The sequence below is a fragment of the Ruegeria sp. AM9 genome, assembly GCF_056540565.1.
Genome location: NZ_JBQFWY010000001.1, coordinates 282,541 through 338,850 on the forward strand (window position 1 = coordinate 282,541; position 56,310 = coordinate 338,850).

Here is a 56,310-nt window from a genome sequence, read left to right on the forward strand (position 1 = left end):
GCAGGATGATCCCTGCAACCGCGGTCACGCCCGCTGCCACCATCGGCACAACCGGACGGATCGCGCGATAGACCCAAGTGGCCGCGCCGCTGATATGGTGGCGGTGCGTCAACGCCGAGGCGACCGCAATCGACAGGCTGGCGATAACGAAGGGCAAGAAGGTGTAGACCAACCGATACAACAGCAGGGCAGCGATCACGTCAGACCGGCCCGACGCGCCCAACCCGGCGATCAGCGTCGCCTCGAACGCTCCGATCCCACCCGGTGCGTGGCTGACAATGCCAACGGCAATCGCCCCGATAAAGATCGTGAAGAAATAGGGGTAACCGACCCCAAGGTCATCGGGCATCAGTGTATACAGCACCATCGAGGCGCCACACAGGTCTCCGATCGCGGCCAGGGTCAGCAAACCAGCCAGCTTGCCACCGGGCAAATTGAACCCGATCCCGCCATAGGCCAGCCTGCGCCCCCCTTTTGCAAGCCAGAGGAACAGAAACACAAGCGCCGCCAACAAGCACAGACCGATCACGGTTTCGGCGGTGTCACTGATGGGCAGAACGTTGGAAATCCCGTCGGGATGCAGGGTCAGCAGTATGCCCAGCAACAGAACCAGCCCTGACCAGAACGCGATCCACGAGGTCGCGATGACGCCCGCGACCCGGCTCAGGTCCAGCCCAAGCGAGGCGTAGATGCGATACCGGATCGCCGTGCCGGTGATGTAAGAAAACCCAAGGCAATTGGACACGGCATAACCGCTGGCCCCGGCCATGCCTGCGACAGGCAAAGGCACCTCTCCATCCGCCACGCTTTGCACGGCGAGCACGTCGTACATGGACAGCGACAAAAAGCTGAAGCAAGTCCAGCAGAAGGCAACGAACAGCAACGTCCACGAGGTACTCGCCACGTCCGTCTGCACATCCCCCCATTTCACGTGATGGGACAGTTCGTGCAGCACCGCCAGCGCGATCAAAGTGACCAGGATCGGCACCGCAATCCTGACCAAGGGCTTTTCGAGAAAACCGGTGACCCGCCCGGCCCAGCGTACGGCCCAGAGTTCTTCGCCTGTCTCCTGCGTGGTCATGTTTTTTCCCTGCTCTGAGGTGCTGCAATGATCCCGCGCGCGCACGGGTCGCGCGAGGGAACTCTTGCACATTTTCCTTGAACCTCAAAGCGCTATGGGCGGATCAGACGCGGCCCTTGCGCGTGGACAACAACAGATTGGTCTCGGACTTGGTGATCCCCTCCATCCGCCGGATCTGGAACAGGACCTCGTCCAGTTCGGCCAGGGTCTCGGTCCCGATTTCGGCGATCAGGTCCCAGCTGCCATTGGTTGTATGCACGGCGCGCACCTGACGCAGGGCGGCGATGCGGGCCATCGTGCGTTCGGTGCCACGTCCTTCGATCTCAAGCATCATCAACCCGCGGACCGGGCTTTCGGCCACGTCCAGCCGGGTCAGGACGGTAAAGCCCACGATCTCGCCCGATTGCTTCAGACGCTGCAGCCGACTCCGCACCGTCGTGCGGGTGACCCCCAGCGTTTCGGCCAGCTCGGACAGTGAGGCCCGCGCGTCCCGGTGCAAGGCATTCAACAGTCTGCTGTCCAAATCGTCCATGATGATTTCTCACTTTGCGTATCTGAGTTTCATTTTGAACAATTTGCCCTCTTCTCGCAACCCGACCCGCAGCCCTAAACAGACATATGGACAACAAACACGTAATATTGGCCGGCGTTCCGATGGACGCAGGCAAGCGGCGTCAGGGCTGCCGAATGGGGCCGGACGCCTATCGCGTGGCGGGTCTGGATCAGGCCTTGACCGATCTGGGGCATCGGGTCACCGATCTTGGCGACATCAACCCAGACGAAACGGACACCCCTGAACACACACATCTGTTCGCCCTGCCCGAGGTGGTCGGCTGGACCAGCGCCCTGAGCCGCACGGCACAGGACACAGCGCCGCAAGGTTTGCCGATCTTCATGGGCGGCGATCATGCCCTTTCTATGGGCACTGTCGCGGGAATGGCCGCTCATGCTGAGCAGATCGGGCGCCCTCTGTTCGTGCTCTGGCTGGATGCCCATAGCGATTTCCACACCCCGGACAGCACCGGCAGCGGCAACCTGCATGGCACACCTGTCGCCTATTTCACCGGTCAGCCAGGATTCGACGCCTTTCCGCCCGTGCCCGCCCCAGTACCAACCGACCGCGTTGGCATGATCGGCTTGCGCTCGGTCGATCCGGCGGAACGCGCGCGGCTGGAACAGGACGATGCCATGCTGGCCGACATGCGCAGCATCGACGAACACGGGATCAAAGCGCCGCTGATGGCGTTTCTGGATCGGGTTCGGGCGGCCGATGGCATTCTGCATGTCTCACTGGACGTCGATTTCCTCGATCCATCCATCGCCCCTGCTGTCGGCACCACTGTTCCCGGTGGCGCAACCGAGCGCGAGGCGCATCTGGTGATGGAACTGCTGCACGAAAGCGGTTTGGTCTGTTCGCTGGATCTCGTCGAGTTGAACCCGTTCCTCGACGAGCGCGGGCGCACCGCAAAACTCATGGTCGATCTGGCCGCTTCATTGCTGGGCCGCCGCATCTTCGACCGCCCAACCCGGAGTTTCTGATGCACTCTCTGCAAGCCCCCTCGGCCGTTGTGATGATCCGGCCTCATGCGTTTTCCTCGAATCCCGAGACGCATGGTGACAATGCGTTTCAGACACTCGCCACTCCCACGGCGGCGCCGTCGGTCGCGGCGCGCGCGGAACATGACACAGCGGTCGCTCAGCTGCGCGATGTCGGGGTAAGGGTTCACGTCTTTGACGATCACGGTGAGCTGGACACCCCCGACAGTGTATTCCCGAACAACTGGTTCTCGACCCATCCCGGCGGGCATATCGCGATTTATCCAATGTATGTCCCATCGCGCAGACGCGAGCGCCGGGCGGATGTCATCGAACTGTTGAAACAGGAATACCGCGTTCAGGACGTGATCGACTATTCCGGTCTGGAACAGGACAAGCTGGCGCTGGAAGGCACCGGCGCGATGGTCCTGGATCACATCGGCCGCGTGGCCTATACGGTCAAATCCAACCGCGCCGATCCCGTGCTGCTAGAGCGGTTCTGCACCCACTTCAACTATGAGCCCATCGTGTTCGAGGCAAAGGATGCAGAGGGGCGCGATGTCTATCACACCAATGTTCTGATGGGCATCGGCACCAATTACGCGCTGATCTGTCTGGACATGATTATCGACCCGGAGCGGCGCGCGACGGTCAAGGCGCGGCTTGAGGAAAGCGGGCGTACGGTCCTTGATCTGAGCCATGAGCAGATCGCCGAGTTCGCCGGCAACGCCATCGAACTCAGCGGTCGTGACGGTCTAGTACTAGCCCTGTCCAGCCGGGCGCTCGCCGCGCTTACCCCTGAACAAATCGCCACAATCGAGGCCAGCGCAACGCCGCTGCCGCTCTCGGTTCCGACAATTGAAACTGCCGGTGGATCCGTGCGCTGCATGATTGCAGGCATCCACCTGTCCCGCCGATAGGAGACCCCGATGCAACCTTCCGACAAGGCGCTTGTGCCCTTCGTGTCCGTCGACAGCATGATGCGTCTGGTGCACCATGTCGGGGTCGAACGGATGATCACCCAGATCGCAGCCCAGATCGAATCCGATTTCAAACGCTGGGAAAGCTTTGATAAGACCCCGCGCATTCCTGCACACTCACCGCACGGCGTGATCGAACTGATGCCGACCTCAGACGGAGAGGCTTACGGATTCAAATACGTTAACGGCCACCCCAAGAACACGTCTGAGGGGCTGCAGACGGTGACCGCCTTTGGCCTGCTGGCGGATGTCTATACCGGTTACCCAACCCTGCTGACCGAAATGACAATGCTGACTGCGCTGCGAACAGCAGCAACCTCGGCGCTGGTCGGCAGTTACCTGGCACCGAAGTCCTCAACGGTCATGGCCATGATCGGCAATGGCGCACAGTCTGAATTCCAATGTCTGGCGTTCAAGGCAATGTGCGGGATCACCACCGTGCGCCTCTATGACACCGACAGCAACGCCACCAGGAAATGTGCCGCCAACCTGCAAGGAACTGGCCTGACCGTCGTGCCCTGCTCGACCCCCGAAGAGGCTATCGAGGGCGCGCATATCATCACCACCTGCACGGCCGACAAGAAATACGCCACGATCCTGACCGACAATATGGTTGGCCCCGGCGTGCACATCAACGCCATCGGCGGCGACTGCCCAGGCAAGACGGAACTGCACCGCGATATCCTTCTGCGCTCGGACATCTTTGTCGAATACCCCGAGCAAACACGGATCGAAGGTGAGATTCAGGCGCTGGATGACGATCACCCGGTGACCGAGATGTGGCAGGTCATGACCGGACAGGCCGAGGGTCGCCGCGATGATCGGCAGATCACCTTGTTCGACAGCGTGGGCTTTGCGATCGAGGACTTCTCGGCTCTGCGTTACATAAAGACTGCCATCGAAGGCACTGACTTCTTTGAACCTTTGGACATGTTGGCAGATCCGGATGACCCGCGCGATCTGTATGGGATGCTGATGCGGGCAAGCTAAAGAACCCGCAAATAGCAGTACCTCGCCCCCGGTTAACCCCGGGGGCTTTTTCTATCCGGCCAGGGACGGCAGGTAGAGAACGATGCCTGGGAACGCCACAAGCAGCGCAATGGTGACGCCGTCCGCGATGAAGAACGGAGTCACGCCCTTGAACACATCTTGAACGCTCAGGTCCGGGCGCACGCCAGCGACCACAAAGCAGTTCAGGCCGATGGGCGGCGTGATCAGACAGAACTCGGCCATTTTGACCACCAATATCCCAAACCAGATCGCGCACATCGGGCCGGACATGCCGAACGTGCTCTCTGCCGCGCTGACTGCCTCCCCTCCGTTCAGAGCCATCACCGCCGGGTAGACAACAGGCAAGGTCAGCAACAGCATTCCGATGGCGTCCATGAACATGCCGAGCACCGCATAAGCCAGAAGGATGCAGATCAGGATCAGCATCGGCGACATTTCCAGCGAGGTGATCCAGTCCGAAAACGCCCCCGGCAGGTCTGCGAACCCCAGAAATCGGACATAGATCAGCACGCCCCAAATGATCGTGAAGATCATGGCCGTCAGCTTGGCGGTTTCTAGCAGCGCGGATTTCAATTCGGTCCACCGCATTCCGTGAAACAGGGCAAAGCAGAACACGATGAAGGCTCCGATGGCGCCGCCTTCCGTCGGCGTGCCCCAAGCCTTTTCACCGAACGGGTTATAGACAAAGCAGATGATGATCAGGATCACGGCGACAATCGGGAAGGCTCCGGGCAGCGACGCAAAGCGCTGTTTCCAGGTAAAGCCCGTGACCGGAGGGCCGACGGATTTAAAGAACACCGCGATGCCGACGATCAGCAAACCATAGATCACCGCCGAGAATGCGCCCGGAATGAAACCGGCCAACAGCAACTTGCCCACGTCCTGTTCAACGATGATGGCATAGATCACAAGGATGGCCGATGGCGGGATCAGCGAAGCCAGCGTGCCTCCGGCGGCGACCACCCCGGCAGCGAATTGCTTGTTGTAGCCGACGCTCAGCATCTCGGGGATGGCGATGCGGGCGAAAACGGCAGAGGTGGCGACCGACGCGCCCGACACCGCAGCAAACCCGGCGGTTGCAAACACGGTCGAGACCGCCAGCCCCCCCGGCACCCAGGCCACCCAGCGTTTGGCGGCTTCGAACAGCGCGCGGGTAAGGCCCGCATAATAGGCAAGATAGCCGATCAGGATAAAAGTCGGGATCAGGCTGAGCGTATGGGCGGCCACTTTGGAATGCGGCACCTGCCCCGCCGTTTTGACCGCGACCGTCAACGCCTTGCCAAAGCGGTCCTGGTCGTATCCGAACTTGGCCCAGAATATCCAGACCAGCCCCACCAACCCCGCAAAGCCCGCCGCGAAAGCCACGCGCATTCCCGTGACAACCAAAAGCAGCAGGCCACCCGTGACCCACAGGCCGATGTCTATCGTGTCCATGCGCTAGTCCTGCCCTTCGAATTGCTCGGCCTCGGCTGCGGCCTGAGCCGCGGCGTCCTGAATCAGAGGTACCGCCACCGGGCGTTCCAGCCCCAACACGAAAGCGCGGCCATAGCCCCAGATCTGCAGCACCAGCCGTACGCACAGCACCGAAAACGCCACCGGCGCCAGCAGCTTGGCGGGCCAGAGTGGAATGCCGATGTCAATCGAACTGTCGCGGCTCCATAGCGGTGCACCAAAATCGAAGGAGCGGTCGAAATGGGACCAACTGCCCCAGACCAGCGCCAGCATCAGCACAAGGATCAGGACGACCGAGATCAGTTCGAACAACCAAAGCGCCCGTCCGTGCAGGCGTGAGATGACGATGTCCATGCGAATATGACCACCACTGCGCTGCACGTAGGAAATGCCCAGAAAGGCGATCAAAGGCATGGCCTGTTCGATCCAGTCCACATAACCCGGCAGCGGCGCATTGATTGCGTTGCGCCCGCTGACCGAGACCACGGCCAGCACCATCAGCCCGAAAACTGCCAGACCGCTGATCAGCGCCAGAAACTGCTCTAACTTCAATAGATGGCGGTCCAGCCGACTGAGACGGCTGCCGTCCTCAAGCACCGTGGCCTGTCCTGCCATTCCGGTGATCCCCTGTGTATTGATTGGTATCCGGGTGCCCGGTCAGGCACCCGGATCGGGCAATCAGTTGCCGCCGCGCTGCTGCTTCAGCGTCGTCTGAACCAGATCATAGAGATCCTGAGCCGGAAGACCCTGGGCAGACATGTCCGCAATCCACTGTTCGCGGATCGGATCGGCAGCCTTGGTGCGGAACTCTTCGATCACGGCGTCATCGATCTCAACTTTCTGAACACCCTTTTCGTCCAAAACGCTGTCCCATTTCTCAAGCAGCCCGCCGTAATTGGCGAGGTAGTGGTCAATCGCTTCGCTGATCGAGCTGTTCAGCGCCTCGCGATGTTCGGCGGGCAAGGCCTCATAGGCTTCGATATTGACCACAACCGGGCAGTTGACCGTGCCGGGGTTCAGGTTGGCGGTCCACCAGTCAGCCTCGTTGATGGTGCCAAACGACAGGTGGGCGTGCTGGGCAAAGGCGACCGTATCGACAACACCGGACTCCATCGCGTTGAAGGCTTCGGTCGCAGGAACCGAGGTCGGCACCCCGCCGACCGCTTCGAACGCCTGGCCCAGACCACCCGTGGCGCGGACGCGCATTCCATCAAACTCGGCCAGTTCATCGCGCGGTTCACCGGTGCCAACGATATTGTACTGCGGCATGGGCGACGTCATGATAATGCGCGCGTTCCACTGCGCCATCTCGTCCTTGACCGCCGGGTGATCATAAACGGCGTGGCTGACGGCCACCTCTTCTTCCAACGTGTTCACACCCAGAAACGGCAGTTCAAGCACGGTGATGGCGCGGTTCTTGTCGCGGTGGTAGCCGGCGCAGAATTGGGCCATCTCGAAAGCGCCGATCTCGATCCCGTCCAGATTTTCCTTGGGCTTGGACAGGCCGCCATAGCTGACATTGATGGTGAACTCGCCACCAGTCTTTTCACTGACCAGTTCAGCCAGCTTTTCCACATGTTCGGTAAACGCGCGCCGCTTGCCCCAGACAGACGCGTTCCATTCGGTTGCGGCGGCCTCTGAAACGAAGGCAACACCCAAAGCGGCGACAGCAGCGCCGCTCAATATCTTTTTCATGATGAGTTCTCCCTTTGCTGCGCTTCTTGTCCAAGCGCTTGGGATTCAAGCTAGCGCCAACATCGAAATGTGCCAACCCCGGACAGGCCGCCGCGTCGCCGCCCGCCAGCGCTAACAACCGAAAGGTGAATCGAAAGTGCGGAAAATTGCAAAACCACCCTGCCGTGGTATCTGCAAATTCTGTGACATTTATATGCTTGTTATATCTTCATTTTCCTCATTTGCTGTCAAAATATTTTACTAATTTACTCTGGTTGATGAAATTTATTTACAAACAAATGCTGAGATTTCGGTAATTTATTTCATTGTTTTCAGTTCTCCGTATTATCCGGCTTGGGGAGGAAGCGGATCAACGGTGCTCGTACCGCGGGCAAGTATTGGTCCAGAAATTTCAGTCCAGAGGGAGGAGCCTCAGTATGACAACCGCTGCCCAGGCAGATGCCAACGTTTATCCGCCGTCCGCCGAAACCGTTGCGCGCGCGCATGTCGATGCCGACAAGTACAACGAAATGTACAAGGCCTCGATCGAAGATCCCGTCGCGTTCTGGGGTGAGCAAGGCAAGCGGGTCGACTGGATCAAGCCGTTTTCCCAGGTCAAAGATGTCAACTATGACTTCGGGTCGGTCAATATCAACTGGTACGCCGACGGCACGCTGAACGTTTCCGCCAACTGTCTGGACCGGCATCTGAAAACACGCGGCGATCAGACCGCCATCATCTGGGAACCGGATGATCCGTCTGACGCGGCGCAGTACATCTCCTATGCCGAACTGCACCGCCGCACCTGCCGGATGGCCAACATTCTGGAATCAATGGGCGTGCGCAAAGGTGACCGTGTCGTCATCTACCTGCCGATGATCCCCGAAGCCGCTTATGCGATGCTGGCCTGTGCCCGCATTGGTGCGATCCATTCGATCGTGTTCGCCGGTTTCTCTCCTGATGCTCTGGCCGCACGTGTAAACGGAAGCGACGCCAAAGTTATCATCACCGCCGACGAAGCGCCGCGTGGCGGCCGCAAAACGCCGTTGAAATCCAATGCGGACGCCGCTCTGCTGCACTGCAAGGACACGGTGAAATGTCTGGTCGTCAAACGGACGGGCGGTCAAACCACCTGGGTTTCCGGCCGGGACTACGACTACAACGAAATGGCGCTGGAAGCGGATGACTATTGCGCACCCGCTGAGATGAATGCCGAAGACCCTCTGTTCATCCTCTACACCTCGGGCTCGACCGGTCAGCCGAAAGGTGTTGTTCACTCCACCGGCGGTTATCTGGTTTATGCCGCGCTGACCCACGAAATCACGTTCGACTACCACGAAGGTGACGTGTACTGGTGTACTGCGGATGTGGGCTGGGTCACCGGACACAGCTATATCGTCTATGGCCCGCTGGCCAATGGTGCCACTTCGGTGATGTTCGAAGGCGTCCCGACCTATCCGGATGCGGGCCGTTTCTGGGAAGTGTGCGCCAAGCACAAGGTCAACCAGTTCTACACCGCTCCGACCGCCATTCGCGCCCTGATGGGTCAGGGCAACGAATGGGTCGAAAAGCACGATCTGAGTGACCTGCGCCTGCTGGGTACAGTCGGTGAGCCGATCAACCCCGAAGCCTGGAACTGGTACAATGACGTGGTTGGCAAGGGCAAATGCCCCATCGTCGACACATGGTGGCAGACCGAAACCGGCGGCCACATGATGACTCCCCTGCCCGGCGCCCATGCGCTCAAGCCGGGCTCGGCCCAGAAACCCTTCTTTGGCGTTCAGCCCGTGGTTCTGGACCCGCAATCGGGTGTCGAAATTAATGGCAACGGCGTCGAAGGTGTCCTGTGCATCAAGGACAGCTGGCCCGGTCAGATGCGCACCGTCTGGGGCGATCATGAGAGGTTCGAGAAGACCTATTTCTCGGACTACAAAGGCTACTACTTCACCGGTGACGGCTGCCGTCGCGACGAAGACGGTGACTACTGGATCACCGGCCGCGTCGATGACGTGATCAACGTCTCGGGCCACCGCATGGGCACCGCCGAGGTGGAAAGCGCACTTGTGGCGCACGCCGCCGTGGCCGAGGCCGCCGTGGTGGGCTATCCCCATGAAATCAAAGGACAAGGCATCTATTGCTATGTCACTCTGATGAATGACCGTGAGCCCAGCGATGAGCTGCTGAAAGAGCTGCGCACCTGGGTTCGGACCGAGATTGGGCCGATTGCGTCCCCGGATGTGATCCAATGGTCCCCGGGCCTGCCCAAGACCCGCTCGGGCAAGATCATGCGCCGTATCCTGCGCAAGATCGCCGAGAACGACTTTGGCTCGCTCGGTGATACCTCGACCCTGGCCGATCCGTCGGTGGTCGATGACCTGATCGCAAACCGCGCGAACAAGTGAGTGAGGATGTAATGGACGCTGCTGCTACCACTACCCCCGCCGTTCTGATCCTTCTTGGCCCTCCGGGCGCCGGGAAGGGTACGCAAGCGCGTATGCTGGAAGACCAGTTCGGGCTGGTTCAGCTCAGCACTGGTGACCTGCTGCGCGACGCCGTCGCTGCAGGCACCGAAGCTGGTCTGGCCGCCAAGGCCGTCATGGAGGCCGGTGATCTGGTCAGTGACGAGATCGTCATCGCCATCCTGCGGGACCGCATGGCCCAACCGGATTGCGCCAAGGGCGTCATTCTGGACGGCTTCCCCCGCACCACGGTTCAGGCCGAGGCGCTGGACGGTCTGCTGGCCTCTGCCGATCAAAAGATCAGCGCCGCGATCAGTCTCGAGGTTCAGGATACCGAAATGGTGATCCGCATCTCGGGCCGTTACACCTGCGCCGGATGCGGTGAAGGATATCACGATCAGTTCAAGCAGCCTGCCGAGGACGGCAAGTGTGACAAGTGTGGTCACACCGAATTCAAGCGCCGCGCGGATGACAATGCGGAAACCGTGGCCTCGCGCCTTGCCGCGTATCACGCGCAGACGGCGCCGCTGATTGACTACTATCAGGCTCAGGGTGTGCTGAAAGGCATCGACGCCATGGGCCAGATCGATGACATCGCCAACGACCTGCAAGGGCTCGTGCGCGAGGTCATGAACTAAGGGGAGGAGATAAGCCCCCCAGGGCTTTGATCCTACAACGGAATACTTCAAAGGACCCGCCTTGGCGGACCGGTGGAGTTTTGCCTGACGCCAATTCGGTGTTCGGCACAATCGAGAAGCGGCCTGACGCACTGGAGGAGTTGGGTGACGGGCCGCCCAACGAGGAAGCAAGGAGGAACCCGCAATGGCGGATAATTCTACAAACTCCGCGCAGACTGCCGAAGCCGACAAGGGCTATTGGCAGGCCAACCTGCGCCTCATCTACATCAGCCTCGCGATCTGGGCGCTGGTGTCGTTTGGATTCGGCATTCTGCTGCGTCCGCTACTGTCGGGTATCGCCGTTGGCGGAACCGATCTGGGCTTTTGGTTCGCTCAGCAGGGATCGATTCTGGTCTTTCTGGTGCTGATCTTCAACTACGCCTGGCGCATGAACAAGCTGGACGCCGAACACGGCGTGGACGAAGAATAAGGGAGAGCGGGGACAATGGATCAGTTTACCATCAACCTGCTGTTTGTTGGCGCATCCTTCGCGCTATACATCGGCATCGCGATCTGGGCCCGCGCGGGTTCCACATCGGAATTCTACGCCGCCGGTCGCGGCGTTCACCCGGTCACCAACGGTATGGCGACAGCAGCGGACTGGATGTCCGCGGCCTCGTTCATCTCGATGGCGGGCCTGATTGCCTTTACCGGCTATGACAACTCGACCTTCCTGATGGGTTGGACCGGTGGCTACGTGCTGCTGGCTCTGCTGCTTGCGCCTTACCTGCGTAAGTTCGGCAAATACACCGTCTCGGAATTCATCGGCGACCGTTTCTACAGCCAGACCGCACGTATCGTTGCGGTGATCTGTCTGATCGTCGCGTCGGTGACCTACGTTATCGGTCAGATGACCGGCGTGGGCGTGGCCTTTGGCCGCTTCCTCGAGGTCTCGAACACATCCGGTCTGCTGATCGGTGCCTGTGTCGTATTTGCCTACGCGGTGTTCGGCGGGATGAAGGGTGTGACCTACACCCAGGTTGCTCAGTACTGCGTGCTGATCACAGCCTACACCATCCCGGCGATCTTCATCTCGCTGCAGCTGACCGGCACGCCGATCCCGGCCCTGGGTCTGTTTGGTGACACCGCCAGCGGTGAACCCCTGCTGACCAAGCTGGACGCGATCGTCACCGAGCTGGGCTTTGCTGACTATACGGCGCACCACTCGAACACGCTGAACATGGTGCTGTTCACGCTGTCGCTGATGATCGGTACCGCCGGTCTGCCGCACGTGATCATGCGCTTCTTCACCGTGCCGAAAGTGTCTGACGCACGTTGGTCGGCTGGCTGGACGCTGGTCTTCATCGCTCTGCTGTACCTGACCGCTCCTGCGGTTGGCGCAATGGCGCGTCTGAACATCACCGACATGATGTGGCCCAACGGTGGCATCGAAGGTGGCGCAGTCTCGGTCGAGGAAATCGACACCGATCCGCGCTATGACTGGATGAAAACCTGGCAGAAAACCGGTCTTCTGGATTGGGAAGACAAGAACGGCGACGGCAAGATCCAGTACTACAACGACCAGAACGCCGACATGCAGGTGATTGCGGAAGAAAAAGGCTGGGTTGGCAACGAACTGACCAAGTTCAACCGCGACATCCTGGTTCTGGCCAACCCCGAGATTGCCAACCTGCCGGGTTGGGTGATCGGTCTGGTTGCCGCCGGTGGTCTTGCGGCTGCTCTGTCAACCGCTGCGGGTCTGTTGCTGGCGATTTCGTCGGCTGTGTCCCACGACCTTGTCAAAGGCGCGATCAACCCGTCGATCTCTGAAAAAGGAGAGCTGATGGCGGCACGGGTCGCGATGGCCGTGGCTATCGTTGTCGCAACCTATCTGGGTCTGAACCCACCGGGCTTTGCGGCGCAAACCGTGGCCTTGGCCTTCGGTCTGGCGGCTGCCTCGATCTTCCCGGCGCTGATGATGGGGATCTTCTCGACCCGCATCAACAACACCGGCGCGGTTGCTGGCATGCTGGCAGGTCTGACCGTCACGCTGATCTACATCTTCCTGCACAAAGGCTGGCTGTTCATTCCGGGCACCAACTCATTCACCGATGCTGATCCGCTTCTGGGTCCGATCAAGTCGACCTCGTTCGGCGCCATCGGTGCGATGATCAACTTTGCAGTCGCATTTGTTGTCGCCGGTATGACCAAAGAGACTCCGCAGGAGATCAAAGACCTGGTCGAAAGCGTACGCATTCCCCGTGGTGCGGGCGCAGCTCAGAGTAAATGAGCATGATGCGGCATATGGTTAACTTCCATGTGCCGCGTTTTTCGATCTACTACTCCCGCCCGGCACACCACCGGGCGGGATTTTTCAACCAAGGAACCAGGATTTCATGATGCCGCTCTCACATGACCAAATCACCCGGTTTCTGAAATCCGTACATCCCTATGACGCCCTGCCCCCCGAAGCGCTGGACGATCTGGCCAAACAGATCGAGGTGTGGGAGGTGGACGAGGGTTCTGCCGTTTACGAGCTTGGCCACACCCTGCCCGGCGTTTTCCTGATCTACGAAGGTCAGGTCGAGATCACCGATGAAAATGGCGCAGTGGTCTCTCATCTAGGGCTCAGAAACTCTTTTGGCGAGCGCGGCCTGCTGAAAGATGGAATAGCCGCAACGCATGCGCATGCCGGTACTCCGACGGTTCTGTTTGTTCTGCCTCCGGCTGTGGTGCGCAAACTGATCGACAGCCATGACTTCGTCGCCAAGTTCTTTGACCGCACGCGCGGCGAGCGTCCCGGCCCGCAAAGCCTGGCCACCAGTTCGATCGATGTCCTGATGGCCCGCAACCCGGCCACCTGCCCCGCAGCCATGCCGGTTCAGGAAGCCGCGCGGTTGATGCGTGACCGGCATATCTCGTGCCTGTGCGTGGCCGAGGGCGAGACCTTGCAGGGTATTGTCACGTTGCGCGACATCTCGGGCAAATACGTGGCGGATGCCATGCCTGAAACCACACCGGTTTCCGCGATCATGACCGCTGATCCGATCACTCTGTCTCCGTCTGACATCGGTTCGGACGTGCTGCATGTGATGATGGAGCGCGGGATTGGCCACATCCCGGTCGCCGAAGGCGGCAAGCTTGTCGGCATCGTGACACAAACCGACCTGACCCATTATCAGGCCGTCAGCTCGGCCGAGTTGGTTCGTCAGATCGCCCTCGCCAATTCGGCGGCTGAAATGGCAAAGGTCACCGCCGAAATCCCGCAATTGCTGGTGCAACTGGTTGCGGCCGGCAACCGGCACGAAATCGTCACCCGCCTGATCACCGACATTGCCGATACTGCCACCCGGCGGCTGCTGGCATTGGCGGAAAAGAAGCTGGGCCCGCCGCCGGTGCCCTATTTGTGGCTGGCCTGCGGTTCGCAAGGGCGTCAGGAACAGACCGGTGTGTCGGATCAGGACAACTGTCTGGTGCTGGATGACAAAGTAACCGACGCGGATATGGGTTATTTCACAAAGCTGGCGAAATTCGTCTCGGACGGGTTGGACACCTGCGGATACTTCTATTGCCCCGGCGACATGATGGCGACCAATCCACGCTGGTGTCAGCCGGTGCGCGTCTGGCGCGACTATTTCAAGGGCTGGATCGCCAAACCGAACCCCGAGGCGCAGATGCTGGCCTCGGTCATGTTCGATCTGCGCCCGATCGGCGGCGCATTCGAGCTGTTTACCGATCTTCAGGCCGATACGCTGGCCGCAGCCAATGCGAATTCGATCTTCGTGGCGCACATGATCTCGAACTCGCTGAAACACACACCGCCGCTTGGCCTGTTGCGCGGCTTCGCCACCATCCGCTCGGGTGAACATCGCAACACATTGGACCTGAAGCACAACGGCGTGGTGCCGGTGGTCGATCTGGCCCGCGTCTACAGCCTGCAGGGCCAGTTGACCGAGGCCAACACCCGCGCCCGTCTGAAAGCCGCCGAAGCCGCCGGAGTGCTTAGCCCCTCGGGCGCGCGGGACATTCTGGACGCCTATGACCTGATTGCCGAAACCCGGCTGGAACATCAGGTGAGGCTGGTTAAGTCCGGCGAAAAGCCCGACAATTACCTTCCTCCCTCCGCCTTGTCGGACTTTGAACGAAGCCACCTGCGCGACGCCTTTGTTGTCGTAAAAACAATGCAATCGGCAGTAGGTCATGGCAAAGGTATGCTGGGCTAGGCCGGAACAACACTAAACGGACGCAAGCGTCCGAAATTCGGAGAGATACATGTTTCTGGAACTGATCGGCACCATCTTTGCAGGCTTCGCCTTTGCAGGTGTGGTGATGGTAGTGAACAAACTGTCAGGCGGCCGCCTGCCCCGCTGGGCGGCTCCGGTCGCCGCCGGGCTGGGCATGATCGGCATGACCATCGCCAGCGAGTATTCCTGGTATGACCGCACCGTCGAAACCCTGCCCGAGGGCATGGAAATCGTGCAAGAGGTCGAAAGCCGGGCCTTCTATCGTCCGTGGACCTATGCGGTGCCTTTCGTCGACCGGTTTGCGGCCATTGATACGGTATCGGTCCGCACCAATGAACAGGTTCCCCAGCAACGTCTTGTGGACATGTACTTCTTTGGCCGCTGGGCACCAATTTCGAAACTGCCGGTGGCCGTCGATTGCGCCTCCAACAGCCGGGCCAGTCTGGCCGATGGTGTTGAGTTCGGCGATGACGGCCATCTGCTGAATGTCGACTGGCTGAGCGTCAGTGACGGTGACCCAATCATCGAGGCAACCTGCGGAGTGTAACATGCTGACCCGGCTAAGCCTGCGCATACGTATTTTCCTGTTCTTCTGCCTGCTGGCCTTGGGCGGCGTCGCGGTCAGCTCTCTGGCGCTGTGGATCAGCTACAGGCGCGCAGCGGATCCGGCCCTGGCAAATGCCTTCATATTTGCCGAAATCCTCATGGCCTTCGGCATGGTCGGTTTGATCGTTGGCGTGTGGCTTCTGTTTGACGATAATGTCGCCAAACCGATCGAACGTTTGTCGGCCCAGTTGCGCGCCCGCGCTCATGCCGGTGTCAGCACCGATGTCGACATGCAGGCCGCGCGCTATCTGGGTGATCTGGCCCCGGCCGCAGCAGGGTTGGCCGATCAATTGTCGGGCAAGACGATGGACGTTGCCGAGGCCGTGGCGGCGGAAACCGCGCATCTGGCCGCCGAGAAGCAAAGGCTGACGGCACTGTTGACCGAGATTCCGGTGGCGATGGTACTGGCCAGTCCGACCCATAAGATCGTTCTCTATGACGGTCAGGCTGCCGGGGTTCTGGCCCAGATCGCACATCCCCGCCTGAATGCCTCGCTCTTCGAATATCTGCAGCCCACAGCCCTGCAAGACGCCTATGAAAAACTGAGCAAAACAGGGTTGGAAGTCACCTGTACCCTGACCAGCATCGACGGCGCGCAAACCTATTCCGCCCGGATGAAACCGCTGGGCGACGCGCCCGGTTACCTGCTGATTTTCGACGAAAGCGCCGCCAATATCGAACCCGAGGCCGCGCGGCCTCTGGTCTATGATTTCGACCTGTTGAACAGCGCGACCGGAGGGCAATTCGAAACTCTTGCCCTGCAGGATCTGTGCTTTGTCGTCTTTGACACCGAAACCACCGGCTTGCTGCCGCACAAGGACGAAATCGTCCAGATCGGCGCAGTTCGGGTGGTGAACGGCAGGATTGTCGATGGCGAGAAGCTGGACATGCTGGTCAATCCCGGAATGCCGATCCCACCGGCCTCGACCAAGGTTCACAAGGTCAGCGACCGCATGGTTGAAGGCGCTCCGGATATTGCCGAGGCCGGGCGCACCTTTCACCAGTTCTCGCGGGATGCGGTGATCGTCGCGCATAATGCACCCTTCGACATGGCCTTCCTGCGGCGCCACGCCAAACGTATGGATGTCGAATGGGATCACCCCATTCTGGACACGGTTCTGTTGTCCGCCGTTCTGTTCGGCGCCAGCGACAAACACACGCTGGATGCCCTGTGCGACCGGTTGGAGATCACCATCCCGCACGAACTGCGCCACACGGCGTTGGGGGATGCGGTTGCTACCGCGCAGGCGCTGGTCAAGATGCTGCCGATGCTGCAGGCACGCGGCATGACGACCTTTGGCGCCGTCATCGAGGCCACACGGCAGCATGGCCGCCTGCTGGAAGATCTGAACTAAACGCAAAATATTCAGATAGAATTCAGCTTTTCATGGACAATCCCGGTTGGCCGTGGCACCTGATGCCCGGCCACTGCACGAGCGCGTCATGACGGAAAAGACCTTCACCCCCACCCCGGATCAAAGCCCCGCGTTTCGCGAAGCACTGGGGTGTTTTGGAACCGGAGTCACCGTTGTCACGACGGGATCGGTCAACGGGCCACGTGCGATCACTGTCAATTCGTTTTCGTCGGTGTCGCTGGACCCGCCGCTGGTACTGTGGTGCCTGGCCAAGGATTCCCACCGGTTCGATTCCTTCAAGGCCTGCCAGCATTACTCGATTCACGTGATGGCCGAAGAACAGCAGGATCAGGCGTTGCGCTTTGCACGCGACGGGCTGGATTTCTCACATGCCGTTTGGGAAACCGATCACAAGGGCCGACCTCAGTTGGCCAATTGTCTGGCGCGGTTCGACTGCCAGCTTCATGCCAAACACGAGGCCGGGGATCACCTGATCCTGGTTGGTGAGGTTGAACAGGTGATGTACCGGACCGGCAAGGGCCTGATTTTCAAGCGCGGGCAATTCGGCGGCTTCGCGGACCTGCTTTAATCATCCAACGAGCCGTGAACGGCCAGCGCCTCAAGCTGCGTTTCCTGCGGTGTGATGATGCGAAACGCCTCATGCACGCCGCTGTCGGACAACTCGCGCGCAACGGTCAGCAACGTATTCGGCGCGTGTTCCTCGCACAGCTCGGCCATATGGGCGAGCTCGGTCTGCGCAACACCTGACGCAGCCTCTACCGAAGGTGCGCCGTAGAATTGCACGAAATGCTCAGCCAGGTTCTGCGCGATCTGGTCCATCTCGGCCTGTTCGATCTGGGTGACGGCAACGAAGGTCACCCGCCCGAAGGTCTCGACCCCCAGCCAGCCGTTCGAAAATGCCTGCCGCGCCTTGCCCTCCAGATCGGCCTGCCCCCAGTTTGAAAACTCAAACCCACCCGAGATGCACCACTCACCGGTCCGGGCCGGGGAATGGAAGACATTGATGTCACTATCGTCGAAATGGATCGCGCGGGCCAGTTTCATCATCCGTTCTCCAACAGTTCGGTCAGGGGGCGCAGGCGGGTTTCGGCCCCATCGCGGGTAAGCATCCCGAACCGCTCATCCGTGCCCAGAAATACGCCGGTCTCGCAGGGTTCTCCAACACCGCGCAGCAATCCCATCCATTCGCCGTGCAGGGGCGCATTGCCATCCTCCTGCCAGCGATTGAGCCAGGTCAGCATGTGCCGCGACCAGCTTTCGACCAGTTGCACCGAAGAAACCTCTGCGCAGCCCTCGTCATACAGCGCTGTGACATCCGGTGTTTCTCCCGGTGCCGCGCTGGTTTGCAGCAGAGCCAAGTCCCAACCGATCACCAGCCAGTCCGGTTCGGTCTCAGGGTCACCGGACGACGACGCAACGCGGAACTCACCGCATTTCGCACCGTTCACGCAGATCAGCCCATCCCAACCCAGGTGCACCGCGACCTCTGGCGGGGCCAGCGCGCCCAGCGCATTTTGAAACCCGACGGCGCACAGGGGCAACATCGCCATGGCATCCTGCAAAGGAACCTCGGGCGCGAAGATGATCGCCACCCGCAGCCGGTCGGCCTGAATGTTGTAGACGACCGACCCGGCGTCACAACCCAAGGCCGCCATAGCTTGCGCACGCTCGAACGGGTCTTCCCCACCCTGCACCGGGTGGCCCGACAGTAAGGGGGGAAAGACCGGCTGGTTCATGCGTTGCCCTTGGCGATCATGTCGCGGGCGATCTTGCGGAACGCGTCGGCCTGCGGACTGTCTGGCTTGCTGACGACGATGGGGGCACCGCCATCCGCAGCCACTCGGATATCCAGATGCAGCGGAATTTCACCCAGCACCGGAACGCCCAGCGCCTCGGCCTCGGACACGACACCGCCATGGCCGAACACATGCTCCTCATGCCCGCAATTGGAGCAGATATGAGTGGACATGTTCTCGATCATCCCGACGATCGGCGTCTTGAGCTGGTTGAACATGTCGATCCCCTTGCGGGCGTCGATCAGGGCCACGTCCTGCGGGGTGGAAACAACAATGGCGCCGTCCACCTGAAACTTCTGACTTAACGTCAGTTGCACATCCCCAGTTCCGGGTGGCAGATCGACGATCAGCACGTCCAGCGCGCCCCATTGCACCTGGCTCATCATTTGCTGCAGCGCGCCCATCAGCATCGGGCCACGCCAGACAACCGCCTGCCCTTCGTTGGTCATCAATCCCATCGACATCATGGTGACGCCGTGATTGCGCAGCGGCAGGATAGTTTTACCGTCTGGGCTGGCCGGACGGCCCGAGACACCCAGCATCCGGGGCTGCGACGGACCATAAACATCGGCGTCCAACAGACCCACACGACGGCCTTCAGCCGCCAAGGCACAGGCAAGGTTCGCCGAAACGGTCGATTTACCGACACCACCCTTACCCGAGGCCACGGCAATGATCCGATCCACGCCCGGAACGGCCTGCGGCCCGGTTTGCGAGGGCTTCGGCTTGGGCTTCAAATCCGGCGGCGCCTTGTCGGAATGCGCGGTCAACATGGCCGAGACCTTGGCCACCCCGTCCACCATCTGCGCCGCTTTTTCGGCGGTCTCGCGGACCGGCTCCATCTGTTCGGCGTGTTTCGGGTCAATCTCCAGCACAAAACGCACCGTGTCGCCTTCGACGTTCAACGCGCGCACAACACCCGCACTGACGATATCCTGACCGGACACAGGGTCGGTGATCTTCTTCAGGTTCGCCAGAACCGCGTCACGGACACTCATGCCATTACCCCTTTGACTTGCCCCACCACGAGGTTGCGTTTCATTGCATGTGTCTCCGTCTCATTCAGTTCATTTGACGCAATCGGGGCCGGGTCGTTAGGTTGGGCCATGCGCTTTGTCCTCTTGTGCCTGAGCCTGACGCTCTCTGCCACCCCCACTTGGTCGCAGGAGACGCTGGGCCTTGCGGCCCCGGCCGAAATTACAGACTCTGGTCTGTTGCAACATATCCTTCCGCGCTTCTCTCTCAAGACCGGGATACGCGTTATTGCGGATGATGCAGGCGTTTTGGTGCTGGAAACCGCGCCACCGGGCGATCCGGTCTTTGCCCGCGACGGTGTAGTCTATCACCTGCGGATCGGAGGTGACGCCAGACACGAACGGTTCCGCGATTGGTTGCTGTCCGATATCGGCAAGAACACGGTTGAGAGCTTTACCCCGGAACAAGGCCCACCTTTCTCTGCCCGTTTCGAGGTCACAGCGACGCAAACCGACACGGTGATCGACGGTGACACCGCCCGTGGCGAAGAGCTGTCGATGACCCATTGCGGGCGCTGCCACGTGATCGGGCCAAAGAACCGCATGAACGGATTGGGCTCGACACCCTCTTTTGCCGTGCTGCGCGCGATGCCCGACTGGTCGGAACGGTTCGAGGCGTTCTTTGCGCTGAACCCCCATCCCGCCTTCACCCAGATCGACGGGCTGACCCCACCTTTCGATCCCGCGCGCCCCTCGCCCATTCATCCGGTCGAGATGACCGTGGAAGAATTGGACGCCATTCTGGCTTTCGTCTCGGTCATCAAGGCGGCCGATCTGGGTGCGCCACTACAGCTTCAGTGATCCTTTCGTTTTGAGAAATAGTCCTCGGTTGTAACCACCTTGGGCTTGGGATTGGATTGGAACGGGTTGTCCTGCAGTTGAAACTGCGCGTTCACACGGCAATTGTCGCACATCTGGATCATCCGCGCCTTATCCGACGTGGCAAACATCGGATGCGTGCCCGAGAGTTTCTCCATGATCCGCTCAATCGTGGATTTCACGCCGAACAGCGCGCCGCATTCGACACAGGCGAACGGTTCCTCTTCGTTCAACACCTGCTGCGACAGGGCCGTATCGCTGAGGTCAAGCTGCGGAACCAGCGTAATCGCGTCCTCGGGGCAGATGCCCTTGCACAGCCCACATTGCAGACAAGCATCCTGCTGAAAGTTCAGCTGCGGCTTGTCCGGGTTATCAACCAAAGCGCCCGACGGGCAGAGCGACACGCAGCTGAGGCACAGCGTACAGGCATCCGTATTCACTACCACAGCCCCATAGGGCGCGTTCTCGGGCAAGGGCAACGGAGATTCTGCCTGCGGGTTCAGCGCCTGTGCCGACAGCCGGGCGATTTGTCTGCGGTTGCCCAACGGCAGTACCGGATCGGCCAGAGGTGCCGGGACATCCTGCGCGTAAAGCAGATCCGCCATGGCGTCCGGGTCGGCCTCATCCATCAACCCCACCTTGCCCGGGCCGGCAATTGCGTGCGCCAGCGCCAGTTCCCGGTCCAGCGCGTCGCGTTCGGTGGTCGGCGCCAACAACACATCGACCCGGGCAAAGCCGTGGGCCAGTGCGGCCAACATCTCGGCATGGCCAAAGCCCGAGATCACGTTCAACTCCAACGGAATGACATCCGCAGGCAAACCGCGACCGAACCGGGCGACCAGCCGGATCATCTCGGCCCCGTGGGCGTCATGTACCAACAGCCGGGGCGCAGCCCCCCCGGCGCGCCGATAGGTGCGCGCCAGAATGTGCATCCGCGACAACAGGGCCGAGACCGGCGGGTCCTCGTATGTGATCGCAGTCGACGGGCACACCGCCGCGCATTCTCCACACCCGGCGCAGATCATCGGGTCAATGGTCACATGCTCGCCCGCCGGGGTGATCGCGCCCGTCGGACAGATATCCAGACAATTGGTGCACGCCACCTGTTCGGCGCGGGAATGGGCGCAGAGTGTCTCTTCCATCCGCACGTAGAGCGGTTTTTCGAAGGTCCCGACCAGTTGCACCGCTTCAAAGGCCAGACGTTCCACGGCGGCTGCATCCTTGGGGTCGGCGCGCAGGTACCCCTCGCGCTTGGCCGGGGCCTGCATCAACGGTGATCCCCCGGTCAGGTCGATCACGATATCACAGGCTGATTTGGCCCCGTCGCGCGGCTCGGACCACGCAAAAGCGCCACGCCCGCCCGGTTCGATCTGCTGCAAGGCGTCCAGCCGCAGCGAGAACCCGCTCAGCGCACCAGTCAGCGACCGTACCCGCCCGCGCACCACGTCATAGGCCCGCGAGATCGGCTGGGCATCATCGGTGACCAGCACCGTGACCGCCAGGGTCGCCGCCAGACGTTCAGCCAGATCAAAACACAGTTCCCCCGGTCCGATGATGAAACAGGTGCCCTCACTGAACACGTCGACGCTGGGTGTGATCGGCTGCGGTAACATCGCCTCAGCAGCCAGAGCGGCCATCTTGGGCGCGGCATCCGCCCCCTGGTCGGACCAACCAGCACGGTCGCGCAGATCCACAAAGCCCGGCGTTTCTATATTCAGCTCTTCGGCAAGCGCGCTGAACACCTCCTGCTCCTGCCCGCAGGCAATCACGGTGTCCCCCTCCCGCATCAATGAGGCCGCGGCCTCCAGCTCAGAACTACACAGGGCCGAATGAACCCGCGAACACGCCGCACCGCAGGCGGATGCAGTTTTCTCGGCATCCAGTTCCTGCGTCCCCGCGCAGTCGCATAACAGAAATTTTGTGCCCATGGCCTCCCCTCCCCGACGTCCTTCCCTTGGTGGGTTCAGATTAGGGTGTCTGCAAAAAGTGGCAATCCCTGCAAGTCAAACTACCTGCGTACGGGGCCGGTGAAATGGCTTGGCCCCATAAACAAATGGTGATCGCGTTCTTTGGGAACAGTTCACACTTGGCACAAAGCCAAATTGTGTACCATAGTGGACGCAGTGGAAGGCAGGGGAGAGCTTTCCGGGGAGGACTAAGTGGCGAAGGCCGCAAGCCAGATTGAAATGCCAATCGGCGTCGTCGTGCGCAAAACACCCGGTGTAACCCGCTGGGCGAAGTGGAACTGGCGCGCTGTTGCCGTGTTGCCCGGTGCCGGGCCTGCGGACTGGCAGGAACTGCGCCGCGAGGGTGAGGCTGTGGAGTATCACGCCGCCACCCTTCCCCTGACCTTGTGGGCCGATGAGACCGAAGCCTACATGGTCAACCTCTCAGACGGCCAGCCCTCGATCTACCTGATTTTGCGCGACGCGCTGGATGGTGAACGGCCGATGGATGCGGTGCTGGTCACGGCGTCTCCGTTCGAGGGGCAGGATTATGCGGATACCGGCGAAGAGATCGTCGAAAAAATCCCGATGACCGAAGGGCTGGTTGCCTGGGTCCGGGATTTCGCATTGGAACATCACCGCGATGAGGTTTTCGTCAAACGCCGCCGCGACAAGAAGCGCACCGATCTGGTCGAGGACGGCAAGGGCGATGCCCGTATCCGTCAGGCCTCGGACGTCTACCGCGCGCCGCGGAGGATCGTGCAATGACACAAGCCCGCGATTTCTGGTCCCGCCGCAAAGCCGCTGTTCAAGCCGAAGCCGAGGCCGAGGTTATCGCTGCGGAAGAACAGGCCGTCGCCGCGCAGCAGGCCGAGCTGGACGAAAAGTCGGACGCCGAGATACTGGCCGAGTTCGACCTGCCCGATCCCGATCAATTGCAAGCCGGGGATGATGTCTCGGGCTTTATGGCCAAGGCGGTACCCGACCGTCTGCGCCGGCGTGCACTGCGGCGGTTGTGGCGACTGAACCCGGTGCTGGCCAATGTGGACGGGCTGGTCGATTACGGTGAGGATTATACCGACGCGGCCTGCGTTATTGAAAACATCCCCACCGCCTATCAGGTCGGAAAGGGCATGTTGGCCCATATCGAGGCGCTGGCGGCAGAAGCCGAAGAGATCGAACCAGAACCCGTCACTGAGGAACCAGAGCCAGAGGCGATGGATGAGCCAACGCCTGAACCGGTTATCATGGCAGAGGCGGAAGACCCCGAAGAGGTTGACCTGCCCCCCACCCCGCGCCGCATGAAATTTGAGTTTGAAGGATAACCACATGACCGCAAGCGAAGCGCAAAAAATGGATGTCTCAGCCGAGGATCGCCTGCGTGCGGATTTCTACAATTTTCTCGGGTTGCTGCTGGCAGCTCCGCCGGATCAGATGCTGTTGAACCAGGTCGCCGGTCTGACCGGGGACGACACCGATCTGGGTCAGGCCATTCGGGCCATGGCGCGGGTGGCCAAGGTGACCAAACCCGCTGCGGCGGAACGGGAGTTCAACGCTTTGTTCATTGGACTGGGCCGTGGAGAGTTGCTGCCCTATGCCAGTTTCTACCTTACGGGTTTCCTGAACGAAAAACCCTTGGCCCAGTTGCGCAATGACATGGTCGCCCGTGGCATAACTCGTGCGCAGAACGTCTATGAGCCCGAAGACAACATCGCCTCGCTGATGGAGATGATGGCGGGCATGATCGTCGGCCGCTTTGGGGCGCCTGCCTCTTTGGAAGATCAGAAAGCGTTCTGGGGCAAACATATCGGCCCTTGGGCCACACATTTCTATTCGGATTTGGAAGCTGCTGAAAACTCGGTTCTCTATGCCTCGGTCGGCACCGCCGGTCGGGTGTTCATGGAGATTGAGCGCGAGGCGTTCCGAATGACGGCGTAAACCGCCACTCGCCGGTGCCCATTGGGTGCCAGACCGCAATTGGGACAGGAGGAGCCCATGAGCAAGACCAAGGAAGAAGGCGCGACGCGACGCGACTTCCTCAAACTGGCCGGAACCGCAGCGCCCGCTGCCGTTGCCGCCGCCACCCTGACCGGGAAAGCCGAAGCAGCCGAGCTGCCGACGGACGACACCCGGATGCAGGATACCGCGCATACTCGCGCCTATCTGGAAAGCGCCCGGTTCTAAGATCGGACGGTTTCAAACCTGACGGACGGTTGCGATTGGCCCTGACGTCGGGATCAGCAGTACCAAGCCAGCCGTGGCTGACACGGCGCGCAAGGGAGGAAAGAAATGCTTAGGAAAAAGACCAACGGGGTTGCGAGACGCCCCCAGCGGACAAGTATCCTGTCCCAGGTCGGCGAGAAAACCGTCGATCGCCGCGCATTCCTGCGTGGCTCGGGCCTGACGATCGGCGGCCTTGCCGCGATCAGCGCCACGGGTGGAACCGTGACGCAAGCCAGCGCCCAAACCGCGGCAAATGCCGCCGTTGAAAATATCAAATCCGTATGCACCCACTGCTCGGTCGGCTGTACCGTCGTTGCCGAAGTGCAGAACGGCGTCTGGATCGGGCAAGAGCCCGGTTGGGACAGCCCGTTCAACCTGGGAGCGCATTGCGCCAAGGGGGCCTCGGTTCGCGAGCACGCCCATGGCGAGCGCCGCCTGAAATACCCGATGAAGAAAGAAGGCGGCGAGTGGAAGCGCATCAGCTGGGAAGAAGCGATCAACGAGATCGGCGACGGCATGATGAAAATCCGCGAGGAATCCGGGCCGGACAGCGTGTACTGGCTGGGTTCAGCGAAGCATAACAACGAACAGGCCTATCTGTTCCGCAAGTTCGCGGCCTACTGGGGCACGAACAACGTGGACCATCAGGCCCGTATCTGCCACTCGACGACCGTGGCGGGTGTTGCGAATACATGGGGCTATGGCGCCATGACCAATTCGTATAACGACATCCATAACTCTCGGGCCATCTTCATCATCGGCGGCAACCCGGCCGAGGCGCACCCCGTCTCGCTGCTGCATGTTCTGCGCGCGAAAGAGCAGAACAACGCGCCGCTGATCGTCTGCGACCCGCGCTTTACGCGCACCGCGGCCCATGCGGATGAATACGTCCGCTTCCGCCCCGGTACAGACGTTGCGCTGATCTGGGGTATCCTGTGGCACATCTTCGACAATGGATGGGAAGACAAAGAGTTCATCCGCACCCGTGTCTGGGGCATGGACCAGATTCGCGAAGAAGTTGCCAAGTGGAACCCCGATGAGGTCGAGCGCGTCACCGGTACGCCCGGCTCGCAACTGCGCCGCGTTGCCCGCACGATGGCCAACAACCGTCCCGGCACGGTGATCTGGTGCATGGGTGGCACGCAGCACACCAACGGCAACAACAACACCCGTGCCTACTGCGTGCTGCAGCTAGCGCTTGGCAACATGGGCACCTCGGGTGGTGGCACCAACATCTTCCGCGGCCATGACAACGTGCAGGGCGCGACGGACCTTGGTGTTCTGTCCCACACCCTGCCCGGCTACTATGGCCTATCCAAAGGCGCCTGGGGTCACTGGGCCCGCGTCTGGGGTGAAGAGCCTGAATGGCTGGCTGGCCAGTTCGCCACGATCAAGGACAAGGAAGGCAAGGACAAACCGCTGCAGAATGAGCGCGGCATCCCGGTCTCCCGCTGGATCGACGGTGTTCTGGAAGACCCGGCAAACATGGATCAGGACAACAACGTCCGCGCCATGGTTCTGTGGGGTCACGCTCCGAACTCGCAAACGCGGGGTCCGGAAATGAAGACGGCGATGGAGAAGCTGGACATGCTGGTCGTGATCGACCCGTATCCCACCGTCTCGGCCGTTCTGCATGATCGCACCGATGGCGTCTATCTGCTGCCGGCCTGTACGCAGTTCGAAACCCGTGGCTCGGTCACGGCCTCGAACCGGTCGCTGCAATGGCGCGACAAGATCGTCGAGCCTCTGTTCGAAAGCCTGCCGGACGAGGTCATCATGGCCAAGTTCGCCAACAAGTTCGGCTGGGCGGATCGGTTCTTCCGCAATATCGAGATGGAAGACCCCGAAACCCCCAATGTTGAAAGCATCACGCGTGAGTTCAACAAAGGCCTCTGGACCATCGGCTATACCGGTCAGTCGCCGGAACGTCTGAAAAGCCATATGGCCAACCAGCACACGTTCGACAGAACCACGCTGCAAGCCATTGGCGGACCCAATGACGGCGAGTATTACGGCCTGCCCTGGCCCTGCTGGGGAACGGCTGAGATGGGCCATACGGGGACACCGAACCTGTATGACATGTCCAAGCCGGTGGCCGAAGGCGGCCTGACCTTCCGCGCCCGTTTCGGGGTGGAACGCGATGGCGACAACCTGCTGGCCGAAGGGGTCTATAGCGTCGGGTCGGAAATTCAGGATGGATACCCCGAATTCACGATGCAGATGCTGATGGACCTTGGCTGGGATGGCGATCTGACGGCCGAGGAACGCGCGGCCATCGACGCCGTTGCGGGACCAGAGACCAACTGGAAAACCGACCTGTCGGGCGGCATCCAGCGGGTAGCGATCGAGCATGGTTGCGCGCCCTTCGGGAACGCCAAGGCCCGCGCGGTCGTCTGGACCTTCCCGGATCCGATCCCACTGCATCGCGAGCCGCTCTATACCAATCGGCGCGATCTGGTCGAGGACTATCCGACCTACGAGGACCGACAGGCTTATCGCCTGCCCACCCTTTACGCCTCGATCCAGAAGAACGACTTTTCAAAGGATTACCCGATAATCCTGACGTCTGGTCGTCTGGTCGAGTATGAAGGCGGCGGCGAGGAAACCCGGTCGAACCCGTGGCTGGCCGAACTGCAGCAGGACATGTTCGTCGAGATCAACCCCCGCGATGCCAACAACCTTGGCATTCGTGACGGGCAACAGGTCTGGGTCGAAGGTCCGGAAGGCGGCAAGGTCAAGGTAATGGCGATGCTGACCAACAGGGTCGGTGCCGGCGTGGCCTTCATGCCGTTCCATTTTGGCGGCCATTTCCAGGGTCAGGATTTGCGGGACAAATACCCCGCAGGCGCTGATCCCTATGTGCTGGGTGAAAGTTCCAACACCGCCCAGACCTATGGCTACGATTCAGTGACCCAGATGCAGGAGACCAAAGCGACTCTCTGCAAAATCTCGGCAGCGTAAGGAGAACGATAATGGCTAGAGCAAAGTTTCTCTGCGACGCTGAACGCTGCATCGAGTGCAACGCCTGCGTCACCGCGTGCAAGAACGAGCACGAGGTCCCATGGGGCATCAACCGCCGCAGGGTGGTGACGATCAATGATGGCAACCCGGGCGAACGCTCGATATCGGTGGCCTGTATGCATTGTTCGGATGCGCCCTGCATGGCGGTGTGCCCGGTCGACTGCTTCTATCAGAACGAAGAAGGGGTCGTCCTGCACTCCAAGGACCTGTGCATCGGTTGTGGTTACTGCTTCTACGCGTGCCCGTTCGGCGCGCCGCAATACCCGCAGGCTGGCAACTTCGGATCGCGCGGCAAGATGGACAAATGTACCTTCTGCGCCGGCGGCCCCGAGGAAACGCACTCGACCGCAGAGTTTGCCAAATACGGTCGCAACCGGATCGCCGAGGGCAAACTGCCCCTCTGCGCCGAGATGTGTTCCACCAAGGCCCTGCTTGCCGGTGACGGCGACGTGGTCTCGGCCATCTACCGCGAGCGCGTCGTCGCGCGCGGGTTTGGCTCGGGCGCGTGGGGTTGGGGCACCGCCTACGACCAGAAAGACGGCTGATCCGTCTGTGTGAAAAACAGGTGACCCGCCCGCGCGGGTCGCCTGCTTTGGAATTTTGACCGAGGTTCAGATGTTCCGCTTATTCATCGCATTCCTGCTCACCCTGGGGTTAACCGGCGCCGCCCTGGCGCAGTCCACCGGGGCCGAAGCCACGGCCGAAGAACGCGCCCAAACCGGCGGAGCGACCACGCTTGAGGATATTCTTGCCCGACAACGCGGTGAGAATGTGGACAACAGCTATCGCTCGGACAACACCGGACAGGGCAATGCCGAAGGGTTGTTGGGTCAGTTGGGGACACGCGGCGTTGCCTCGGACAGCGACGTTTATCGCGCGATACGATATGGCTCGGCGGACACCACCGTTTCATCCAAAGGCCCCGCAGCGGGGGTTCTGATCCAAGATGGCGGCATGTGGTGGCTGAACTTCCGCACCGGGCCGCTGCGCGAATACGGCACTTACATCCTGGGCGGGATGGTCGCCATCATCGTTCTGTTCTTCCTGATCCGTGGGAAAATCCGCATTGACGGAGAAAAAACCGGCCGCACTGTCACCCGTTTCAGCGGATTTGAACGTTTCGGCCATTGGCTGTTCGCCGGGTCTTTTCTGGTGCTGGGGGTAACGGGGCTGCTGACCCTCTATGGTCGTGATTTCCTGATCCCGATTTTCGGAAAAGAGGGGTTTGCGACCATCGCGCAGGGCTGCAAGTGGCTGCACAACAACCTCGCCTGGTCCTTCATGCTGGGGCTGATCATCGTCACCGTGAACTGGATCGCCCACAACTTCCCGAACCGCACCGACCTGAAATGGCTGGCTGCCGGAGGGGGGCTGTTCACCAAAGGCAGCCACCCGCCCGCCAAGAAATTCAACGCGGGCCAAAAGGTGATCTTTTGGGCCTGCATCCTGCTGGGCGTGTCAATCAGCCTGTCGGGCCTGTCCCTGCTGTTCCCGTTTGAGCTGCCGATGTTTGCCAAGACTTTCGAGGTCGCAAACGCCACGGGCATTCCGCAGATGCTGGGTTTGAACCTGCCGACGCAGATGTCACCGCAGGAGGAAATGCAATACGCCCAAGTCTGGCACGTGATGGTCGCCTATGTGTTCATCGCCATCATCATCGCCCATATTTACCTCGGCTCGGTCGGGATGGAAGGCGCCCTCGATGCGATGGGATCGGGTGAGGTCGAAGAGCAATGGGCGCGCGAACATCACTCGCTGTGGCTGGAAGAGGTTCAGGAAAAGGAGGCCGGCAAGGCTGCGGCCTCTCCCGCTGAATAGATGCGCCGGCTGGTTCTGGCGCTGGCGCTGGTTCCCCTGCCCGCTTTGGCCGAGTTCTTCACGCTCAAAGGTCACGGCGGGCCGATCATGGGGATCGCCGCTGCGCCCGACGGGCGGATTGCGACGGCCAGTTTCGACAATTCGGTTGGCCTGTGGTCGGACCGCAAGCCGGAGTGGCTGCAAGGGCACGAGGCCGCCGTCAACTCTGTCGCCTTCAACGAGCGCGCAATCTATTCGGCAGGGGATGATTTCACCCTGCGCCGCTGGCCGGGCGGAGAGGTAGTCGGCCAGCACAAGGGCAAAATCGTGGGGCTTGCGGCCTCGAAAACCCATGTGGCCACCGCCAGCTGGGACGGCACCATCGGACTGTGGCCCGAAGATGGCTCGGCCCCGCAAGTGCTTGACGCGGGCAGCGGCGTGAACGCGGTGACGTTTTCCCCGGATGGCGCCGCGTTGTATTCGGCGGGCATGGACGGAACGTTGCGGGTTTGGGATGTGGCCAGCGGGCAGGAAGCCCGACGACTGGTCGAACACGGCTTCGGCATCAACGAACTGGTTCTGAACGCCTCCGACAACTGGATCGCCTATGGCGCGGTGGATGGCGTCACGCGCATTCTGGATCTGGCCACCGGCGAGGTGCGCGACTTTACCCTCGACCGCCGCCCGATTCTGGCGTTGGCGCTGAACCCGGATCGCAACCTGTTGGCAGTAGGCGATGGTCAGGGATACATCATGGTGATCGACACCGTCGAATGGCGCATCGCACAGGATTTTCGCGCCACCCTGCGCGGGCCGGTCTGGGCATTGGCCTTTTCTGCCGACGGCCAGAATCTCCACGCTGGCGGCCTTGATGAGGCGATGTACAGCTGGCCCGTCACCGCGCTTGGCGATCAGGCACAGATGGCCGCCGCCGAACCCAGCTTTCTGAAGAACCCCGACGAGATGAGCAACGGAGAACGTCAGTTCGCCCGCAAATGCTCGATCTGCCATAGCCTGACGCCCGACGGGCAACGGCGCGCGGGCCCGACCCTGTTTGGTATCTTTGGACGCAAGGCGGGTACATTGCCGGGATATTTCTACTCGGACACGCTGCAGGACTCTGATATCGTTTGGAATGACGAAACGATAAATGCTCTTTTCGATCAGGGACCTGACCACTACATTCCGGGATCAAAGATGCCAATGCAGCGGATCACACAGGCCCAGGACCGCGACGACATGATCGCCTTTCTACGCCGTGCGACAGCACCGGAAAACGAAACCGGAGGAGACCAATGAAAGCCTTTCTTGCCGCCTTGGCCGCAATGGTCGTTATCACTGTCGCGGCACCCTTCACATTGCAACAGATCGGGTTCAGCGCTGCGGATGCGGGCTCTGGTTCGGCGGTGCGGCTCGACTGAATGTCCGAATACCTGACGACCAAAGAGCTGGCCGACCTGCTACGCATTGGCGAGCGCAAGGCCTATGACCTGGCTTCCTCTGGCGAAGTTCCCTGCGTGCGTGCCATGGGCAAGCTGTTGTTCCCCCGCGCCGAGGTCATTGCCTGGCTGAACGCCTCCCGCTCGGGGCCACAGGTGGCGGAACCACCCCTGCCGCCGATTGTCGCTGGCAGTCACGACCCGCTGCTGGACTGGGCCTTGCGCGAAAGCGGCTCGGGTCTGGCTACCTACTATGACGGTTCGTTCGATGGTCTGAATCGCCTGAAGGATCGCAGTGCGCAAGCCGCTGCGTTGCATATTCACGAAGACGATGGGTTCAACACGCAGGCTCTGCACGACAAGCTGGGCGAGGCGCCGGTTGTCCTGTACGAAATCGCACAAAGGCAGCGCGGGCTCCTGCTGGCCCCCGGTATCACCGGTATTTTTGGCTTTGCCGACTTGAAAGGCCGGCGGGTGATCCTGCGTCAGGACAGCGCCGCCAGCCAACGGCTGTTCGACATGCAACTCGAAGCCCACGACCTGACGCGCGAGGATCTGGACACCCTGCCCGCCTGCGCCCGCACCGAGGAAGAACTGGCCATTGCCTTGCATGACAGCAAAGCCGAGGCCGGGTTCGGATTGGGCGCTTTAGCGGGGCTTTATGATTTGGGTTTTGTCCCAACCCACTCCGAACGCCTGGATCTGGCGATCTGGCGTCGGGCCTATTTTGATGACCCAATGCTCAAACTGCTTGGATTCGTGCAATCGGACCGTTTTGCCACCCGCGCCGCCGAGTTCGGAGGTTATGATCTGTCCGGTCTGGGCACGATCCACCACAACGGTGCAAGTGGCTGATATTCAGTCGAACTCCTTCATCTTTTCAAAAATACTCTCGCCGAAGGCATTGGCCGCAGGCCAATTCAGTCCGCGTTGGGAAAGAATAGCTGCTGGCCTTCCAGCTTGTAGGACTCAATCGCCGCCTGCCCGTCGGGCCCAATTAGCCAATCGACGAACCTTTGCCCCGCAGCAGCCCGCACACGCGGATGTTTTTCGGGGTTCACAAGGATGACGCCGTATTGGTTGAACAAACGCGGATCGCCTTCGACCAGAACCTCGAGACTATCTTTATTTCCAAAGGACTGCCACGTGGCGCGATCGGTCAATACGTAGGCCCCCATCCCGCTGGCCACGTTCAGCGTTGCCCCCATACCTGATCCCGTTTCACGATACCACTCGCCGGACGCCGTGGTCGGATCGGCACTTGCGGCGCCCCACAGGCGCATCTCGGCCTTGTGGGTGCCGCTGTCATCCCCGCGCGAGGCAAACGGCACTTCGGCCTCGGCCACGGCGCTCAGGGCCGCTACGATATCCGCACCGCCCTTAATTTTGGCCGGGTCCGATTTCGGCCCTACCAAGACGAAATCGTTATACATTACGTCGAACCGCTCAACGCCCCAACCATCCGCGACGAACTGCTCTTCGGCGTCCTTGGCGTGCACCAGCAACACGTCACCATCTCCGTTGATCGCATTGCGGATCGCCTGTCCGGTGCCGACCGCAACGACACGTACGTCGATGCCCGTCTCGGCCTCGAACCCTGGCAGGATGTAATCCAACAGGCCCGAGTTCTGGGTAGATGTGGTCGATTGCACGACGATAAACGGCTCTTCGGCGCTGACCGACGTTGCGGTCAGGCCAAGGGTTACCAATGCTGCCCGAACAATATTCCGGATCATTTCGATCTCCGTATTTTTTGATTAAGTCACCAGCCCACCGGCCAAATACCGACGCGAGGCGTCACTTTCGGGGGCATCCAGTACCTGCATGGCGGCCCCATGTTCAACCACATGGCCACCCTGCATCATCACGATATCGGCAGCCAACCGCCGAGCCTGCCCGATATCATGCGTGACCATGACAATGCGAACCCCACGGGTCGAGGCGCGCAGGATCATCCGTTCGATCATCTGCGTCGCGCCTGGGTCCAGCGCGCTGGTGGGTTCGTCCAGAAACAGCGTTTCGGGGTCCAACGCGAGCGCGCGCAGGATGGCCAGCCGTTGTGCTTCGCCACCGGACAGGGACCGCGCGGATTGCCGGGCCTTGCCGTCCAGCCCGCCTTCTGCCAGCAGCTCCTTGATACGGGCTTTGCGAGTGCTGCGGGGCAGACCCTGCCGTTTCAGCACAAAGTCCAGATTGGCCGCGACCGACCGGCGCAGCAGCACAGGCTGCTGAAACACCATCGCCTGCCGTGCCTTGTGTTCGGCGTTCAGGACCACTCCGTCCTGCCGGACCTGCCCGCGATCGGGCATGATCAGCCCGTGCAGACAGCGCAACAGCAGACTTTTGCCCGAACCATTCGGCCCGAGGATCAAGGTCGGCCCCGGTCCGTCCAGCGACAGATGCTGAACATCCAGCAACGCCTTGCCCTTGCGGGTGATCCGCACCCCATCCACCGACAGGCAGCTTGCCATTTCATGGACCAGATCACGCATGGCGCAACCCCTCCTGCTCGGCCCGCAGGCTGAGCGTGCTGACCATGGCATTCACCGCCACGGCGATGCCGATCAGGATAGCCCCAAGCGCCAAGGCCAGCGCCAGATTGCCCTTGGACGTCTCAAGCGCGATGGTCGTGGTCATCACCCGGGTCACGTGGTTGATGTTGCCCCCGACAATGATGACCGCGCCGACCTCGGCAATTGCCCTGCCAAACCCGGCCAGCAACGCCGTCACCAACGCCAGCCGCGCGTCCCACAGCAGCACCGGCACCGAGGCCAGCCGCGACACACCCAGTGACCGCAGCTGTTCCGAGTATTCCTCGGCCAGCATCTCGACCACTTGACGGGTCAGCGCCGCAACAATGGGCGTGACCAGCACGACCTGAGCAATGATCATCGCCGTCGGCGTATAAAGCAGCTCCAGAACGCCCAGCGGCCCCGAGCGCGACAGCATCAGATAGACCAGCAGCCCCACAACAACCGGTGGGAACCCCATCAGGGCGTTCATCAGCACGATCACAGCCCGCCGCCCCGGAAACCGTGCAACCGCGAGCGCGGCCCCGACCGGCATCCCGATCACAGCGGAAATCAGAACGGCGAAGATGGAAACTTTCAGGGACAACAGCACAATTGCCCACAGCTCTGCATTCCCTTGAAGGATCAGAGATAAGGCTGAACTGAATTCTGATGCAAATCCCTGCATTTTCTTCCTGATGATCGGCATTTCGTATGAAATGCACCTAGTTACAAGATAATACTAACTTGACGGCGCACTAAGTACAGACACGTTTCCGACATTTGCAAAAGAAAACGCGGCCCCGAATGGGACCGCGCGTGTTCAAGGATTGCGAAGGGATCAGTTCAGAGCCCCATCCGTGATCTGATGCGTCCAGGCGCCTTCGGGCTGTTTGGTGATCACCGGATCAGACCCACCAGCCAGCAGAGTCCCAACCGTGCGTTCAAAATCCGCCGGGTCCAGCGCGCCGTTTGAACCGGCGGTCAACTTGGCGATTTCACCCATCATGCGCTTCTGATGCTCTTCGGTCTGGGCACCGGTGGCATCGTTCTCCAGCACGATATCTGCGGCCTCGTCCGGGTTTTCCTCGGCGTATTTCCAGCCTTTCATCGAGGCGCGGACGAAACGCTCCATCTTATCGGTGAAGGCCGCATCGCTGAGGTTTTCTTCCAGAACGTACAGGCCGTCTTCCAGCGTGGCGACGCCCTGATCTTCGTACTTGAAGGTCACCAGTTCATCGGGGTTTACGCCTGCGTCGATGACCTGCCAGTATTCGTTATAGGTCATGGTGCTGATGCAATCGGCCTGACGCTGCAGCAGAGGATCGACGTTGAAGCCTTGCTTCAGAACCTCGACGCCGCTTTCACTTTTGCCACCGGTGTCGATGCCCAGCTGGCTCATCCAGCTCATGAACGGGAATTCGTTGCCAAAGAACCAGACACCCAGCGTGCGGTTTTTCAGATCCTCGGGCGAGGAGATTCCGGCATCCTTCCAGCAGGTCAGCATCATGCCCGAGCTTTTGAACGGCTGCGCGATGTTCACCAGCGGCAGACCCTTTTCGCGCGCGGCCAGTGCGGCAGGCATCCATTCAACTGTTACGTCGGCACCGCCACCCGCGATCACCTGCGTTGGGGCAATGTCGGGCCCACCGGGCAGAATGGTGACGTCCAGCCCCTCTTCCTCATAGAACCCTTTGTCCTTGGCCACGTAATAGCCCGCGAACTGCGCCTGGGTGACCCATTTCAGCTGCAATGTCACCTCATCCGCCGCAAGCGCCGCGCTGGCTGCCAGGCTGAAGGCGGCAACCGCCCCGCTGAGTAGCTTGTTCATCTTCATATCTCCTAGTTGCTGTTGCTGCCCCTTTCCGGGGTCTGTTGAAATCTTGTTATCCGCGTTGCGACGGGTGCCAGAATGTCACCGCCTTTTCGATCATGGCGACAACCCCGTAGAATGCCGTCCCGGCCAATGCGGCCACGACGATCTCGGCCCAGACCATATCCAGCGAGAGTTGCCCGACGCTGGTCGAGATCCGGAACCCCATGCCCAGGGTTGGCGAACCAAAGAACTCGGCCACGATAGCGCCGATCAGCGCCAGAGTGGTAGAAATCTTTAGGCCGTTGAAAATAAACGGCATCGCGGCAGGCAAGCGGAGTTTCAAAAAGCTCTGCCAATAGCTCGCCGCGTAGGTCTCCATCAGGTCGCGTTGCATGGCCGTAGCCTCCCGCAAACCGGCCACGGTGTTTACCAGCATCGGGAAGAACACCATTACCACGACAACGGCCGCCTTGGAGTGCCAATCGAACCCAAACCACATCACCAGAATTGGGGCCGTGCCCACAATCGGCAGCGCTGCGACGAAGTTTCCGACCGGCAGCAGCCCGAGGCGTAGGAAATCCCAGCGGTCCACCGCGATCGCCATCAGAAAGGCCGACCCGCAGCCGATGATATAGCCGCTCAGCGCGCCCTTGATGATGGTCTGCACGAAATCGGCCCACAGGGTCGGTAGGCTGCCGCCAAAGCGCACCGCAATCACTGAGGGTGCCGGCAGGATGACCAAGGGCACTTCGAGGCCGCGCACCACCAGTTCCCAGATGCCAATCACGGTCAGGCCAAACACCAGCGGCGCCACAAACCGCACCATCCGGGTATCGGCATAAGGACCGCTGGCCAGACGCCCGTTCATCCACCAGCCGAACAGCCATAGAAGGATTGCACAGAAAACAAGGATCATTGCGCCATCCCCATCCGCTTGAGCACCGTCCGCTCGACCAGCCCCAGCAACCCGACCAAACAGGCCGCCAAGATGGCTGCGGCAAAAAGGGCCGACCAGATTTGCACCGTCTGACCATAGTAGCTGCCCGCCAAAAGGCGTGCGCCCAGACCGGCAACCGCCCCGGTCGGCAACTCACCCACGATGGCCCCGACCAGAGAGGCCGCGATGCCGATCTTCAGCGAGGTGAAAAGGTACGGCATCGACGCCGGCAAACGCAGTTTCCAGAACCCCTGAGACCGGCTGGCGTTGTAGGTCTGCAACAGGTCCAGTTGCATAGCGTCCGGGCTGCGCAGGCCTTTGACCATGCCGACGACGACAGGAAAAAAGCTAAGGTAGGCCGAGATGATTGCCTTGGGGATGATCCCTTGAATCCCCACGGAATACAGCACCACGATGATCATCGGCGCCAATGCGATGATCGGAATGGTCTGGCTGACGATGGCCCAGGGCATTACTGACAGGTCCATGACCCGGCTGTGCACGATCCCAACGGCCAGCAAAATGCCCAGCCCGGTGCCAATCGCGAAACCCAGCATCGTCGCGCTGAGTGTTACCCAAGAGTGATAGATCAACGACCTCTTTGAGGTAATCTTCTTCTCAACCGTTGTGTCCCACAACTCCTCGGCGACCTGATGCGGAGCAGGCAGACGCGGTCGCTCCTGCTCCCATGTTTCGTCGATGGCGTAAGGGTTGTCGATGACCAGCTCAAACTCGCTCATGTCGCGCCGGTCCACCGCCTTGGGCGGGTCAACCTGCTCACCTGCCCGTTCGAATTCGTTCAGAACGCCTTTGATGTTCATTGGCACGCTGGCGGCGTACCAGAACAGAATGATGACGCCGACAACAGTCAGGACAGCGCAAACAGCTCTGATACTGGCACTAGTCATCCGAATGCCCCGCCCGTAGGCCCTCGCGCACGCGATGGGCGACTTCGATGAACTCCGGCGTGTCACGGATATCCAACGGGCGCTCCTTCGGCAGAGGGCTATCGATCACGTCCGTAATCCGCCCGGGCCGCGGGCTCATCACCACGATCTTGGTGCTCAGATACACCGCCTCGGGGATCGAGTGGGTGACGAAACCAATGGTCTTGCCCGTCCGCGCCCAAAGCGCCAAAAGCTGTTCGTTAAGATGGTCGCGCACGATCTCATCCAAAGCGCCGAAAGGTTCGTCCATCAGCAGGATATCGGCATCGAACGCCAGCGCCCGCGCAATGCTGGCCCGTTGCTGCATCCCGCCCGACAGCTGCCACGGGAACTTGCCACCAAACCCAGCAAGATCAACGAGTTCCAGAACCTTGCTTACGCGTTCTTCCTGCTCGGCAGACGAATAGCCCATGATCTCAAGCGGCAGTTTGATGTTCTTGGCAATGGTCCGCCAAGGATACAGACCCGCCGCCTGAAACACATAGCCATAGGCCCGGTTCCGCCGCGCCTCGTCCGGGGTCATGCCGTTGACGGTCAGCGCCCCTCCGGTCGGCGTTTCCAGCGCCGCGATACAACGCAGAAAGGTGGTCTTGCCGCACCCCGAGGGGCCGATGAAGCTGACGAACTCGCCTTTGTCGATGGTCAGGTTCACGTCCTTTAGCGCGTGAATCGGCCCATCATTGGTTTGGAAAGTGAGATCCAGTTGCCTTGCCTCGATCACGGGCTGGGTAGTGCTTTCAGTGTTCATTCCATTGCCTTGAAAAGGTTTGGCTTTGGGCCGCCTGATGACGGCCCGCGCATCACACACCCGTCGCCGGGATACCCGTCCGCTCGACCGGCCGCGGTGCAGTCAGCTCTTTCCAGGTGCTTAGCGCCTTGTTCACGTGGCCGTTGGGTTCGCGTGCCACAAAGTCACCGTGTCCTTCCTGAGTGCGGATTTCACCGTCATGCACCGCCACCTGACCACGTGTCAGGGTAAAGCGCGGCAGACCTTTGACCTCTTTCCCCTCGAACACGTTGTAGTCAATCGAGGATTGCTGCGTATCCGCGCTGATCGTCTTGGTCTTTTCAGGGTCCCATACGACGATATCTGCATCGGCGCCCACAAGGATCGCGCCTTTTTTCGGATAGCAATTCATGATCTTGGCGATGTTGGTTGACGTCACCGCAACGAACTCGTTCATCGTCAACCGTCCGGTGTTCACCCCATGCGTCCACAGCATCGGCATCCGATCTTCCAGCCCACCAGTACCGTTCGGAATCTTGGTGAAATCGCCCACGCCATAGCGCTTCTGCTCAGTCGTAAAGGCGCAATGGTCGGTGGCCACGACGCTGAGCGTTCCAGAGTGCAGACCGTTCCACAGACTGTCCTGGTGCTGCTTGTTCCGGAACGGAGGGCTCATGACCCGCCGCGCCGCGTGATCCCAATCCTGGTGGAAATACTCGCTCTCATCCAGCGTCAGATGCTGGATCAGCGGTTCCCCCCACACCCGTTTGCCGTTCATCTTGGCCCGGCGAATGGCCTCATGCGCCTCTTCGCAGGAGGTATGCACCACGTAAAGCGGCACACCCGCCATATCGGCAATCATGATGGCGCGGTTGGTGGCCTCACCTTCCACCTGCGGCGGACGCGAATAGGCATGCGCTTCGGGGCCGGTGTTGCCTTCGGCCATCAGCTTGGCCTGCAGCTCGGCGACGACGTCGCCATTCTCGGCATGGACCATGGCAATGCCGCCCAGCTCTGCCAGGCGCTTGAACGAGGCGAAAAGCTCGTCATCGTTCACCATCAATGCGCCTTTGTAGGCCATGAAGTGCTTGAACGTGTTGATGCCGCGCGTCTCGATCACCGTCTTGATGTCGTCGAACACCTGCTCGCCCCACCATGTCACGGCCATGTGGAAGGAGTAGTCGCAATTCGCTCGCGTTGACTTGTTGTCCCAGCGTTTCAGCGCGTCCAACAGGCCCTCACCAGGGTTCGGCAGCGCGAAATCCACCACCATCGTGGTGCCCCCGGCCAATGCCGCCCTCGTCCCGCTTTCGAAATCATCGCTGGAGTAAGTGCCCATGAACGGCATTTCCAGATGGGTATGCGGGTCGATCCCGCCCGGCATGACAAAACAGCCCGTCGCGTCCAGCTCTTTGTCCCCTTTCAGGTCCATTCCGATCTCGGTGATCACCCCACCTTCGACCATCACATCCGCCTTGTAAGACAGATCGGCGGTCACGACGGTCCCGTTCTTGATAACAGTGCTCATTTTAATCTCCCTGTTGCGGTCTGCGCCGCTTGCTTCATCTGGCCAAAAATATCCCGGGGGAGTCGCCCTGTGGGCGACGGGGGCAGCGCCCCCTATTCCACGATTTCCGCCGTCTCGACGACCGCATGAAACAGAACATCCGCCCCGGCCGCAGCCCATTCCTTGCTGATCTCCTCGGCCTCGTTGTGGCTCAGCCCGTCCACACACGGACACATGACCATTGCGGTGGGTGCCACGCGGTTGATCCAGCACGCATCATGCCCCGCGCCCGAAATGATGTCGGTATGCGAATAGCCCAGCCGCTCGGCCGCATCCCGCACGGCGGCGACGCAGCCGTCGTCAAATTTAACCGGATCAAAACCGCCGACCTTCTCGAATTCGATCTGCAGGCCCATTTCTTCGACAATACCCTCTGCCGCGACACGCAAGCGGTTCTCCATATCCGTGATCACGTTCAGATCAGGCGAACGGAAATCGACCGTGAACACCACCTTGCCCGGGATCACGTTGCGCGAGTTCGGATAGACATCGATATGCCCCGCCGCACCCACAGCATGAGGCGCATGAGACCACGCGATCTCATCCACTTTCTCAAGAATCCGCGCCATCGCCAGACCCGCATTCTTGCGCATCGGCATCGGGGTCGAGCCGGTATGGGCGTCCTTGCCCGTCACCGTGATCTGCGTCCAGCTCAGGCCCTGGCCATGGGTGACGACGCCGATATCCTTACCCTCGGCCTCAAGGATCGGCCCCTGTTCAATGTGCAATTCAAAGAAAGCGTGCATCTGGCGGGCGCCGACCTCTTCGTCGCCCCGCCAGCCGATGCGCTGCAGCTCATCGCCGAATTTCTTGCCTTCAGCATCCTCACGATCATAGGCCCAATCCTGAGTGTGCACTCCAGCAAACACGCCCGAGGACAACATCGCTGGCGCATAGCGCGTGCCTTCTTCGTTGGTCCAGTTCGTGGCCACAATGGGATGTTTGGTCTTGATGCCCAGATCGTTCAGAGTGCGGAGAATTTCCAAACCGCCCAGAACGCCCAACACACCATCATACTTTCCGCCCGTCGGCTGCGTGTCTAGGTGCGAGCCGACATAGACCGGCAATGCCGCGGAGTCGGTACCCTCTCGGCGGGCAAACATGTTACCCATCTGGTCCAAACCCATCGTGCAACCCGCATCTTCACACCATTTCTGAAACAGGGCCCGCCCCTCGGCATCTTCATCCGTCAGGGTCTGGCGATTGTTGCCACCCGCCACACCGGGGCCGATCTTGGCCATCTCCATCAGACTGTCCCACAACCTGTCGCCATTGATCCTGAGGTTCTGCGCCGGAGCTGCCATTTTCTACTTCCCTGTTGCTTGCGATTTGGCTCGCTTTTGGTGTCTTGATTTGACCATCTGGTCAAACTCACGCTATCACGGGTTGGTCATCAGTCAAGAAATTGCGAGACGCCGTCGATAATTTTGGCATAAACGGCGCCTGCTTGCCGGAAAAAGAGACACCCTGAAAACATGCCCAAAGACCGCGCCCCAACCAGAATTCAGAAAAAGAACCGAGCGGCGATTCTGGACGCTGCCCTGAATGTGTTTTCGGCCCACGGGTTTCGCGGCTCGACCGTCGACCAGATCGCAACCGAAGCCGGGCTGAGCAAACCGAACCTGCTGTATTACTTCCCATCGAAAGAGGCGATTCACACCGCTCTGCTGTCCGGCTTGCTGGATGTCTGGCTTGCCCCGCTGCACGATCTGGATGAGAACGGCGATCCGATGCAGGAAATCCTTTCCTACATCCACCGCAAGCTGCAGATGAGCCGCGAATTGCCGCGCGAAAGCCGCCTGTTTGCCAATGAGCTGGTTCAGGGCGCGCCGCGCATTCACGACGCGCTGTCGCAGGATTTGAAACAGCTGGTGGATGAGAAAACCGCAATCCTCAAGCAATGGATGGACGACGGCAAAATCGCGCAGGTTCATCCGTACCACCTGATCTTTTCGATCTGGGCGCTGACACAACACTATGCAGATTTCGACGTTCAGGTGCGCGCGATTCTGGGTGATGAAGATCCCTATGAGGGCGCAGAGCCGTTTATCGACACGCTTTATCGGAAATTGCTGACACCATAGAAAAAGGGGCCGCTAACCGGCCCCTTCCTGTGTCTGACAGCTCTGTTACTCGGCCGCCTTCGCCATCGGATTGTTCGGATGTGTCGTCCAGTTGGCATAGTCGGGCTGCACCTCCAAACCGGTGCGCGGATCGACCTCTCCGGCCGCCATCGGCACCATCGAGATACATCCATCCACCGGACAGACATCCACGCAAAGATTGCAGGCGACGCATTCGTCATCCTTGACCTCGAAAACCCGGTCCTCGGACATCGAAATCGCCTGATGGCTGGTGTCCTCGCAGGCGGCATAGCAGCGGCCGCATTTGATGCACTGGTCCTGATCGATCTTGGCCTTGGCCACGTAGTTCAGGTTCAGATATTGCCAGTCGGTTACGTTCGGAACGGCCAGACCGACGATTTCCGAAACGTCCTTGTATCCCTTTTCGTCCATCCATTTGGACAGGCCAGCGGTCAGTTCGTCGATGATCTTGAACCCATAAGTCATCGCGGCGGTGCAGACCTGAACGGTGCCGCAGCCCAAGGCCATGAACTCTGCCGCATCGCGCCAAGTGGTCACGCCGCCGATGCCCGAGATCGGCAGCCCGTGCGTGGCCTGCGCCCGTGCGATTTCGGACACCATCGACAGCGCGATCGGCTTCACCGCCGGGCCGCAATAGCCACCATGGCTGCCCTTGCCGTCAATCGAGGGTTCAGGGCTGAACGTGTCCAGATTGACACTGGTGATCGAGTTGATGGTGTTGATCAGCGACACCGCATCCGCACCGCCGTTCCTGGCAGCTTCGGCAGGCTTACGGATATCGGTGATGTTCGGCGTCAGCTTCACGATAACTGGGCGGTCATAGTATTTCTTACACCAGCGGGTGACCATCTCGATATATTCCGGCACCTGCCCCACGGCCGAACCCATGCCGCGCTCGCTCATCCCGTGCGGGCAACCGAAGTTCAACTCGATCCCGTCCGCGCCGGTCTCGGCCACGCGCGGCAGGATGGCTTTCCACGCCTCCTCCTCGCAAGGCACCATGATCGAGGCGATCAGCGCGCGATCGGGGTAGTCGGCTTTGACCCGCGCCATTTCCTCGAGGTTCACCTCAAGCGGGCGGTCAGTGATCAGCTCGATGTTGTTCAGGCCCAGCAGCCGACGATCAGCGCCATAGATCGCGCCATACCGCGGCCCGTTCACGTTCACGACCGGAGGCCCCTCGGCCCCCAGCGTCTTCCACACAACACCGCCCCATCCGGCCTCGAAAGCGCGGCGGACGTTGTATTCCTTGTCGGTTGGCGGCGCCGAGGCCAGCCAGTACGGGTTCGGGCTTTCGATGCCCAGAAAGTTTGTCTTCAAATCAGCCATTTATCCGGCCTCCCTGATGCAGTTCAGCATCTTTGTCTTTGAGTTTTACGCAGTCAGGCTCGCGTGGATATCCATCGCGGCGTCACGGCCTTCGGCCACGGCAGTCACGGTCAGGTCTTCGCCCCCAGCCGCGCAGTCCCCCCCAGCCCAGACACCGGCCAGCGAGGTACGGCCAGCCTCGGTCACGGCGATCTTGTTGCCGTCCAGCTTCAGCCCCTCGGGCGCGCCGTCCAGTTTCTGACCAATCGCCTTGAGGACCTGATCCGCAGGCAGGCGGATCATCTCTCCGGTGCCCGAAAGCTGACCGTTGTCGCTGGAAGTATACTCCAATTCGATCTCAGCCGCCGCCCCGTTTCCATGCACGGCCACGGGCTGCACATTGGTCATGATTTTCACACCATGCGACGCCGCCAGATCCTGCTCGTATCGGCTGGCGCCCATCGCGTCCCGGCCACGCCGATAGGCGATGGTCACGTGCTCTGCGCCCAGCAGTTTCGATTTCACAGCCGCGTCCACTGCGGTCATGCCGCCACCGATGACGACGACATTACGACCCACCGGCAGATCCGCCAGATCGGATGCCTGACGCACGTCCGAGATAAAGTCGACGGCAAAGCGCACGCCGTCCTTCTCGGCCCCCTCTGCGCGCAAGGCATTCACCCCAGCCAGACCGATGGACAAGAAAACAGCGTCGTAGTTTTCGACCAGCCCGTCCAGCGAGACGTTCTCACCCAGCACCGAACCGGTCTCAATCGTGATGCCGCCGATATTCAGCAGCCAGTCCACCTCGGCCTGCGCAAAGTCATTGGTCGATTTATAGGCGGCAATGCCATATTCGTTCAGACCGCCGGGCTTGGGTTTGCTTTCGTGGATCACCACGTCATGCCCAAACATGGCCAGACGGTGCGCGCAGGCCAGACCCGCAGGCCCTGCCCCGATTACCGCAACGGTCTTTCCAGTCGGCGCGGCGCGCTCGAACGGATGGTCCCCCGCAGCCATGACACTGTCGGTGGCGTAACGCTGCAAGCGGCCGATCTCAACCGGAGCGCCCTCAGCGGTTTCACGCACGCAGGCTTCTTCGCATAGTGTCTCGGTCGGACACACGCGGGCGCACATGCCGCCCAAGATATTCTGCGCCAGAATCGTCTCACCCGCCGCCTCGGGTTGCCCGGCCTGAATCTGACGCATGAACAACGGAATATCGATATCCGTCGGACAGGCCGTCACACATGGCGCGTCATAGCAGAAATAGCACCGATCCGCGGCCACTGCCGCCTCATGCGCAGCCAAAGGCGGATGAAGATCGGTAAAATTCGAGGTCAGCTCATCGCTGGAAAGCCGCCCGGAGACAATGCCGGGGGCAATCTGGCCCTGTGCCATCGCTCTACTCCCTGTAGATATGTTTGCTATGCTCTCAGCTTGCCACAATCTGATTTTTTATCAATTGGTAAAATTTATAAAATCGTCAAAAACCGCAAAAACGGGCTGGATTACCCCGATTTCTCGAGTAAAACCGCCTGTTTTTCTTGCATGCCGAAAACGCGCAACACATGAGATGTGCCGATCCGGCCTCTGGTTGCATGGAAACAAAAGATTCCCCGCATCTGGTTTTGACGGGCCTTGCTGCGTGCTGTAGGTCAAACACAACGAGCAGCGCCGGACAGCGGCCAGATACGTGAAAGTCACCTGATGCAGGCCAGCCCTTCGAAGTTCAACATCGTCATCATCGGGCAAAACAACCGGCTGCAATACGAGGCTCTGTTGTTCGCGGCCTCTCTGCGCCATAGCTCTCCGCACTTTCAGGGGCGGCTGTTTGTGGCGGTGCCACAGCCCGGGCCACGCTGGCGCCAGGACCCGAGTATCCGAAACGAGGACGTACTGAAAGCCCTGCGACAATTGGATGCCGAGATACTGCCTTTCGACACTCACGTCTTCGGCGACAGCTATCCCTATGGCAACAAGATCGAGGCCCTTCTGGCCCTGCCCGAAGGCGAGCCCTTCGTCTTCTTTGACAGTGACACGCTGATCACCGGTGACCTGACCACGGTTCCTTTTGACTTCAACCGCCCCGGAGCCTCGCAAAAGGTCGAGGGCACTTGGCCCAAACCTACGCTCTATGGCCCCGGCTTCGATGGCATCTGGCACGCTCTGTACCGCCGCTTTGGGTTGGATTTCGAAAGCTCTCAGGACACCAGCCAGCCGGTGGATTACTGGCGACGGTATCTGTATTTCAACGCAGGCTATTTCTTCTATTCCTGCCCGCGCAAGTTCGGAGAGCGGTTTCTGGACTATGCCCGCACGATCCGAGATGAGGACATCCCGGAACTGGCCGGGCAGAACCTTGACCCCTGGCTGGATCAGGCCGCTCTGCCGTTGGTCATCCATTCCTTCGGCGGCGGGCGCGACACCCTGCCCCCCGGCCTGCTGGACGGGTCGGTCAGCTGCCACTATCGGCTGTTCCCTCTGCTCTATGCGCGTGAGAGTGACCACGTGGTCGAGGTATTAGAAACCGTCGCGGCGCCGAACCGGGTCAAGAAGGTGCTCAAAGGGTATGAACCAATCAAGAAGCTGGTTTTGCAACGCAAGGGCCACAGGATACGCGACCTGTTCGACCGCGAAAACCTGCCCCAGCGCGAGCAGGTCATTCGCAACACGATCCGCAGTAAGGGCCTTTGGATGCGCTGACAGGATTGTTGTGCGCGCGCGCCGGATCGCCTAGAGATTCAGCAACACACATTCCAACAGGAGATTTCGACGATGTCTGACGGCCCCACCTACGGTTTCGACACATTGCAGATTCACGCGGGCGCCCGCCCCGACCCGGCGACTGGTGCGCGTCAGACTCCGATCTACCAAACCACGGCTTACGTGTTCCGCGATGCCGATCACGCGGCGGCCCTGTTCAACCTGCAAGAGGTGGGCTTCATCTATTCCCGCCTGACCAACCCGACCGTGGCTGTTCTGCAGGAACGTATCGCCACGCTTGAGGGCGGCGTTGGCGCGGTGTGCTGTTCTTCGGGTCACGCGGCGCAGATCATGGCGCTGTTCCCGCTGATGGGGCCGGGCTGCAACGTGGTGGCCTCGACCCGTCTGTATGGTGGCACGGTCACACAGTTCAGCCAGACCATCAAACGCTTTGGCTGGTCGGCCAAGTTTGTGGACACCGACGATCTGGACGCCGTTAAGGACGCGATCGACGAAAACACCCGCGCGGTGTTCTGCGAATCCATCGCCAACCCTGGCGGCTATGTCACCGATATCCGCGCGCTGGCCGACGTGGCCGACGCGGCGGGCATCCCGCTGATCGTCGACAACACCTCGGCCACGCCCTACCTGTGCCGCCCGATCGAGCAAGGTGCCACTCTGGTCGTGCATTCGACCACCAAGTACCTGACCGGTAACGGCACCGTCACCGGCGGCTGCATCGTGGATTCGGGCAAGTTTGACTGGTCGGCGAATGACAAATTCCCGTCGCTCAGTGAGCCGGAAGCGGCCTATCACGGGTTGAAATTCCACGAGACGTTCGGCCCGCTGGCCTTTACCTTCCACGGTATCGCCATCGGCCTGCGCGATCTGGGCATGACCATGAACCCGCAAGCCGCCCACTATACTCTGCTGGGGATCGAGACCCTGTCCCTGCGGATGGAGCGCCACGTCGAAAACGCCCAGAAGATCGCCGCATGGCTCGAGGCTGACGACCGCGTTGATTATGTCACCTATGCGGGCCTGCCCTCCTCGCCCTATCACGACCGGGTTCAGGCGCAGTACAAGAAAGGCGCCGGCGCCCTGTTCACCTTTGCGGTCAAGGGCGGCTATGACGCCTGTGTCAAACTGGTGAACTCGCTTGAGATATTCAGCCATGTCGCCAACCTTGGCGATGCGCGGTCGCTGATCATCCACTCGGCCTCGACCACCCACCGGCAACTGACCCCGGAACAGCAAGAGGCCGCAGGTGCTGGCCCTGGCGTCGTGCGTGTGTCCATCGGCATCGAAGACGCCGACGACCTGATCGCCGATCTGGATCAGGCGCTGGCCAAAGCTTCGGCCTGACGGATGAGCGGGCACGACTCCAACGATCTGGGCCAACCCATCGGCCAGCCGGTTTCGGGCGACTTCCCGCGCCCGACCCCGCCCTATACGCCGATGGAGGGCCAGTATTGCTCAGTCGTGCCGCTGGATGTGAACCGGCACGCGCCCGGACTGCACCGGGCGTTTGCCAACGCCACGGATGGCCGCAACTGGACTTACCTGCCCTATGGGCCATTCGACTCGGAGCATGAATTTGTGGAATGGGCCCGCGCGACCTGCATGGACGCCGATCCGATGTTCCACACGGTGCTCGACGAAAACGAGACGCCGGTCGGCATGGCCTCGTTCCTTCGCATTGAACCTGCGGCAGGGGCAATCGAAGTGGGCCATATCCACTTCTCACCCCTGTTGCAGCGCAGCCAGCAATCGACCGAGACCATGTACCTGATGATGCGCCGCGTTTTCGACGAGTTGGGCTATCGCCGGTACGAGTGGAAATGCGATGCGCTGAACGAGGTGTCCCGCACCGCCGCCGAACGGCTGGGCTTTACCTTCGAGGGCATTTTCCGGCAGGCGACCCACTACAAGGGCCGCAACCGGGATACGGCGTGGTATTCTATCCTCGACAGTGAATGGCCACGCATCAAGACCGCGTTCGAAGCCTGGCTGTCACCGGACAATTTCGACCAGACGGGCCAGCAGCGGCAGTCGCTGCAAGCCCGTGCCAAAACTTCTGGATCAGTCGGCAATCCCGAATTCCATCATCACGTTGACCGAGACTGAAATCTCGCCGCCCGCCACCGGAACGCCGCCCGCTTCGGCCATGCTCATTGCGCGCAGCTGCGGCGCGGGACGAATACCACCAGCCTGTTCGCTGATCGTCTGAACCTGCCCCAGAGTCACATTGGCCGCCTGCGCCAGTTGCCCGGCCTTTGCAGTGGCCTCAGCCACGGCCTTGGCGCGTGCCTCTGCCTGCAGCGGCGCGGGGTCCTGCACACCAAAGCTCAGCCCGCCAAAATCATTGGCGCCGTCCTGAATGACCGCATCCATGATCGAGCCCAGCTTGGTCAGATCACGCACACGCACCTGGACATTGTTCGAAGCGACAAACCCGGAAATCTCGGGCCGTTCGCCGCTGGGGCTATTGCGCCCTGACCACACCGGCGACAGCGACAGGTCGCGGGTTTGTACGTCGCGGGATTCGATACCCATATCCTCCAGCCGCTTCAGAATCTGCGCAACAGCGTCAGAGGTCGCCTGCATGGCATTTGACGCCTCGGCATCTTCGTTCGTCACGCCCAGGGTAATGGTCGCCATATCGGGTGCGGCCTGAACGGTTCCGGCCGCATCCACCGTGATGCGACGTTCTTCCGCATGGGCCATGCCTGCGGCTGTCACGGCCAGTATGGCGGCCAGAAAAGCGATTTTCTTCAAGGTCTTCCCTCCAATTTCTACAGCACCAACATGGGGATGCGGGGCGTGGTCAAACAAGGGGAATGTCTGGCTTTTTCTTTCCCTCGGCGGGAACCTGCTTTAATGTCGTCCTGCGGACGAGATGTCGTTTGCATTGATGCTGACAATTATGGTTCCTCGGGAATATGAAACCCGCATTTGCGCTGTCTTTTTCTGCGACCGGAATATCTGTGCACCACCAGTCGGACGGCGACTGGTTTTGCATTGGTGAGGTTGCGCTGGATGCACCGGACCTGAACGCGCAGCTTCTTGCCTTGCGGGACAAGGCCTTTGCGCTGGAAAACAACTTGAACTGCAAGGTCGTGATTCCGGCCGGCCAGGTTCGGTTCCTGTCGGCGGAGACCGGCGGGGAAACACCGGAACAAGGCGCCAAACAGGTCCAATCCACGCTGGCCGATGCAACGCCCTATTCGATCGAGGAGCTGGTTTTTGAGACCGCGACGGTCGGCACCACGACCTATGTTGCGGCCATCACCAAACAGACGCTTGGCGAAGCACGTGACTTTGCGACCGAGCACGGGTTCATTCCTGTTCAGTTCACGGCAGACACCGATCAGTCCCAATTCCCGTCCGAGCCGCTGTTTTCGGACCAGAAAAGCGAAGTCCCGGCAGTGGCGAAAGGCACGGATACCCCCGCGCCAAACGTTCACGCCATCGCGGACACGACGGCTCCGGATGTGTTTCGCGCGCCGTCCGACAGTGCAGCCCTTAAGCCAAGCTTTGATGCACGCGCCAAACGATACGTTGCACCGGCAGCGGCTGCGCTGGCTATCGCAGTGGCGCTGGGGGCATGGGCTCTGATCGCACCGGATGGCGACGAAGAGCCGGAAACGGCGCGGGTCGAAACCACCCTGCCCGCACCTGATACTCAGGTCAGTGACACCACACCGGAAGCCCCGGAGCCGCCCGCCGAGACGGTCGAGATAGCACCGGATGATGCCGTGGATGAACCCGGGCTTTCGCCCACAGATTCCGCAATCCTCGAAGCGTTGAACGTGGCGCCAACGCAGGTCGAAGAGATCGATCGTGATCCCGAACCGCAGGACATCCCGGCACAGCCCGGCATCGAGATCACCGAACCCGAACCGCTGACACCTCCGGTTCTACCCCCGCAGGAGGAGCTGTATCTGGCCTCGGTCGACAATTCCAACCTGTCCAATGACGCGATTGCCCTGCCGCCGGTCGACAGCTTTGCCACCGACGCGCCCTTTGATCAGATCGCGCTGCCCAGCGTTGCCGGGTCGCGGTTCGATCTGGATGACCGCGGACTGGTTGCCCCCAGCGCCGAAGGTACGTTGAACCCGGACGGGATTGTCGTTCACCTCGGACGCCCGTCGAAGGCACCGCCTGAACCTCCTGTGCGGTTCGAGCAGGAGCCGAGCCCTGAAACCCAGTCTGACCGGCTGGCCGGGTTGCGGCCCAAACCGCGCCCCGGCGATCTGGCCGAACGGTTCGAGCGTCAGCAGTTGGGTGGACGGTCCCGCGCGGAACTGGCGGCGCTGCGCCCCAAAGTTCGTCCTGCGTCCCTGGAACGGCAAGAGGTTGAAGAAACACCCATTGTAATAGGAGGACTGCGCGTTCCACGCCCCAAGACGCGCCCAGCGGGTCTTGTTCCGTCAACCAGCACCCAAACTGCCAGCTTGGGTTCGGCAGCTGGCATTGATCAGCTCGAAGCCGGGTCATTCCAGCCCAAAGCCGTGGCGCCGAAGATTCCGTCATCAGCCTCGGTGGCGCGGCAAGCGACGCTCGATAATGCGTTGAACCTGCGCAAACTGAACCTGATCGGCGTCTACGGCACGCCCGCCAACCGCCGGGCGCTGGTGCGCATGCCCAGCGGCCGCTACAAGAAACTAAAAGTCGGTGACAGGCTGGACGGCGGCAAGGTCATCGCCATCGGTGACAGCGAACTGCGCTATCAGAAAAAAGGCCGGAACGTAACACTGAAGATGCCGCGTGGCTAAAGCGGGCGAGAACACCCGCTTTAACTTGCAACCTCAAGCCGCTGAAATTTCGCCGCTTTCGATCTGCTCTCGCTCAATGGATTCGAACAAGGCCTGGAAGTTCCCCTCACCAAAGCCATCATCGCCCTTGCGCTGAATGAACTCGAAAAAGATCGGGCCAATCACGGTTTTCGAGAAGATCTGCAGCAGAATTCTGGTCTCGCCTCCATCCAGAACGCCTTCACCATCGATCAGGATGCCGTGTTTCATCATCCGGTCCAGCGGCTCTTCGTGGTCGGTGACGCGATCCTTGGACATCTCGTAATAGGCCTCGTTTGGCCCGGGCATGAATTTCAGCCCTTTCTCGGCAATCGCATCAGTCGAGGCATAGATATCCTCGCTGCCCACGGCGATATGCTGAATGCCCTCACCCTTGTACTTGTTCAGGTAAGACACGATCTGCCCGGTCTCACCCCGATCTTCATTGATCGGAATACGAATACGGCCACAGGGCGACGTCAGGGCACGGCTGTAGAGGCCGGTATACTTACCCTGAATGTCAAAAAAGCGGATTTCGCGGAAATTGAACAGGGTCTCGTAGAACTTAAACCACTTGTCCATATTCCCGGTATAGACGTTGTGCGTCAGGTGATCGAGGTAATAGAAGCCATCACCACGTGGCTTGGATTGTTTGGCCCAGGTAAACTCATGGTTATAGGGCGATGTGTCATGGTATTGGTCGATGAAATAGATCAGCGACCCGCCGATGCCCTTGATTGCAGGAACATCCATGGTCTTGTCTGCCGCGTCATAGGGTTCGGCGCCTTTGGACACCGCATGGTCATAGGCCTTTTTCGCGTCCGCCACGCGCCAGCCCATCGCCGATGCGCAGGGGCCGTGCTCGGCAACAAACCGCGCGGCAAAGCTTTCGGGGTCGGCGTTCAGAATGTAAGTCACGTCGCCCTGCTGCCACAGTTCAACCGCGGGCCTGTCCGTATGATAGCCAACCTGTTCAAAGCCCATTTTGGCGAACAGATCACGCAGTTCCTGCGGCTCAGGATGCGCAAATTCCACAAACTCAAACCCGTCGGTGCCGACCGGATTTTCCTTGCTGATGACAGATTTCGGGGTGTTGTGAGGGAAAGGGCCCATGGCGTGCCTCCTTAAAACAGGAATTTCTTTGCTGATTCCAAAATACGCCTTAATCGGCGCTGTTTCTGCGCATTGTTTTCGTGTAACCTGATAAAAAACGCGCAAAGCCCGCATTATTTCGAGCATCAATGAAGAAAGCCCGCACATGCTGGATACCACCGACACGCGCCTGCTGTCCGCCTTGCAGAAGGATGCCCATCTGACCGCGCACCAACTGGGCGAAATGCTGAACCTGTCCCCCAGTCAGGCCGGGCGGCGGCGACAGAGGCTGGAGGCCGAAGGCTACATCACCGGATATACCGCACGGCTGGACCCGCTTAAGCTGGGGCTGCACGTGCAGGGGTTCGTTCAGGTGCATCTGGGCACCCACGGCCCCGAGCAATCGGAGAGTTTTGCCCGCATGGTTCATTCGCTCCCCGAGATCACCAGCGCCTGGACGATGACCGGTGAGGCAGATTACCTCTTGCGCGTCTATTGCGACGATCTATCTGCGCTCAACCGCTTGCTTCATCAGGTGATACTGCCGCATCCTGCCGTGGCACGGGTGCAAAGCCAGATCGTGATGGACCAGCTCAAACGCGACGCCCCTTTGCCCACCTGACCTGACCGAAAGGACCGACATGGACGATTTCCTCTACCAGGCCTCGATCTATCTGGCAGCCGCCGTGATCGCCGTGCCCCTGTCGGCGCGTCTGGGGCTGGGGTCCGTGTTGGGGTATCTGGCCGCAGGCATCGTCATCGGCCCCGTGTTCGGGCTTGTCGGTGCGGAAACCGAAAGCCTGCAGCATGTGGCCGAGTTCGGTGTGGTCATGATGCTGTTTCTGATCGGGCTAGAGCTTGAGCCCCGCGCGCTGTGGGATATGCGGGACAGGTTGCTCGGCCTGGGGGGCCTGCAGGTCGGCTTGTCTACTGTCGCCATCGCCTGCGTCGCCATGTACGCAAACCACCCTTGGTCGGTTGCATTGGCGGTTGGGTTGACCCTGTCGTTGTCCTCGACCGCGATCGTGCTGCAAACGCTTTCGGAAAAGGGGTTGATGCAGACCAATGGCGGCCGCGCCACGTTCTCGGTGCTGCTGACGCAGGACATCGCGGTGATCCCGATACTGGCGCTGCTTCCGTTGCTGGCGCTGCCTTCCATACCGCATCTGAAAAGCGACGGGTCGATCGACCGGGGCGTGAAAGACCTTCACGACGCTGGCCATCACAGCCTGTCGCTGGTCGAAGGCCTGCCCGGCTGGGCCGTGACACTGGTCACCATCGGCGCGATTGCCTTCGTGATCCTTGCCGGTGTCTACCTGACGCGGCCCCTGTTTCGCTTTATCCACGCGACGCGCCTGCGCGAGATGTATACCGCTTTGGCGCTGATGATCGTTGTCGGCATCTCTTTCCTGATGACACTTGTCGGCCTGTCCCCTGCCCTGGGCGCGTTTCTGGCGGGTGTAGTTCTGGCCAGCTCGGAATTCCGCCATGAAATGGAAAGCGACCTTGAACCGTTCAAGGGCCTGTTTCTGGGCCTGTTCTTCATCACGGTCGGTGCCGGGATCGACGTCGCCTATTTCTTCAATGACCCACTCGAACTGATCGGATTGGCCCTTTTGGTTATTCTGTTCAAAGGGATCATCCTGTTTCTGGTCGGACGCGCCTTCAATTTGCGTGGTCGGGATCACTGGCTGTTCACGTTAGGCTTGGCACAGGCGGGTGAGTTCGGCTTTGTCCTGCTGGCCTTCTCGACCCAGCAGAATGTCATTCCGTCCGACCTGTCGCAGAAACTGCTGATGATCATCGCCCTGACCATGCTGATCACGCCGCTGCTGTTCATCATCTATGATCTGTTGTCCCGCCGGATTCGGGACAGTGGCCCGCAGCCGGAACCGGATACGATTGACGAACAAGGCCCGGTAATCATCGCAGGTATCGGCCGCTTTGGTCAGATCGTGAATCGTCTGGTCCGTGCCAGCGGATTCAAAACCATCGTTCTGGACCACGATATCGAAACGATCCAGCTAATGCGCCGCTTTGGCGTCAAAGGGTTTCTGGGCGATCCAACCCGGCCCGAGTTGCTGCGCGCCGCTGGTCTGGAAAAAGCGACCGTGCTTGTCGCTGCTATGGATGACCGCAAACAGGTGACACGGATCGTCAGCTTTGCCCGGCGTCAGCGCCCGGACCTGCACATCATCGCGCGCGCCCATGACCGCACCCATGTGTACGAGCTGTATCAGGCAGGCGCGAACGACATCGTGCGCGAGATGTTCGACAGTTCCCTGCGGGCCGGGCGCTATGTGCTCGAGAATATCGGCCTCAGCGAATATGAGGCCGCGCAGGCCGAGCAGACCTTCTATCACCACGACCGCGCATCGATCCGCGAACTGGCCGAATTGTGGATCCCCGGGATGCCAACGGCGGAAAACAAGAAATACATCGAACGCGCACAGCAGTTCGAAAAAGACCTGGAAACCGAGCTTCTGGAGCTGGCCGAAAAGCACGCCCAGAAATCGGCCTGACCCAGTGATCCGGGTCAGGCCGTTTGGATTACCCGTCTGAAACGCCAGCCTCGGCAAAGGTGGCCATGCCTGAATGGCAGGCCACCGCGCTTTTCAGAATGTTGATTGCAAGCGCCCCGCCCGAGCCCTCGCCCAAACGCAAGCCGAGGCTCAGCAACGGTTCCTTGCCAAGCCTTGCCAGCACAGCGCCATGCGCGCCCTCCGCGCTTTGGTGCCCGGCGACGGTGTGATCAAGTGCGTTGTCGGCGACGTCCGCCAGACAGGCCGCGGCCGCCGAGCAGATAAAACCGTCCAGAATGACCGGAATGCGCAGAACACGCGCCGCAGTGATGGCACCGGCCATGGCGGCAATCTCGCGTCCGCCAAGGCAGCGCAGGATGTCCAACCCATCACCTGAACCTGCGTGCAAAGCCACGCCTTCGGCCACCACGCGGGTTTTGTTGATCAGTCCGGCGTCATCCACACCTGTGCCGCGCCCGGTCCAGTCGGCCGCGTCTCCTCCAAACAAAGCACAGGAGATTGCAGCGGCCGGAGTTGTGTTTCCGATCCCCATCTCTCCGACAACCAGCAGGTCGGCATTGGGGTCCACTGCGCTCCACCCGGTGCGCAACGCCTGCAGCAACTCGTCCTCGGACATGGCCGGGCCTGCGGTGAAATCGGCGGTGGGCGTGTCCAGATCCAGCGCGTGCACATCCATCGTCGCGCCAGCGGCCTTGGCCAACTGATTGATCGCCGCGCCACCATGTTCAAAGTTCATCACCATCTGCACGGTCACTTCCGGCGGAAAAGCCGAGACACCCTGCGCCGTGACACCGTGATTGCCCGCGAACACAATCACCTGCGGAGCGGTAATCTGCGGACGAGCATCCCCACGCCATCCCGCATACCAGATTGCCAAATCCTCAAGCCGACCCAGCGCCCCCGGCGGCTTGGTCAGCTGTCCATTGCGTTCAGCCGCCCCATGCAGCGCGGTCTCGTCCGGACCGGGTACCTGGCTCAGGGTATCACGGAGTGTTTTCAGATCATTAAGTTCAGGCAGCATCGAAAGCCTCGTTGCATCAGAGTGGTGCTGTGTGTTTAACCGAAGCGTCCGATCCAACAAGACCCCGAAAGGCGCGGGAGTGCATAAAAACGACAACACCCTGATTTCCGCATGGGATATTCCGCTGGCGCTGGTGCTGCTGACGCGTCTGCCAATGCCGCACCTGCCCGAGAAGGTCTTTGCCCGTCAGGCCGATTCCGCCTGGGCGTTCCCTGTGGTCGGACTGGTGGTGGGCCTGCTGGCTTGCGCCGTTGGCTGGGTCTCGATGGCGTTGGGTCTGCCCGCGATGGTCGCAGCCGTGCTGGCCACCATCACTCTGGTCGTTTCCACCGGCGCCATGCACGAAGACGGGCTGGCGGATACCGCAGACGGGCTTTGGGGCGGATTCACGCAGGAACGTCGTTTGGAGATTATGAAAGACAGCCATATCGGGGCCTACGGGGTTCTGGCGCTGATCTTCACCCAATTGGTGCGCGTCGCCCTGATCGCCGCTCTACTGACGGCCGGAGCCTACGGTGCGGTCCTCGCCGCGTGCATCGTGTCCCGTGCGTTCATGCCCGTTCTGATGAACGCCCTGCCCAATGCCCGCAATAGCGGCCTGAGCCATTCGGTCGGCGGGCCACGCAGTGCAACAGTAGCGGTCGGGCTTGCGTTGGCCATTACCTGCGCGGTGATCCTGATCGGGTCAGGTGCCGTCTTGCCCGTTATCCTTGCGGCACTGAGTATCTCGATACTCGCGCTGGTGGCAAAGGCCAAGATCGGTGGTCAGACCGGTGACATTCTGGGCGCGACGCAACAACTGGCCGAACTGGCCTTTCTGGCCACCGCCGCAGCGGCCCTTTAGGTTGTACCACCTGTCTCGATCTTCAGGGTCGCACCGCAATGCTTGCAATGCACTGCATCCGGATCGTGTCTGTAAAGCCCGCAACTTGAACATTTGTGACGCACTTTCTGCGGCATGAAAATCGCCTGCGCCAATCGCACGAACAGTGCCACGCCGACCACCATGATGAACACCGAAAACAATTTACCACCCGGAGTCGACAAAGTGATATCGCCGAACCCGGTGGTCGTCAGCGTCGCCATAGTGAAATAGAGCGCATCGATATAGGCGGTCTGGCTGT

General features: G+C 60.6%; 54 protein-coding genes (2 of these 54 cut by a window edge). 30 read left to right on the plus strand and 24 right to left on the minus strand.

Annotated features, from left to right (window positions below; all coding sequences use genetic code 11):
* Positions 1 to 1,081: the beginning of a bifunctional lysylphosphatidylglycerol flippase/synthetase MprF gene (mprF, locus tag ACR0DO_RS01400; protein ID WP_480556272.1), read on the minus strand. Its footprint begins 1,529 nt before the window's first position; 1,081 of the gene's 2,610 nt are visible here — the first part of the coding sequence; the start codon lies at positions 1,079 to 1,081; the stop codon falls past the left edge of the window.
* Between the two features lie 103 nt (positions 1,082 to 1,184).
* Positions 1,185 to 1,613 carry an Lrp/AsnC family transcriptional regulator gene (locus ACR0DO_RS01405; RefSeq protein WP_170671123.1) on the minus strand — a complete coding sequence of 143 codons (429 nt, stop codon included), beginning with the start codon at positions 1,611 to 1,613 and terminating at the stop codon, positions 1,185 to 1,187.
* A gap of 86 nt (positions 1,614 to 1,699) precedes the next feature.
* Here ACR0DO_RS01405 and rocF point away from each other — a divergent pair, with 86 nt between their 5' ends.
* The 3 genes from rocF to ACR0DO_RS01420 are packed head-to-tail and all read left to right on the plus strand — an operon-like array spanning position 1,700 to position 4,587.
* A complete protein-coding gene (rocF, locus tag ACR0DO_RS01410; RefSeq protein ID WP_480556273.1) occupies positions 1,700 to 2,620 on the plus strand; it encodes an arginase in 921 nt (306 codons plus the stop codon).
* Positions 2,620 to 3,537 (plus strand): citrulline utilization hydrolase CtlX, encoded by a 918-nt coding sequence (gene ctlX / locus ACR0DO_RS01415; protein ID WP_480556274.1) that lies wholly within the window; start codon positions 2,620 to 2,622, stop codon positions 3,535 to 3,537. Before rocF ends, ctlX begins: the two co-directional genes overlap by 1 nt.
* A 9-nt stretch (positions 3,538 to 3,546) precedes the next feature.
* Positions 3,547 to 4,587 (plus strand): ornithine cyclodeaminase, encoded by a 1,041-nt coding sequence (locus ACR0DO_RS01420; RefSeq protein ID WP_480556275.1) that lies wholly within the window; start codon positions 3,547 to 3,549, stop codon positions 4,585 to 4,587.
* Positions 4,588 to 4,638: 51 nt separating this feature from the next.
* Here ACR0DO_RS01420 and ACR0DO_RS01425 read toward each other — a convergent pair whose 3' ends face one another.
* The 3 genes from ACR0DO_RS01425 to dctP all read right to left on the minus strand — a co-directional run bounded on the left by ACR0DO_RS01425 (position 4,639) and on the right by dctP (position 7,755).
* Positions 4,639 to 6,042 carry a TRAP transporter large permease gene (locus tag ACR0DO_RS01425; RefSeq protein WP_480556276.1) on the minus strand — a complete coding sequence of 468 codons (1,404 nt, stop codon included), beginning with the start codon at positions 6,040 to 6,042 and terminating at the stop codon, positions 4,639 to 4,641.
* 3 nt (positions 6,043 to 6,045) lie between these two features.
* Complete coding sequence (locus ACR0DO_RS01430) at positions 6,046 to 6,675, minus strand: TRAP transporter small permease subunit (protein WP_480556277.1); 630 nt, start codon at positions 6,673 to 6,675, stop codon at positions 6,046 to 6,048.
* A gap of 63 nt (positions 6,676 to 6,738) precedes the next feature.
* On the minus strand, positions 6,739 to 7,755 hold the full coding sequence (gene dctP / locus ACR0DO_RS01435; RefSeq protein WP_421599675.1) for a TRAP transporter substrate-binding protein DctP: 1,017 nt from the start codon (positions 7,753 to 7,755) through the stop codon (positions 6,739 to 6,741).
* A 416-nt stretch (positions 7,756 to 8,171) separates the two neighbouring features.
* On the opposite strand from dctP, the gene acs reads away from it, so the two are divergent.
* From acs to ACR0DO_RS01475, 8 genes are all read left to right on the plus strand, one after another.
* On the plus strand, positions 8,172 to 10,136 hold the full coding sequence (gene acs / locus ACR0DO_RS01440) for an acetate--CoA ligase (RefSeq protein WP_170671117.1): 1,965 nt from the start codon (positions 8,172 to 8,174) through the stop codon (positions 10,134 to 10,136).
* An 11-nt stretch (positions 10,137 to 10,147) separates the two neighbouring features.
* Positions 10,148 to 10,831, plus strand: coding sequence for an adenylate kinase (locus ACR0DO_RS01445; protein WP_480556278.1), 684 nt, complete (start codon positions 10,148 to 10,150; stop codon positions 10,829 to 10,831).
* Between the two features lie 184 nt (positions 10,832 to 11,015).
* Entirely contained in the window at positions 11,016 to 11,300 is a 285-nt protein-coding gene (locus ACR0DO_RS01450; RefSeq protein ID WP_170331222.1) for a DUF4212 domain-containing protein, read from the plus strand.
* Between the two features lie 15 nt (positions 11,301 to 11,315).
* Positions 11,316 to 13,100, plus strand: a complete 1,785-nt coding sequence (locus ACR0DO_RS01455; RefSeq protein WP_170442049.1) for a sodium:solute symporter family protein — start codon at positions 11,316 to 11,318, stop codon at positions 13,098 to 13,100.
* 109 nt (positions 13,101 to 13,209) lie between these two features.
* Complete coding sequence (locus ACR0DO_RS01460) at positions 13,210 to 15,033, plus strand: DUF294 nucleotidyltransferase-like domain-containing protein (protein ID WP_480556279.1); 1,824 nt, start codon at positions 13,210 to 13,212, stop codon at positions 15,031 to 15,033.
* A gap of 49 nt (positions 15,034 to 15,082) precedes the next feature.
* On the plus strand, positions 15,083 to 15,601 hold the full coding sequence (locus tag ACR0DO_RS01465) for a hypothetical protein (RefSeq protein WP_480556280.1): 519 nt from the start codon (positions 15,083 to 15,085) through the stop codon (positions 15,599 to 15,601).
* A 1-nt stretch (position 15,602) separates the two neighbouring features.
* Positions 15,603 to 17,015: a 3'-5' exonuclease gene (locus ACR0DO_RS01470; protein WP_480556281.1), complete on the plus strand. Its 1,413-nt coding sequence runs from the start codon at positions 15,603 to 15,605 to the stop codon at positions 17,013 to 17,015.
* Between the two features lie 88 nt (positions 17,016 to 17,103).
* Positions 17,104 to 17,604, plus strand: a complete 501-nt coding sequence (locus ACR0DO_RS01475; protein WP_170671107.1) for a flavin reductase family protein — start codon at positions 17,104 to 17,106, stop codon at positions 17,602 to 17,604.
* Here ACR0DO_RS01475 and ACR0DO_RS01480 read toward each other — a convergent pair.
* From ACR0DO_RS01480 to ACR0DO_RS01490, 3 genes are read right to left on the minus strand one after another with little or no spacing between them, the layout of a single operon-like run.
* The gene (locus ACR0DO_RS01480) at positions 17,601 to 18,080 is read right to left on the minus strand and encodes a DUF6505 family protein (protein WP_480556282.1); all 480 of its coding nucleotides are present in this window, start codon (positions 18,078 to 18,080) and stop codon (positions 17,601 to 17,603) included. The two genes, ACR0DO_RS01475 and ACR0DO_RS01480, sit on opposite strands and share 4 nt — an antisense overlap.
* Positions 18,080 to 18,772 (minus strand): biotin/lipoate--protein ligase family protein, encoded by a 693-nt coding sequence (locus tag ACR0DO_RS01485; RefSeq protein ID WP_480556283.1) that lies wholly within the window; start codon positions 18,770 to 18,772, stop codon positions 18,080 to 18,082. Before ACR0DO_RS01485 ends, ACR0DO_RS01480 begins: the two co-directional genes overlap by 1 nt.
* On the minus strand, positions 18,769 to 19,830 hold the full coding sequence (locus ACR0DO_RS01490) for an Mrp/NBP35 family ATP-binding protein (protein WP_170442032.1): 1,062 nt from the start codon (positions 19,828 to 19,830) through the stop codon (positions 18,769 to 18,771). The genes ACR0DO_RS01485 and ACR0DO_RS01490 overlap by 4 nt, the downstream gene beginning before the upstream one ends.
* Positions 19,831 to 19,938: 108 nt before the next feature.
* On the opposite strand from ACR0DO_RS01490, the gene ACR0DO_RS01495 reads away from it, so the two are divergent.
* Positions 19,939 to 20,667: a c-type cytochrome gene (locus ACR0DO_RS01495; RefSeq protein ID WP_480556284.1), complete on the plus strand. Its 729-nt coding sequence runs from the start codon at positions 19,939 to 19,941 to the stop codon at positions 20,665 to 20,667.
* Here the strand turns inward: ACR0DO_RS01495 and ACR0DO_RS01500 are convergent.
* A complete protein-coding gene (locus ACR0DO_RS01500) occupies positions 20,661 to 22,613 on the minus strand; it encodes a 4Fe-4S binding protein (protein WP_480556285.1) in 1,953 nt (650 codons plus the stop codon). The genes ACR0DO_RS01495 and ACR0DO_RS01500 overlap by 7 nt on opposite strands.
* A 231-nt stretch (positions 22,614 to 22,844) precedes the next feature.
* On the opposite strand from ACR0DO_RS01500, the gene ACR0DO_RS01505 reads away from it, so the two are divergent.
* From ACR0DO_RS01505 to ACR0DO_RS01550, 10 genes are all read left to right on the plus strand, one after another.
* On the plus strand, positions 22,845 to 23,399 hold the full coding sequence (locus ACR0DO_RS01505; RefSeq protein ID WP_480556286.1) for a DUF3305 domain-containing protein: 555 nt from the start codon (positions 22,845 to 22,847) through the stop codon (positions 23,397 to 23,399).
* Complete coding sequence (locus ACR0DO_RS01510; RefSeq protein WP_480556287.1) at positions 23,396 to 23,956, plus strand: DUF3306 domain-containing protein; 561 nt, start codon at positions 23,396 to 23,398, stop codon at positions 23,954 to 23,956. The genes ACR0DO_RS01505 and ACR0DO_RS01510 overlap by 4 nt, the downstream gene beginning before the upstream one ends.
* A gap of 4 nt (positions 23,957 to 23,960) precedes the next feature.
* A complete protein-coding gene (locus tag ACR0DO_RS01515; protein WP_480556288.1) occupies positions 23,961 to 24,569 on the plus strand; it encodes a TorD/DmsD family molecular chaperone in 609 nt (202 codons plus the stop codon).
* A gap of 57 nt (positions 24,570 to 24,626) precedes the next feature.
* Positions 24,627 to 24,815 (plus strand): ubiquinol-cytochrome c reductase iron-sulfur subunit N-terminal domain-containing protein, encoded by a 189-nt coding sequence (locus tag ACR0DO_RS01520; protein WP_480556289.1) that lies wholly within the window; start codon positions 24,627 to 24,629, stop codon positions 24,813 to 24,815.
* Positions 24,816 to 24,920: 105 nt separating this feature from the next.
* On the plus strand, positions 24,921 to 27,815 hold the full coding sequence (locus ACR0DO_RS01525) for a formate dehydrogenase subunit alpha (protein ID WP_480556290.1): 2,895 nt from the start codon (positions 24,921 to 24,923) through the stop codon (positions 27,813 to 27,815).
* Positions 27,816 to 27,826: 11 nt separating this feature from the next.
* A complete protein-coding gene (fdh3B, locus tag ACR0DO_RS01530) occupies positions 27,827 to 28,420 on the plus strand; it encodes a formate dehydrogenase FDH3 subunit beta (protein ID WP_170324620.1) in 594 nt (197 codons plus the stop codon).
* A gap of 70 nt (positions 28,421 to 28,490) precedes the next feature.
* Positions 28,491 to 29,693, plus strand: a complete 1,203-nt coding sequence (locus tag ACR0DO_RS01535; RefSeq protein ID WP_480556291.1) for a formate dehydrogenase subunit gamma — start codon at positions 28,491 to 28,493, stop codon at positions 29,691 to 29,693.
* Positions 29,694 to 30,971 (plus strand): c-type cytochrome, encoded by a 1,278-nt coding sequence (locus ACR0DO_RS01540; RefSeq protein ID WP_480556292.1) that lies wholly within the window; start codon positions 29,694 to 29,696, stop codon positions 30,969 to 30,971. It begins immediately after the preceding gene.
* Complete coding sequence (locus ACR0DO_RS01545; RefSeq protein ID WP_480556294.1) at positions 30,968 to 31,093, plus strand: hypothetical protein; 126 nt, start codon at positions 30,968 to 30,970, stop codon at positions 31,091 to 31,093. Before ACR0DO_RS01540 ends, ACR0DO_RS01545 begins: the two co-directional genes overlap by 4 nt.
* On the plus strand, positions 31,094 to 31,966 hold the full coding sequence (locus ACR0DO_RS01550) for a substrate-binding domain-containing protein (protein WP_480556296.1): 873 nt from the start codon (positions 31,094 to 31,096) through the stop codon (positions 31,964 to 31,966). It begins immediately after the preceding gene.
* 65 nt (positions 31,967 to 32,031) lie between these two features.
* Here ACR0DO_RS01550 and ACR0DO_RS01555 read toward each other — a convergent pair whose 3' ends face one another.
* The 9 genes from ACR0DO_RS01555 to ACR0DO_RS01595 all read right to left on the minus strand — a co-directional run bounded on the left by ACR0DO_RS01555 (position 32,032) and on the right by ACR0DO_RS01595 (position 40,919).
* Positions 32,032 to 32,847: an ABC transporter substrate-binding protein gene (locus ACR0DO_RS01555; protein ID WP_480556298.1), complete on the minus strand. Its 816-nt coding sequence runs from the start codon at positions 32,845 to 32,847 to the stop codon at positions 32,032 to 32,034.
* Between the two features lie 21 nt (positions 32,848 to 32,868).
* Positions 32,869 to 33,603 (minus strand): ATP-binding cassette domain-containing protein, encoded by a 735-nt coding sequence (locus tag ACR0DO_RS01560; RefSeq protein WP_480556300.1) that lies wholly within the window; start codon positions 33,601 to 33,603, stop codon positions 32,869 to 32,871.
* A complete protein-coding gene (locus ACR0DO_RS01565) occupies positions 33,596 to 34,309 on the minus strand; it encodes an ABC transporter permease (RefSeq protein WP_480556301.1) in 714 nt (237 codons plus the stop codon). Before ACR0DO_RS01565 ends, ACR0DO_RS01560 begins: the two co-directional genes overlap by 8 nt.
* Before the next feature lie 153 nt (positions 34,310 to 34,462).
* Positions 34,463 to 35,452 (minus strand): ABC transporter substrate-binding protein, encoded by a 990-nt coding sequence (locus tag ACR0DO_RS01570; RefSeq protein ID WP_480556302.1) that lies wholly within the window; start codon positions 35,450 to 35,452, stop codon positions 34,463 to 34,465.
* Positions 35,453 to 35,507: 55 nt separating this feature from the next.
* On the minus strand, positions 35,508 to 36,353 hold the full coding sequence (locus ACR0DO_RS01575) for an ABC transporter permease (protein WP_480556304.1): 846 nt from the start codon (positions 36,351 to 36,353) through the stop codon (positions 35,508 to 35,510).
* Complete coding sequence (locus ACR0DO_RS01580) at positions 36,350 to 37,282, minus strand: ABC transporter permease (RefSeq protein WP_480556306.1); 933 nt, start codon at positions 37,280 to 37,282, stop codon at positions 36,350 to 36,352. Before ACR0DO_RS01580 ends, ACR0DO_RS01575 begins: the two co-directional genes overlap by 4 nt.
* Complete coding sequence (locus ACR0DO_RS01585; protein ID WP_480556308.1) at positions 37,275 to 38,069, minus strand: ABC transporter ATP-binding protein; 795 nt, start codon at positions 38,067 to 38,069, stop codon at positions 37,275 to 37,277. The genes ACR0DO_RS01580 and ACR0DO_RS01585 overlap by 8 nt, the downstream gene beginning before the upstream one ends.
* A 52-nt stretch (positions 38,070 to 38,121) precedes the next feature.
* Complete coding sequence (gene hydA, locus ACR0DO_RS01590; protein ID WP_480556310.1) at positions 38,122 to 39,576, minus strand: dihydropyrimidinase; 1,455 nt, start codon at positions 39,574 to 39,576, stop codon at positions 38,122 to 38,124.
* 92 nt (positions 39,577 to 39,668) lie between these two features.
* Positions 39,669 to 40,919 carry a Zn-dependent hydrolase gene (locus tag ACR0DO_RS01595; protein ID WP_480556311.1) on the minus strand — a complete coding sequence of 417 codons (1,251 nt, stop codon included), beginning with the start codon at positions 40,917 to 40,919 and terminating at the stop codon, positions 39,669 to 39,671.
* A 171-nt stretch (positions 40,920 to 41,090) separates the two neighbouring features.
* Here ACR0DO_RS01595 and ACR0DO_RS01600 point away from each other — a divergent pair, with 171 nt between their 5' ends.
* Positions 41,091 to 41,699, plus strand: coding sequence for a TetR family transcriptional regulator C-terminal domain-containing protein (locus tag ACR0DO_RS01600; protein WP_480556313.1), 609 nt, complete (start codon positions 41,091 to 41,093; stop codon positions 41,697 to 41,699).
* 45 nt (positions 41,700 to 41,744) lie between these two features.
* Here ACR0DO_RS01600 and preA read toward each other — a convergent pair whose 3' ends face one another.
* Entirely contained in the window at positions 41,745 to 43,049 is a 1,305-nt protein-coding gene (gene preA, locus ACR0DO_RS01605) for an NAD-dependent dihydropyrimidine dehydrogenase subunit PreA (protein WP_480556315.1), read from the minus strand.
* Between the two features lie 45 nt (positions 43,050 to 43,094).
* Positions 43,095 to 44,429 (minus strand): NAD(P)-dependent oxidoreductase, encoded by a 1,335-nt coding sequence (locus tag ACR0DO_RS01610; protein WP_480556317.1) that lies wholly within the window; start codon positions 44,427 to 44,429, stop codon positions 43,095 to 43,097.
* Between the two features lie 309 nt (positions 44,430 to 44,738).
* Here ACR0DO_RS01610 and ACR0DO_RS01615 point away from each other — a divergent pair, with 309 nt between their 5' ends.
* The 3 genes from ACR0DO_RS01615 (at position 44,739) to ACR0DO_RS01625 (ending at position 47,861) form a co-directional block, all read left to right on the plus strand.
* Positions 44,739 to 45,734 (plus strand): hypothetical protein, encoded by a 996-nt coding sequence (locus ACR0DO_RS01615; protein WP_480556958.1) that lies wholly within the window; start codon positions 44,739 to 44,741, stop codon positions 45,732 to 45,734.
* Between the two features lie 72 nt (positions 45,735 to 45,806).
* A complete protein-coding gene (locus tag ACR0DO_RS01620; protein ID WP_170441963.1) occupies positions 45,807 to 47,099 on the plus strand; it encodes an O-acetylhomoserine aminocarboxypropyltransferase/cysteine synthase family protein in 1,293 nt (430 codons plus the stop codon).
* Positions 47,100 to 47,102: 3 nt separating this feature from the next.
* Positions 47,103 to 47,861: a GNAT family N-acetyltransferase gene (locus ACR0DO_RS01625; protein ID WP_480556319.1), complete on the plus strand. Its 759-nt coding sequence runs from the start codon at positions 47,103 to 47,105 to the stop codon at positions 47,859 to 47,861.
* Here ACR0DO_RS01625 and ACR0DO_RS01630 read toward each other — a convergent pair.
* Positions 47,817 to 48,512, minus strand: coding sequence for an SIMPL domain-containing protein (locus ACR0DO_RS01630; protein WP_480556320.1), 696 nt, complete (start codon positions 48,510 to 48,512; stop codon positions 47,817 to 47,819). The genes ACR0DO_RS01625 and ACR0DO_RS01630 overlap by 45 nt on opposite strands.
* 164 nt (positions 48,513 to 48,676) lie before the next feature.
* On the opposite strand from ACR0DO_RS01630, the gene ACR0DO_RS01635 reads away from it, so the two are divergent.
* The gene (locus tag ACR0DO_RS01635; RefSeq protein ID WP_480556322.1) at positions 48,677 to 50,512 is read left to right on the plus strand and encodes a hypothetical protein; all 1,836 of its coding nucleotides are present in this window, start codon (positions 48,677 to 48,679) and stop codon (positions 50,510 to 50,512) included.
* Positions 50,513 to 50,545: 33 nt separating this feature from the next.
* On the opposite strand, the gene hppD is transcribed toward ACR0DO_RS01635, so the two are convergent.
* Positions 50,546 to 51,643: a 4-hydroxyphenylpyruvate dioxygenase gene (gene hppD, locus ACR0DO_RS01640; protein WP_480556323.1), complete on the minus strand. Its 1,098-nt coding sequence runs from the start codon at positions 51,641 to 51,643 to the stop codon at positions 50,546 to 50,548.
* 145 nt (positions 51,644 to 51,788) lie between these two features.
* On the opposite strand from hppD, the gene ACR0DO_RS01645 reads away from it, so the two are divergent.
* The gene (locus ACR0DO_RS01645; protein WP_170441945.1) at positions 51,789 to 52,244 is read left to right on the plus strand and encodes an Lrp/AsnC family transcriptional regulator; all 456 of its coding nucleotides are present in this window, start codon (positions 51,789 to 51,791) and stop codon (positions 52,242 to 52,244) included.
* 19 nt (positions 52,245 to 52,263) lie between these two features.
* The gene (locus tag ACR0DO_RS01650; protein WP_170441943.1) at positions 52,264 to 54,144 is read left to right on the plus strand and encodes a monovalent cation:proton antiporter-2 (CPA2) family protein; all 1,881 of its coding nucleotides are present in this window, start codon (positions 52,264 to 52,266) and stop codon (positions 54,142 to 54,144) included.
* Positions 54,145 to 54,172: 28 nt separating this feature from the next.
* On the opposite strand, the gene cobT is transcribed toward ACR0DO_RS01650, so the two are convergent.
* Entirely contained in the window at positions 54,173 to 55,186 is a 1,014-nt protein-coding gene (gene cobT / locus ACR0DO_RS01655; protein ID WP_480556325.1) for a nicotinate-nucleotide--dimethylbenzimidazole phosphoribosyltransferase, read from the minus strand.
* A gap of 79 nt (positions 55,187 to 55,265) precedes the next feature.
* Here cobT and cobS point away from each other — a divergent pair, with 79 nt between their 5' ends.
* Positions 55,266 to 56,030 carry an adenosylcobinamide-GDP ribazoletransferase gene (gene cobS / locus ACR0DO_RS01660; RefSeq protein ID WP_480556326.1) on the plus strand — a complete coding sequence of 255 codons (765 nt, stop codon included), beginning with the start codon at positions 55,266 to 55,268 and terminating at the stop codon, positions 56,028 to 56,030.
* Here cobS and ACR0DO_RS01665 read toward each other — a convergent pair.
* Positions 56,027 to 56,310: the 3' portion of a potassium channel family protein gene (locus tag ACR0DO_RS01665; RefSeq protein WP_480556328.1), read on the minus strand. The gene runs 487 nt beyond the window's last position; only the last 284 of its 771 coding nucleotides appear in the window; its start codon lies beyond the right edge, outside the window; it ends in the stop codon at positions 56,027 to 56,029. The two genes, cobS and ACR0DO_RS01665, sit on opposite strands and share 4 nt — an antisense overlap.

What these genes read in the sequence shown, in the direction of transcription:
- ACR0DO_RS01405 (WP_170671123.1), bottom strand. Translation starts at nt 1,613, where the DNA reads ATGGACGATTTGGACAGCAGACTGTTGAATGCCTTGCACCGGGACGCG.
- rocF (WP_480556273.1), top strand. Translation starts at nt 1,700, where the DNA reads ATGGACAACAAACACGTAATATTGGCCGGCGTTCCGATGGACGCAGGC.
- ctlX (WP_480556274.1), top strand. Translation starts at nt 2,620, where the DNA reads ATGCACTCTCTGCAAGCCCCCTCGGCCGTTGTGATGATCCGGCCTCAT.
- ACR0DO_RS01420 (WP_480556275.1), top strand. Translation starts at nt 3,547, where the DNA reads ATGCAACCTTCCGACAAGGCGCTTGTGCCCTTCGTGTCCGTCGACAGC.
- ACR0DO_RS01425 (WP_480556276.1), bottom strand. Translation starts at nt 6,042, where the DNA reads ATGGACACGATAGACATCGGCCTGTGGGTCACGGGTGGCCTGCTGCTT.
- ACR0DO_RS01430 (WP_480556277.1), bottom strand. Translation starts at nt 6,675, where the DNA reads ATGGCAGGACAGGCCACGGTGCTTGAGGACGGCAGCCGTCTCAGTCGG.
- dctP (WP_421599675.1), bottom strand. Translation starts at nt 7,755, where the DNA reads ATGAAAAAGATATTGAGCGGCGCTGCTGTCGCCGCTTTGGGTGTTGCC.
- acs (WP_170671117.1), top strand. Translation starts at nt 8,172, where the DNA reads ATGACAACCGCTGCCCAGGCAGATGCCAACGTTTATCCGCCGTCCGCC.
- ACR0DO_RS01445 (WP_480556278.1), top strand. Translation starts at nt 10,148, where the DNA reads ATGGACGCTGCTGCTACCACTACCCCCGCCGTTCTGATCCTTCTTGGC.
- ACR0DO_RS01450 (WP_170331222.1), top strand. Translation starts at nt 11,016, where the DNA reads ATGGCGGATAATTCTACAAACTCCGCGCAGACTGCCGAAGCCGACAAG.
- ACR0DO_RS01455 (WP_170442049.1), top strand. Translation starts at nt 11,316, where the DNA reads ATGGATCAGTTTACCATCAACCTGCTGTTTGTTGGCGCATCCTTCGCG.
- ACR0DO_RS01460 (WP_480556279.1), top strand. Translation starts at nt 13,210, where the DNA reads ATGCCGCTCTCACATGACCAAATCACCCGGTTTCTGAAATCCGTACAT.
- ACR0DO_RS01465 (WP_480556280.1), top strand. Translation starts at nt 15,083, where the DNA reads ATGTTTCTGGAACTGATCGGCACCATCTTTGCAGGCTTCGCCTTTGCA.
- ACR0DO_RS01470 (WP_480556281.1), top strand. Translation starts at nt 15,603, where the DNA reads ATGCTGACCCGGCTAAGCCTGCGCATACGTATTTTCCTGTTCTTCTGC.
- ACR0DO_RS01475 (WP_170671107.1), top strand. Translation starts at nt 17,104, where the DNA reads ATGACGGAAAAGACCTTCACCCCCACCCCGGATCAAAGCCCCGCGTTT.
- ACR0DO_RS01480 (WP_480556282.1), bottom strand. Translation starts at nt 18,080, where the DNA reads ATGAAACTGGCCCGCGCGATCCATTTCGACGATAGTGACATCAATGTC.
- ACR0DO_RS01485 (WP_480556283.1), bottom strand. Translation starts at nt 18,772, where the DNA reads ATGAACCAGCCGGTCTTTCCCCCCTTACTGTCGGGCCACCCGGTGCAG.
- ACR0DO_RS01490 (WP_170442032.1), bottom strand. Translation starts at nt 19,830, where the DNA reads ATGAGTGTCCGTGACGCGGTTCTGGCGAACCTGAAGAAGATCACCGAC.
- ACR0DO_RS01495 (WP_480556284.1), top strand. Translation starts at nt 19,939, where the DNA reads ATGCGCTTTGTCCTCTTGTGCCTGAGCCTGACGCTCTCTGCCACCCCC.
- ACR0DO_RS01500 (WP_480556285.1), bottom strand. Translation starts at nt 22,613, where the DNA reads ATGGGCACAAAATTTCTGTTATGCGACTGCGCGGGGACGCAGGAACTG.
- ACR0DO_RS01510 (WP_480556287.1), top strand. Translation starts at nt 23,396, where the DNA reads ATGACACAAGCCCGCGATTTCTGGTCCCGCCGCAAAGCCGCTGTTCAA.
- ACR0DO_RS01515 (WP_480556288.1), top strand. Translation starts at nt 23,961, where the DNA reads ATGACCGCAAGCGAAGCGCAAAAAATGGATGTCTCAGCCGAGGATCGC.
- ACR0DO_RS01520 (WP_480556289.1), top strand. Translation starts at nt 24,627, where the DNA reads ATGAGCAAGACCAAGGAAGAAGGCGCGACGCGACGCGACTTCCTCAAA.
- ACR0DO_RS01525 (WP_480556290.1), top strand. Translation starts at nt 24,921, where the DNA reads ATGCTTAGGAAAAAGACCAACGGGGTTGCGAGACGCCCCCAGCGGACA.
- fdh3B (WP_170324620.1), top strand. Translation starts at nt 27,827, where the DNA reads ATGGCTAGAGCAAAGTTTCTCTGCGACGCTGAACGCTGCATCGAGTGC.
- ACR0DO_RS01535 (WP_480556291.1), top strand. Translation starts at nt 28,491, where the DNA reads ATGTTCCGCTTATTCATCGCATTCCTGCTCACCCTGGGGTTAACCGGC.
- ACR0DO_RS01540 (WP_480556292.1), top strand. Translation starts at nt 29,694, where the DNA reads ATGCGCCGGCTGGTTCTGGCGCTGGCGCTGGTTCCCCTGCCCGCTTTG.
- ACR0DO_RS01545 (WP_480556294.1), top strand. Translation starts at nt 30,968, where the DNA reads ATGAAAGCCTTTCTTGCCGCCTTGGCCGCAATGGTCGTTATCACTGTC.
- ACR0DO_RS01550 (WP_480556296.1), top strand. Translation starts at nt 31,094, where the DNA reads ATGTCCGAATACCTGACGACCAAAGAGCTGGCCGACCTGCTACGCATT.
- ACR0DO_RS01555 (WP_480556298.1), bottom strand. Translation starts at nt 32,847, where the DNA reads ATGATCCGGAATATTGTTCGGGCAGCATTGGTAACCCTTGGCCTGACC.
- ACR0DO_RS01560 (WP_480556300.1), bottom strand. Translation starts at nt 33,603, where the DNA reads ATGCGTGATCTGGTCCATGAAATGGCAAGCTGCCTGTCGGTGGATGGG.
- ACR0DO_RS01565 (WP_480556301.1), bottom strand. Translation starts at nt 34,309, where the DNA reads ATGCAGGGATTTGCATCAGAATTCAGTTCAGCCTTATCTCTGATCCTT.
- ACR0DO_RS01570 (WP_480556302.1), bottom strand. Translation starts at nt 35,452, where the DNA reads ATGAACAAGCTACTCAGCGGGGCGGTTGCCGCCTTCAGCCTGGCAGCC.
- ACR0DO_RS01575 (WP_480556304.1), bottom strand. Translation starts at nt 36,353, where the DNA reads ATGATCCTTGTTTTCTGTGCAATCCTTCTATGGCTGTTCGGCTGGTGG.
- ACR0DO_RS01580 (WP_480556306.1), bottom strand. Translation starts at nt 37,282, where the DNA reads ATGACTAGTGCCAGTATCAGAGCTGTTTGCGCTGTCCTGACTGTTGTC.
- ACR0DO_RS01585 (WP_480556308.1), bottom strand. Translation starts at nt 38,069, where the DNA reads ATGAACACTGAAAGCACTACCCAGCCCGTGATCGAGGCAAGGCAACTG.
- hydA (WP_480556310.1), bottom strand. Translation starts at nt 39,576, where the DNA reads ATGAGCACTGTTATCAAGAACGGGACCGTCGTGACCGCCGATCTGTCT.
- ACR0DO_RS01595 (WP_480556311.1), bottom strand. Translation starts at nt 40,919, where the DNA reads ATGGCAGCTCCGGCGCAGAACCTCAGGATCAATGGCGACAGGTTGTGG.
- ACR0DO_RS01600 (WP_480556313.1), top strand. Translation starts at nt 41,091, where the DNA reads ATGCCCAAAGACCGCGCCCCAACCAGAATTCAGAAAAAGAACCGAGCG.
- preA (WP_480556315.1), bottom strand. Translation starts at nt 43,049, where the DNA reads ATGGCTGATTTGAAGACAAACTTTCTGGGCATCGAAAGCCCGAACCCG.
- ACR0DO_RS01610 (WP_480556317.1), bottom strand. Translation starts at nt 44,429, where the DNA reads ATGGCACAGGGCCAGATTGCCCCCGGCATTGTCTCCGGGCGGCTTTCC.
- ACR0DO_RS01615 (WP_480556958.1), top strand. Translation starts at nt 44,739, where the DNA reads ATGCAGGCCAGCCCTTCGAAGTTCAACATCGTCATCATCGGGCAAAAC.
- ACR0DO_RS01620 (WP_170441963.1), top strand. Translation starts at nt 45,807, where the DNA reads ATGTCTGACGGCCCCACCTACGGTTTCGACACATTGCAGATTCACGCG.
- ACR0DO_RS01625 (WP_480556319.1), top strand. Translation starts at nt 47,103, where the DNA reads ATGAGCGGGCACGACTCCAACGATCTGGGCCAACCCATCGGCCAGCCG.
- ACR0DO_RS01635 (WP_480556322.1), top strand. Translation starts at nt 48,677, where the DNA reads ATGAAACCCGCATTTGCGCTGTCTTTTTCTGCGACCGGAATATCTGTG.
- hppD (WP_480556323.1), bottom strand. Translation starts at nt 51,643, where the DNA reads ATGGGCCCTTTCCCTCACAACACCCCGAAATCTGTCATCAGCAAGGAA.
- ACR0DO_RS01645 (WP_170441945.1), top strand. Translation starts at nt 51,789, where the DNA reads ATGCTGGATACCACCGACACGCGCCTGCTGTCCGCCTTGCAGAAGGAT.
- ACR0DO_RS01650 (WP_170441943.1), top strand. Translation starts at nt 52,264, where the DNA reads ATGGACGATTTCCTCTACCAGGCCTCGATCTATCTGGCAGCCGCCGTG.
- cobT (WP_480556325.1), bottom strand. Translation starts at nt 55,186, where the DNA reads ATGCTGCCTGAACTTAATGATCTGAAAACACTCCGTGATACCCTGAGC.